We start from the raw sequence: 53870 nt of genomic DNA on the forward strand, positions 1-53870 counted from the left end.
AAAAGTCAGGAACAGGTGGCCAGTGTCGAATGTCGGCATCGGACCCCTCCTTACGTGCGCTGGCTGTCGAACAGGTTCGACAGCTTGTGAACAAAGGGCGCGCGGTTGGTGTCCGCACGTTCGGTGTCGATCGAGGCCACGGGCCCCAGACCGGGATCGCCCAGGCATCCCTGCACTTTCAGAAGCTGCGCCTTGTAGGTCTTGGCGAATTCCTCGGGCGTTTGCCGGGCATGGGCGTCGGCCAGGTCCTCGATGGCCTGATAGACCCGCATGGCGCATTTCACATCGCGCTGCGCCGAGCCGGGCGTCGCGTTGTAGTAGTAGTCATTGAAGACCTGATTGTAGGTGATGTAATTCTTGAACGAGGTCACCGGGATCGACTGCGGATACTTGGTGGCCGAATACCAGAACAGGTTCAGGCCGTTGGGAATCCCGTCTGAAAAGGCATCGATGTACTGGTCCCAGGTGCCGTTGAAGTTCGAACAGAACAGCACATAGTCGTTCTGAATATCCTGCTTGCCCTGCCCCAGATCCGGCCATTGATCACGCTTGATGACGATCCAGCGCGCAAAATGGATCAGCGACAGGCCCAGAAGCCCGCTCAACACCTTGGGCACACCGCGCGCCACCATGAAGATCAACCGGTTGAGCCAGGTGACCCGCGGTTTGCTCGGCGTCACCACGTTCATTGCATAGGCTTTGCCAGCAATGTTCGACATCGTCCCCCCCCTTTGGCCTGTTCGTCGGCCTTCGCATGACTTTGGGGAAACTATACGCCCGCCGGGGGATCCCACGAAGCTTTTTCCCGTTTGCAGGATCGCCGGGTCGTGAATTCCACACCGAATCCAGAGGGCCAGACGGGCGGACTAACGAATTCTCAAGCCTCGGCTGTCACATGCTTGTGGGTCGGCATGAATTGCGGCGGAGTGTGGCGTGAAACGCAGGTTTACCAGTTTGATCCTTGTGGTGATGTTCATCGGTGCGGCGGGTGCGGCGGTCGCACGCCGCGCCGATGCGCCACCCCCGGATCTGTGCGAACGCGCCGCGCACAAGGCCGCGCGCACGACAGGGGTGCCGGTTCAGGTGCTGCTGGCGATTTCCCTGACCGAAACCGGGCGCAAGCAGGCCAGCGGCTTCGGGCCCTGGCCCTGGACGCTGAACATCGCGGGCGAGGGATTTTTCTTTGACACGCCCGCGGCCGCGCTAGCCCGCGCCGAACGCAGCCTGCGCAGCGGGCAGACCAGCTTCGATGTCGGCTGTTTTCAGGTGAACTATCGCTGGCACGGCGATGCCTTCGCCTCTCTGGCCGAGATGCTTGAACCGGATCGCAATGCGCTTTACGCCGCGCAGTTCCTGGCCGCGCTGTTTGCCGAAAGCGGCGATTGGACCGTGGCGGCCGGACACTATCATTCCCGCACCAAGGTCCACGCCGACCGCTACCGCAAGATCTTCACCCGGCATCTGGCGCGTCTTGGTCCGTTGGACCACCAGGCACCCCTGCCCGCCAGCGACGCCATGATTGCCCGCGTCAACCGCTTTCCCCTGCTGCAGGCAGGCGCGCCGTCCGCGACCATGGGCTCGCTGGTACCCGACGTGGCGGTGGTGCGGGGCGGGTTGTTCGCCGATCACGATGTCCGCGCATTGTGGAGCCGCTGATGCCGAAGATCGACGCCCATACCCTGTTTCAGCCCACGATCCTGATGGCCCTGGCCCTGATGGCGATCATCGTGATGATGATCTTGCCGATGCCCGCCTGGGTGCTGGACATCGGGCTTGCGGGGTCGTTCTCGCTGGCAATCCTGATTTTCACCGTGACCCTGTTCATTGAAAAGCCACTGGATTTCTCGGCCTTCCCGACGATCCTGCTGGCGTCGCTGATGCTTCGGCTGTCGCTGAACGTGTCCTCGACCAAGCTGATCATCGGCCAGGGCCATTCCGGCACCCATGCTGCCGGCGGGGTCATCAACGGCTTTGCCAGTTTCATCATGGGCGGCAGCGTGTTCCTGGGCGTCGTGGTCTTCTGCGTGCTGCTGATCGTCAACTTCATGGTCATCACCAAGGGTGCCGCCCGCATGGCCGAGGTTGGCGCGCGCTTCGCGCTGGACGGGATGCCGGGCAAGCAACTGGCCATCGACAGCGATATCGCCGCAGGCTCGATCACCCATGAGGAAGCCAAGGAACGCCGCGCCCGCGAACAGGCCGAAACGACCTTCTTCGGTTCGCTCGACGGGGCGTCGAAATTCGTCAAGGGCGATGCGGTCGCCGGGCTGCTCATCACCCTACTGAACATGGTGATGGGGCTGGTCATGGGCACGGTGATCCACGGCATGGCCTTCAGCGAGGCCGCCAAGACCTATGCCATCCTGACGGTGGGCGACGGGCTTGTGACGCAGATCCCGGCGGTCATCATCTCCATCGCCTCGGCCCTGCTGCTGGCGCGCGGCGGCACCACCGGCACCACCGATCTGGCCATTTTTACTCAACTGGGCCGCTATCCCGCGGCACTGGGAACCGTGGGCTTGCTGATGGCCCTGTTCGCGCTGGTGCCGGGCCTGCCGCTGATCCCGTTCCTTCTGGGCGCCCTCGGACTGGGTGCTGCCGCCTACTACGCCTGGAAAGAGGATCAGCGCGCCGCCCAGCGTGCCTCCGCGCAGGAGTTGGCCTCGGCGGCGGAAACCGCGCCCAGGACCTCCATTGGCGACCTTCTGGACCTTGATGACATCCACGTGGAATTTGCCCCGGACCTGGTGCCAATGATCCTGGACCCCGCCACCGGGCTGGAGGCGCGGATCACTTCGATGCGGATGCATGTGGCCGAAACCTTCGGCCTGCTGTTGCCCGAGATTCGCCTGACCGACAGCAGCGCCTTGCCCGTGGGCACCTATGCCATTCGCATTCAGGGCGTGGAACGTGTGCGCGACCGTCTGGCCAGCGACCGGGTTCTGGCCCTGCTGCCCGATGGCGATCCGCCCGACATCCCCGGACGCGACGTGAAAGAGCCGGTCTATGGCGCCCCGGCCCGCTGGATCGATCCCGCCGACCAGGATCGCATGTCGATCGAAGGCGCCACGGTGGTCTCGGCGCCCGAGGTGCTGGCCACCCACCTGCTGGAGGTCATCAAGGCCAATCTGGCACAGCTGATGACGCAGAAGGCGCTGCGCCGCCTGCTGGACGAGATGACCAGGCTCAGCGACCCGGAACGGGCCGAGGCCAACCGCCGCCTGCTGGACGAGCTGATCCCCGACAAGGTTCCGCAGGAACTGCTGCTGGCGGTGCTGCGGCTGCTGCTGGAGGAACGCGTGTCGATCCGAAACCTGCCGCTGATCCTTGATGCCATCACCGAAGCCCGCCCCCTGCATGGCATGCCCGAGGCGGTTTGCGAACATGTGCGCCAGCGGCTGGGGTTCCAGCTGGTGGCCGAGTATCGCCGCGACGATGGCACGTTGCCGGTTCTGCAACTGGCGCCGGAATGGGAAGACGCCTTTCAGCGCTACCAGATCGAAACCGACCGTCCGTTGCCCGAAGTGGCCCTGCCCGCCGAGGAGTTTAACCGCCTGTCGATGGCCATTGCCGACCGTTACGCCCGCAGCAGCGGAGAGGCCACGCTGCCCGCGCTGGTGACGTCGACCCGGCGACGGCGGTTCCTGAAAACCGTGGTTGCGGCCCGCGGCCTGCGCCTGCCCGTGCTGTCGTTCGAAGAACTGGGGGTCGACGCGCGGCCCGCCATCCTGGGCGTCGTGCCGGCATGAACGACATCCTGCAGGCCATGGCCGGCCTCGGCGGCCCCTGGCTGTGGAGCGGCTGGGCGGTGTTCCTGCGAGTCGGGGCCGCGATGATGTTCCTTCCGGCCTTCGGAGAGCAGACGGTTCCGATGCGCCTGCGGCTGGCCACGGCGGGCGCTTTCACGGTCATTGTCGTTCCGATCGTCAGCCCCGACCTGTCCCTGCCCGCCGTCGGCCTGCCGGGCCTGATACATCTGACGCTGACCGAAACCCTGTCCGGACTGACGCTGGGGTTCTCGATCCGGGCGCTGGTCTGGGCGCTGCACGTGGCCGGAACCATGGCTGCGCAGGCCACCTCTCTGTCGCAACTTCTGGGCGGGGAAGCCATCGACCCGCAACCGGCCATCGCCCGCTTGCTGACCCTTGGCGGCCTGGCGCTGGCCGCCACGGCGGGCCTGCATCTGCGGATCACCGAGGCGCTTGTGCGCTCCTATGACACCCTGCCCGCCGGAACGCTGCCCCTGGCCGCAGACCTGTCGCGCTTTGCGGTGACGCGGGTGGTGGATCTGTTCGGCACGGCATTTTCCTTTGCCGCGCCCTTCCTGATCGCCTCGCTGGTCTACAACCTCGCTCTGGGGGTCATCAACCGTGCCATGCCGCAGCTGATGGTTGCCTTTGTCGGCGCGCCGGCCATCACCGCCGGTGGCCTGGGGCTGCTTCTGCTGACGGCGCCCCGGATGCTGGACGTCTGGCTCCGCCTGCTCAACTTGCGCCTCGCAGCCCCCTTCGAGGTGCTGCCGTGAGCGATCAGGAGTCCCCCGGCGACAAACCCTATGACCCGTCCCCGAAGAAGCTGGAAGATGCCCGCAAGAAGGGCGAGATCCCGCGTTCCGCCGATCTGCTGACCGCGGCGTCTTACGGGGGATCATTGCTGGCGTTGACCCTTCTTGGGCCATGGATGGTGACGCAAGGCGGTACCGTGCTGATGGTCCTGCTGGATCGCGCCGACAGCCTGTCGGAACAGATGCTGTCCGATGGCGGCCAGTCCCTTGCGGGCGGCATGATGGCCCGCTTCGGGCTGGCCGTGGCGCCGGTGTTCCTGCTGCCCGCCGCGCTGGTCTTGACCACCACCTTTGCCCTGCGCAGTTTCCTGGTCACGCCGTCGAAACTGGCCCCCAAGCTGAACCGGATCTCGCCGCTGGCGTCGATGAAGAACAAGTTCGGCCGCAGCGGGCTGTTCGAATTTGCCAAGAGCTTCACGAAATTGCTGGTGATCTCCGCCCTGCTGGGCCTCTACCTGTCCTCGCGACTGGAGACGATGGTCACCACGCTCTACCTCGGCCCGTCTGCCGTCACCGTCGAAATGGCCCGAATGGCGCTGGAATTCATGGTTGTGGTGCTGGTGGTGACGGTGGCCATCGGGGGGGTGGACTACCTGTGGCAGCGGGCGGAACACCTGCGCAAGCATCGCATGTCGCACAAGGAAATGACCGACGAGGCCAAGCAGACCGAAGGCGACCCGCAGATGAAGCAGCAGCGGCGCCAGAAAGGCTATGACATTGCCACCAACCGGATGATGGCCGAGGTGCCCAAGGCCGATGTTGTGATCGTCAATCCACAGCATTTCGCCGTGGCGCTGAAATGGGATCGATCAAACCGCGGTGCGCCGGTCTGTGTGGCCAAGGGCGTGGACGAGGTTGCCGCCCGGATCCGGGAAGCCGCCCGCGGCGCCAGCGTGCCCCTGCACCGCGATCCCCCGACCGCGCGCGCGCTGCATGCCACGACCGAGATCGGGCAGGAAATCGCACCGGATCACTACAAGGCCGTGGCTGCGGCCATCCGCTTTGCCGACCGGATGCGCAAACTGCGGAGCAAGGCGAAATGACTGATCCCAAGATGGATCAACTGGTGACACTCGCGCGGCTGCGCAAATTGCACGAAGAGACCAAGCTGGCCCGGTTGACGGCCAGGCGCCGGCAGTTGGAAGCCGAGATCGCAGCCCTGAGAACATCCTGCCCCGAACCCTTGAAACTGGATGAATTCGTGTTCTCGGGGGGGTGGGAGCGGGCTCGACTGTGGTGCGATGCCCAGATACTGGCGCGGAATTCGGAACTTGCCAGCCTGCGCGCCGAAATCTCGGACCAGATGCCCGCGTCCAACCGCGCCAACGCGCGCTTCGAGATTGCACGGGAACTGAAGGATCGAAAGACCTGACCTCAGACCTTCTGCTTGACCAGATCGATGATCAGAACGTCATGAACGATGGGGCCAGCGGTCTTCTGGCCGATCTCGCGCAGCGCCATGCGCAGCCCGTCCAGCCCTGCGCTGCTCAGGAAGTTGCCTTCGAACCCGCCGGCATTGGCATGATCGAACAGCACGCGCAGAAAGGCGTCACGCAGCTTCGGCTCCCGGTTATAGATGGTCTCCTTGGAGCCCTCCGAGACCTCGACACTCAGCGACAGGACAACCATCGCCGAGATCCCGTCCTTCTGGATGAGCGGGACGATGAACTGGTTGGCGAACTTCACGTATTCCGTGGGCAGCGCGACGGGTTCATCCTTTGCCTCGGCGTCCGTGCAATCGGCGGCCCCCTCAGGGCAGGCCTCCGCCGCCTCGGTTTCGCTGGGTGACAGGTAGGCCCTGGCGAAATAGCCGGTGGCCAGACCGCCACCGAGCGCGGCCACGGCCAGGATCACGGGGATGAGTTTTCGCATGACGCCCCCTAGAACGGCAGGATGATGTCGGCGATCTGCTGGCCATAGCGTGGCTGCTGCACATCCATGATCTGGCCGCGACCGCCGTAGGAGATTCGCGCCGAGGCGATCTTGTCGTAGGTGATCTGGTTGTTGCGGGAAATATCCTCGGGCCGCACATAGCCCGATACCAGAAGCTCGCGCAGCTCATAGTTCACCCGAACCTCCTGCGAGCCCTGGATGCGCAACACGCCGTTGGGCAGGACATCCGTGATCGTGGCGGCCACCTTTAACTCAAGCTTTTCCTTGCGGCGCACCGACCCGTCGCCGTCCGATTCGCTGCCCGATTTCACCGACACCGCATCGGCCATGCTGGCGCCTTCGGGCAGGTTCTTGTCGATCCGTTGCGGCAGGCCCAGGAACTGCGGCACCTTCATGGACTCGCCCGCCGATCGGGACCGCGAGGTCGAATTGGAAATCTCGGCCTTTTCGTCGAACTCGATCACCACGGTCAGGATATCGCCCTGCTCGCTGGCGCGCAGATCGCCCAGAAGCGAATTGCGCGCCCCGCTCCACAGCGACGCCTGGTCCACGGCCCGCTGCTTTTCCAGGGTGCGGGGCAGGCCCTGGACCGACATGGCCAGATGCTCGCGCCCGGTGTCGGTGGGGCTGAAGTCGGGGCGTTTGCCGACGTGATCCAGACGCGCGCAGGCGCCCAGGCTTCCGAGGATCATCAAGAGTGCGATGCTGCGCATGGGGATTTCCTTCCCTAGTTGCCGCGGGGCGCCACGGTGACGCTGCCATCAGGCATGACAGTTCCGGTCACGGTGTTGCGGGATTCAAGGTTCATGACGCGGATACGGGCGCCGACACCGCCGCGTTCCAGCGCGCGCGCCTCGGTGGCGATGGCAATGCCGGAATAGATGTAGTTCAGGGGCACGATCTGGTTGCGCGCCACCACCGCCGCCGGTTGCAGGTCTGACGCCCGGATCGGCCGCCCTTCGTAGATGTTGACCCGCGTCTCCATCCCCACCGCCTGAGACGCATCGCGCAGGGCGCCGGGCTGGTCCGGTCCGTAGGCCAGATCCATCTCTTCGATCACGGTCTGGCCGCGCAGGGTGCGCGCCGCCACCAGCGTGTCGGCGACGGCAGGGCCGGCGATGATCAGCAAGACAAAGGGCAAAACGCGCACCCCGATCACCGGATCTGCGAGGTTGTGGACATCATCTGATCGGACGCGGTGATGACCTTTGCGTTGAGCTCGTAGGCGCGCTGCGCCTCGATCAGTTCTGTCACCTCGCGCACGGCGTCGACCGTGGAATTCTCCAGATAGCCCTGACGCAGGGTGCCCAGCCCGTCGGTGCCGGGATCGCCCACGGTCGGGGGGCCGGAGGCCTCGGTTTCCTGGAACAGGTTGCCGCCCAGAGCCTCCAACCCGCGCGGATTGGTGAAACCCGCCAGCGTGAACTGCCCCAGAAGCTGTGCATCCACCTGATCGGTGAAATAGGCGTAGACCTCGCCATCCGCGTTGATCGAGATCGAGCGGGCGTCATCGGGGATCGTGATGTCGGGCACCACCGCATAGCCATCCGCCGTCACGATCTGACCCTCGGCGGAACGCCGCAACCCGCCGTCACGCGTGTAGGCCGCGCCGCCATCCGGCAGGGTGATTTCCAGATACCCGCTGCCCTCGATGGCGATGTCCAGGTCACCGTTGGTCTGCGTCAGGGCCCCCTGTTCCAGATGCACCGAGACCGCCGTCGGGGTCACGCCAAGGCCAAGCTGGATCCCGGTGGGCAGAACCGTGCCGTCCGAGGCACTGATCGCCCCGGGACGCTGCATTTGTTGATAGTGCAGATCCGAGAACTCGGCCCGGCGCGTGTTGTAGGCCGTGGTGCTCATGTTCGCGAGGTTGTTCGAGATCACCTCGACCCGCATCTGCTGGGCGGACATGCCTGTGGCGGCGATTTTCAGGGCGCGCATTGGGGGGACTCCTTAACTCGACAAGGTACGGATGACGTTGCGGATGCGGTCATCTTCGGCGTTCAGAAAGTTGCGGCCGGTTTCATAGGCCCGCTGAACCTCGATCAGACGCGAGATTTCCAGCACCGGATCGACGTTGGATTGTTCCAGAAAACCCTGCGCCATCCGTGGTTCGGGCAGTTCGTTGATCTCGCCATCGACCGAGAACCGGGACCCGGCAGCGCGGTTCATCTTCACCGGATCATTCGGCACGAACAGCCCGATCTCGCCCAGCGGGGTGCCGTCGACGCTGAGGCTGCCATCGGATGCGATATGCACGCCATTCACCCCATCCGGGATGAACACCGCCGCGCGTCCGGAATCCAGAAGCCGCGCACCGTCCGGAGCCACCAACTCGCCATCAGCGTTCGGCGCGAAGCTGCCACTGCGGGTCAGCTGTTGGCCATCGGGGGTGTCGACAAGGAAATAGCCTTCGCCTTCGATCGCCAGGTCGAATTGCCCACCGGTCTGGACCAACTGGCCCTGGCTGCGGTCGGTCAACCGGGCACGTGCGGCGGCCATCGACAGCCCCTCGCCGGCTTCCCCAACCCGTTCCACGTATTCCGAAAAGATCAGGGCCTCGCGCTGAAATCCCACAGTCGACACATTGGCCACATTGTGGGCAAGCGTGTGCAACTCGCTCCGCAACCCGGTCTGGCGGGTCAGTGTGGCATAGGCTGCATTGTCCATGTCAGGCTCCGGCGATGAGAGGGATCAGGGTGGTGCGAAAGAAGTCCTGAAGCGTCTCGGTCATGAAACTCATGCTCACCCAGAACACGAGCACGATGGCGAGAAGCTTGGGCACGAAGGTCAGGGTCATTTCCTGGATCGAGGTCAGGGCCTGGAACAGCCCCACCGCGACCCCGGCCAGCAGCGCCACCGTGAGAACGGGCAGCGAGATGATCACCGCCACTAGCAGCCCCTGCCGCAGCGTGTCGTAGAAAAGACCCTCGGTCATGTCAGATCGGCATCCGCAGGATTTCCTGGTAGGCCGCCACCACCTTGTCGCGCACCGCCACAGCGGTTTCGACAGCAAGTTGGGTCTGGGCCAGCGCTTCCACAAGGGTCTGCGCATCGGCGCTGCCGGTCAGGGTTTTCTGCGCGGCGGTTTCGGCCTGGGCCATCTGATCGGCAAAATCCCCGATGGCCTGGGCGGCCAGTGCCTCGCCCGAGCCCTGGAGCGCATCGGGTTGTGTGGCCGGGCGCGCCTTGGCGTAACCCTCTGTGGCGAATGTTGAAATCGGAACCATTCTGGTCCTCCTTATCTGCGCAGAAGATCAAGCAAGGCGCCCGACATTTTCCGCGTCTGGTCAAACATCTTGAGGTTGGCCTCGTAGCTGCGCTGCGCTTCGCGCGAATCCGCAATTTCGAGGATCGAGTTCACGTTGGAGCCCTGGTAGTGGCCCGTCGCATCGGCCATCGGGTGGGTCGGGTCGTGGATCAGGGACAGCTCGGCTGGATCCAGACGCACCCGGCCGGTTTCGACTTCGCCGCGGGAGCCGGGAACGGCGGCGTGAAACGGGATGGACTTGCGGCGATAACCGGGCGTATCCGCGTTGGCGATGTTTTCCGCCACATGGCGCAACCGCTTGGCTTGCGCCCGCATGCCACTGGCCGCAATCGAGAAGCTGTCCAGAAAATCTCCCATGATCGCCTACCCCGCCCGTCCGAGAACAGACCGCAAGAGCGTCATCCCCCCGCGATAGGCCGCCAGCGCCAGATCGTGGTCCTGCTTCACGCGCGCGGCTTCCAGCATCTCGGTTTCCAGCGAAACCGTGTTGCCATTGGGTGCAGCGGCCCCATCCCTTGCAACGGTGCTGAAATCGGTACGATTGAAATCCGCCGGCGCGGCCTGATGCCCGGGGCGGCTTTGCGCCATGACCAGCCGGGCAGGCGAAGGCTTGCCGTCAAGCGAGAAGGCTTCCAGCGCCACGGCCTTGTAGCCGGGCGTGTCCGCATTCGCCACGTTCCGGGCAATCATGGCCTGCTGCATTCCCGCATGCGAGGCCTTGTTGGACGCAAGGTTAAACATGTCTAAACCATTGAACATCGGGGCTTCTCCCTCGATCAGCTTCAACCTTGGATTAACTGCGATTCGTTTAGAAAGGGTTGTGGAACAAAAAGAGAACCAAAATGACCGTTGCCATGTTGGATGCCCTGAACGACTCGATTGATCGGCTGATGACCACGCATGATGTCGGCGTCGTGTGCGAGGTTTCGCCCGCGCGGCTGCGGGTGTCGGGGCTGCGGCGGGTGGCGGCGCAAGGCGATGTTGTCGAGGTTGCCGGCGGGGGCGGGCTGCGTTTGTTGGGCGATGTCGAAGCGATGGCCGATGGGCTGCTGGATGTGGTGCCGCGAGGTCTGACCAAGGGGATTGCCGAGGGTGATCGGGTGCTGCACCTGGGTCGGGACGTCTTTGCGCCTGACGACAGTTGGATCGGCCGGGTTCTTGACCCTTTCGGTCACGCCCTGGACCAGAAACCTGTGCGGCAAGGCACACGGGAACGCACCATTCGCGCCGCGCCGCCAGTCGCCACCAGCCGCCGGGGATTCGGGCCGCGGCTGGAAACCGGCCATGCGGTGTTCAACACGTTCCTGCCGCTGGCGCGGGGTCAGCGTATCGGCTTGTTTGCCGGGTCCGGCGTTGGGAAATCGACGCTTCTTGCGGATCTGGCGCGACGGGTCGAGGCCGATCTCGTCGTCGTCGCGCTGATCGGGGAACGGGGACGCGAGGTCAATCACTTCGTGGATCACGCGCTGGGAGACGAAGGGTTACAACGGGCAGTGGTCTTTGCGGCGACGGCGGACCAACCGGCTTCGGCGCGCCAGAGGTGCGCGCATGCAGCCATGACCACGGCCGAGTTTTTCCGGGATCAGGGCCGCCATGTCCTGTTGTTGATTGACTCGGTTACGCGTCTGGCCGAGGCGCATCGTGACATCGCCCTGTCGCGAGGCGCAGCTCCCGGTCTGGACGGGTTCCCGCCGTCGGTCGTTCAGGAAATTACGCAACTGGCCGAGCGGGCTGGGCCCGGGGCCGGTGATGCCGGGGATATCACCGCGATCATGAGCGTCCTGGTGGCCGGATCCAACATGGACGGGCTGATTGCAGACACCCTGCGCGGGGTTCTGGATGGTCACGTGGTTCTGGATCGCGGTATCGCCGAACGCGGGCGTTTCCCCGCGGTCAATGTGCTGCGATCCGTGTCCCGATCCTTGCCGGAGTGTGCAACGATTGCGGAAAACGCGCTCATGGCGGAAGCTCGACAGGCCCTGAGCCAGTACAACGACTCCGAGTTGATGATCCGCTCCGGTCTCTACGAAAGTGGCCATGACCGGGAAATTGATCGGGCAATACGTTTGTGGCCCAGCCTGGACGAATTTGTTGGTCGCGGTTGCGGTCAGGCGACCGTTGACGATTTCAGGGACCTGGAGAAAATTCTGTCGTCCGCCTGAGGCCATTGCTCAAACCGAGCCGAGCACTTGCAATATCTGCGCCGCGGAGGCTTGTCCGGTCGCATTGGAGAGTATGCTCAAGGCGGGGGATGAAATGGCTGTTGCGCCGCTGGCCTCTCCGACCAGCAGGAAACGTGTTCGCAAGGCATCCAGCCGATCGGAATCTGCAAAGTCGCGCAAGGCCGACGTTCCGAAAATATCCTCTGCCCGGCTCTTGAACAGATCCAACTGTCGGTCGACATCCATCCGGCCCAGACTGGATGGCAGGTTCAGCGCGGTCTCGAACACGCGCCGCAACGGCGGAGATCCCATCAAGGAAAACCAGCGGGCATCATTGCCCTGTGCGCGGTCCAGGACAGCGTCCAACTCCCGCTCCAGGCCGAGGGCCAGCCTGAGGTCTGCACTCTTTTCGCCCACGGCTTCTTCGAACCCTTGCTGGCGAAACGCGTCCAGGATTTCATCTGCAAACCCCGGAATCTGGGTTCTCGGACGCCCCAGGTTGCCGAAGCCGAAGGCGTCGGACAACGCGGCATAACGCGGATCACTCAGACGATTCGCAAGGCTGTCGCGCGCCAGCGTGCCGCCCTCCAGCACCTTCTGGATGAAAAAGACGTTGTCCACGTCGTCCCCCAGCCCGAAAGCCTGCAAGGCGACGGAGCGCAGGTCGCGATCCTGAACCAGTTCCGCGGCAGTTTGGACGTCGGAGATGCGGGACCGAAAACGTGACTCGGCCCGTTGCAAGGCAGGATCTGACTGTTGCAGCGCCTGTTGACGGTCCATGGTGCGCTGCAGGAACCGCCAACCGCCCAGGCCGCCCTGGGGGACAATGGGCTGGAACGTCACGGCGCGGACTGCATTTGTAGCAGTTGCGCCTCTCGTGGCAGGACACCACGTAACAGCTTCAGGGCCCGATAGAAATTCCCGCTCTCGACGGATGCCAGCGCCTGTTGCAGGTTCTTCTGGCTGTCGCGGTCCCGAAGCACGGAAAGCAACTGGGAAATCCCGGTTTGCAATTGGCGGGTCGCCTCCGTTTCCTCTGCATCCCCGGACAGAACCAATTGGGCCACATAGCACACCCTGCGCACCGGTGTGTTGACCTCATGAGGATGAATGGCGTCTTTCAGCCGGAGGATATTGGCATGGGGCGTGATGATATTGAGCCGACTGCGCCGATCTCCGTTCTCGATGACGGCGCCGTTGATCAGTATCCGTTCACGCGGACCGAGCTTCAGGACAAGACCGGTCATGTTGTGCCCTCGTCCTGTCGAAGGCCGCGCATCATGGCAGTGTTGATGTCAATCAGGGCGTCGATATCGGCCTGCCCCTTGAGCACGCGCCGGGAATGCTCGGTCGTGTATTCGGCCAGGTAGAAAATCTGGGCGCGCAGGTGGTTGGGCAATTCGTTGGCTGCATCGGCAACGCTGGCGGCAAAGAAATTCCACATCCTGCGGTTCTCATGAAGGGCGCCGGCCAACATGGGAAGGGTCGTGTCATTGCCGTCACGCGCCATGCGAAGCTTGCGTGTCACGCGCGCGAAGGCTTCGTATTCCGTGCTGCGAGGTGTGCGAAGTGGGGTGGTGACCGGGTTGTAGGCCGTTCGGGCCATGTTCAATGCGTTCACGTCAAATCCTTCCGATGACATGGAATCTCGAGCCGGCATTCAGCCGCGCGGAAATGTCGGTGGCGCCCCGTCAGCGCCACCGAACCGGGTTTGAGATCAGCGGAAGAGCGACAGGACGTTCTGCGGCGCCTGGTTGGCGATCGACAGCGCCTGGATCCCCAGTTGCTGTTGAACCTGAAGCGCTTGCAGGCGGGCTGAAGCCTCTTCCATATCGGCATCCACCATCGATCCGATCCCGGCCTTCAGGGAATCGGTCAGCTTGGAGACAAAGTCGGCCTGGATCTCGATCTGTCCTGCGTCGGACCCGAAAGCGGCGGCCGCGTCGATCGCCGTGTCGGTCAGCGTTTCAATGGAACCAAGTGCGGTCTGGGCGTTGGCCAGGCTGGTCACATCCAGCGACTGCAGGGCCGCCAGCGATCCCGAACCGGCATTGGTAAAGCTGGCCGAGATCGAGATGGTCCCGGTGCCGGTGTTGGTGAAGTCCAACTCTCCAGGGTTGGAAGTGTCGTAGTCCACCGTCAGATTGGCGTTGCCCAGGGCTTCGATCTCGGCCTTCATCGCGGTGGCGATCACATCCGCCGACGAGGTTGCGGCCAGGTCGGCGGCCGTCACCGTGTAGGAAGCGGTTTCGGTACCCACGCGCACTGACAGTGTGTCGCCCGCGGCAAGTCCTGCGGCCGAGATGGTCAGCTGATCGTTGTCGCTGCCGCCGCCGACATCCAGCGACATGGACGCCGCATCGCCCGCAGTCGAGGCATAGCCGTTGGCCACGGTGAAGACGTTCGCTGCCACATAGCCGGTGGTCGACAGATCCTGAGCGGCCACCGTGATGTAGGAGGGCGTCACGTTGCCCGATGCGTCACGATCCAGCGAGGACAGCACATCGGTGCTGGCGGTGGACCCGTCCACAAGGTTCAGACCGTTGAACTGGGCCGCCCCGACAACCGAGGCGATCTGCTCTTTCAGCGCGGTCACATCGGCGTTCAGCTTGGTCCGATCGACGTTGTCACCGGTCGCGGCAACGATCTTTTCCTTCATCTTGCCGAGCAGGTCGGTGATGGTTTCCGCTGCCTGCTGCGCCACCGCCACGGTGGATTCGCCCAAGGCGAGACTGTCGGAGATTGCCTTGAAGCCGGTCACATCCGATTCCATCACTTTCGAGATTGCCCAGATTGCGGAATTGTCCTTGGCGGTTGCCACCGACTTGCCGGTGGAAATTTCCCCTTGCGTCTTTTCAAGGCCCGAGTTGACGCCCTTGAGGGTTTGCAGCGCGATCATGGCGCTGGTGTTGGTCAGAATGCTGGACATGGTTTTCAATCCTCTACTAGGGCGCTTTTGCGCCCGTTTGTCCCAACCGCACGGCTGTGCGGCCATGGCCGTCGTTCTGACTGATGCGGATGTATCTGCCCCCGCGCCGCCCCGTCCGGAGCGCAAGCAGACACTAGGTCGCCAGGGCCTAAGACTTCCCTAAACGGCTGACTTGAAAGCCTAAAAATTGAGGAAACTGGTTTGCACTTCAAGCACGGGTGCCGCGAATATGCGGCGCCACGGTCTTGCGGCGGCCGTCTGCGGCATAGAAATCGGCGCCACCCTGCAGCCTGCGCAAATCCGCGAGGCGCGTCAGGACGCTGCGAATCCCCTCGCCCGCTGCCTTCAGCGCCGCCTGGTTGCGCACAGCCCTTTGTTGCAAGCGGATCTGGTCCTGGGTGGACAGCGGGTTGGCCGCGACGGCGTCCAGCAAGATCGGTTTTTGGGACAAAATTTCATCAAGTTGTGTGAATTTCCCCTGCCGGACCGCGGCGAATTCAGCGTCAAGCAGGGCGAAAAGTTCTGCAACACTGGATTGGGTCATCCTGCCACCCTCCGCGTGAGCGCCGCGAAGATCGATTCGGCCAGTCCAATTCCACCACCTTCGACCATCCGATCGGCCTGAGCCTGATGCAGGAAGGACTGGAATTGCTCCTCACCAGTGCCGCCGCCAAAGGCGCTTTCACCCGCCACGACGCTGGTGGATTTCAGCATCTCTGCAAGGAATTGGGCCTCAAGCTGTTGCGCGGCCTTGTGTAGCGCAGCGTGCTGTTGCGTCGTGCGGTCGGAAGGGGGGACAGCCATCATGGTTGGCAGGGGCATCATGCTGAAATCTCCAATTGTACGGATTGCCGCCAGAGTTTCCCGATCGCGGTAAAGAAGTGGTAAGCCCTGCCGCTGCAATCTGCCGGAAACGGAGTGCACAGATGCCCATGATCGCGGAATCCAGCCCAGCGGCTGTTTCACGAAAACTGTCCGAGTCGCCCGGAACAATGCCGGATGTACCTGCGGAGTCGTCGGCGGGGAGGATCGGTTTTTCCGATTTCATGATCCCAGCGTCCGATGCGCAGGCGGTGTTCGACAAGGTGGTGTCGCAGGATCAAGCCGCGCCTGGCGGGGAACCGACTGCGGACACCGAGGAAGATGCCGCAGCACCTACGGTGACACCGCAGGAGGAACTCACCGCCGTTGCGTTTTCGGCTCCAACCTCTCCGCCCACGACTGGAACACCGTTCTGGACATCGGGGGGCAGCCCGCAAGACGCACAGGCGATCGAGATGACGTCCGCGCCCGCATTGCATCCTTTGGATATCCGCCGTTCTGACCCTGTCAGGGCACACGTCCCGGCAAGTCTGCAAGGTGCCAGCCTCTCTCAATCAACGCCAGGCACGCCAGGTTTTTCTTCCGGTCCGCTGGACGGCACCCGGTTGGCCGCCAGTCCCGGGCCTTCGCCGCTTGGGAAAGGCAAGGCGTCACCAGCGCGGGCCGATTCCCTGGTGCCTTCGGCACAGGCCAGCAATCAGGATTCGATACGTTCGGTCGAAACAGGCCCAACGCCTGCGCAAGGTTCACCTGGCCTGCCCGCAATGCCCTTGAACGGCCCTTCGAAACCGGCCCTGCAGACACAAGCGCAATCGGACACGGTCGAGTCGATCTTCTTGGCAGAGGGGATAGGACCAAGCTCTTTGGAAACGAGGGGGGCGCAATCGACAACTGGCCTGACCCTGACGCACAACGCGCCACGCGCGCCATCCGCGCCCGTCCTGTCGCAGATTGTCGATGCCATCCGGATGACATCGGATGGCAGCATTGATATCGCGCTGTCGCCCGAAGAGCTCGGGCGCGTTCGCCTTGTCTTGCAGGCCAGCGACACCGGGTTGCAGGTCAACATCCAGTCGGAACGCTCTGAAACGCTCGACCTGTTGCGCCGGCATATCGATCAATTGCACGAAGATCTGAGTGCCGCAGGCTTCGCCGACGTGAATTTCTCCTTCGGGCGATCCTCCCGACAGTCCTCCTCTGATCCGCTGGAAGACGCCGCCTCGACCGGGGTGATCCCCGCGCCGGAAGATCCCGAAATCCCGGCTTTGGCGACCCTGCAATCGTCAGGCGATTTCACCGACCTGCGCCTGAACCTGAGACTGTGAGGCCCCTATGATCTCGTCCATTCCCTCCCCCACGTCCCCCTCTCCCGCCACCGCCGGAAACAGTGGCCAGACCGCGACCATCAGTTCGGATTTCGACACCTTCCTGACGATGCTCACGGCACAGATCCAGAATCAGGATCCTCTCAACCCGATGGATTCGACAGACTATGCGGTGCAACTGGCCACTTTCTCCGGGGTCGAACAGCAGGTGCAGACCAACGAACTGCTGCGCGGCCTGTCGGGCGGTGGCCTGTCGGGGATCGAAAACTACGCGGGTTGGGTCGGGATGAGCGCCCGCACCGACGCCCCGGTGCACTTCGATGGCACGCCGGTCGAGGTTCACTTCGACAGCCCGCCCGGCCTGAAATCGGCTGAACTTGTGGTGTCCTCCGCAACGGGCCAGGAAATCCATCGCCGCTCCGTTCTGAACCAGACGCCGCCCTATTCCTGGGATGGGATCTCTCCGGGCGGCAATGCGCTGCTGAACGGCCATTACCGGCTGCATGTGGCGGCGACGACTGCCGATGGAACACCCCAGACCCTGCCGGTGACCAGCTTTTCCACGGTGCAGGAAGTGCGGAACGGGCTGAACGGACCCGAGATCGTGTTGGACCACGGAGGTGCGGTGGCCGTGGGCAGCGTCGCGGCGCTCCGCCAGAAATAGGGCCATCTGTTGTTTCCCCTGCACGAACGCCGTAAGGCATCGCGAAACACGCGCCCGGTCGGGCGCCAAGGGGGTGAGGCCACGGCGGGTGCTGCACGCAAACTCGATCATCGGGCGCATTCCGTTGTCCTTGCGCCAATCGCTGGTGCGTGCCGGATATGTGCCGCGCAACGCCCGGTGGCAGACCCTGCACGGAGGGCGCGTCAGCCGGGTCTTCCTGATCTCGGCCACGGGCAGCGCCCGCAGCGGCGCCCCGCATGGGCTGGTCTGCAAGCTGACCCATCCTGCGTGTTCCAGCCCGCTGTTTCCGGTGGATCCGGTTCTGGAAGCGCGGGCGATGACGGCCCTCGGACCACGATTTTCGGTGACGCCCCGGACCCTGATCGCCTGGGGGCAGGCCAGCTGTTTGCTCTACCCCTATGTTCCCGAGACCGAAACAGACCTGCGGTCCGAGGACGTCGGCAGTGTCTTGCGCGCTCTGCACGACACGCGGTTGCGTCCGAACGTGGTGCGGGCAAGGCGTCCGGTGTTTGCAGCCTCTCTGGTGCACTTGGGGCTTGGGTATCTGCAGAACGCGGGATGGTCCGAACAACGGCTGGCGCGGATCGAAGCCGCGCTGCGCGTCCCAACCCACGGCAACGTGCTGCTTCACGGCGATCCGGTGCGCGCCAACATCCTGTCGACCCGCAGCGGCCCGCGCTTGATCGACTGGCAATGCATCGGGCGGGGCGATCCCTGTCTTGACCTCTTCCTCGCCCTGTCTCCGGCCATGCATCGGATTTACGGCGGCGGTGCATCCCCGTTGGAACCGCGCGCGGTGTTGTCGGGTTACGGATCGACCGAAACAGCGCAACGGTATCGCGATCTGGCACCGGCCCTGCATGTGCAAATGATCGGCCATTGCCTGTGGCGCGCGCAGCGGGGGGACGTCGACTATCTAGAGGCGCTGGAAGTCGAGCAGGCGCAGCTTGCACGCCTGCTCTAGAGGGTCAAAGCACCGTCCGGCATGGGGGTCGAACGCAACACGCGCGACTGCGGTCTTGATCGACGCCCCGACACTGGCACTGCGGCATCACAGGGCACCTGCCGCACCCAGCCTCACCCCAGAGAGGCCACCACAACCGCCACCAGTGCCATGCCGCCCGCGCCCAGGGCCGCCCAGTTGAGTTTCGTCCGCAGCGGCACCGTTGCCGGCACCTGCGGCGGATGCATCTGTTCCACCAACAGCTTCTCGACCAGCCCCGGCAACCGGGGTCCGAACCGTGCCAGAACCTGCCCGGTGCGCACCAGATCGCGCATCGCCGCGCGCGGGCCGATGCTCTTCTTGATGTAATCCTCGACCACCGGATGGGCCACGTCCCAGATGTTGATATGCGGGTCCAGAGAACGGGCCACGCCTTCGACCACCACCATGGTGCGTTGAAGAAGGATCAGCTCGGTTCGGGTCTCCATCCCGAATTTCTCTGTTACTTCAAACAGATAATTCAGAAGCCGCGCCATCGAGATTCGCGTGGCATCCATGCCGAAAATCGGCTCGCCCACCGCGCGCAGGGCGCGGGCGAATTCGTCGATATCGCGGTCCGCGGGCACATAGCCGGCTTCGAAATGCACCTCGGCCACCCGGTGATAGTCCTTGCGGATGAACCCATAGAGGATCTCGGCATAGACCCGGCGCGTGTATTCGTCGATCCGCCCCATGATCCCGAAATCCAGCGCGATGATCTCGCTTTCAGCGGAAATCTTCAGGTTGCCCTGATGCATGTCGGCGTGGAAATAGCCGTCGCGCAGCGCCTGTTTCAGGAAGCCCTGCAGGATCCGCGCCGCCAGATCCGCCTTGTCGTGACCGGCCGCATTGATGGCATCCAGATCGCTGGCGGCGACGCCTTCGGCCCAATCCATCGTCATCACCCGGCGCCCGGACAGCCCCCAATGCACCTTGGGCACCACGAAACCCTCGTCATTGGCGGTGGTCGCGGCGAATTCCGCCGCTGCCGAGGCTTCCAGCCGCAGGTCAAGCTCGCCCATCACCACCCCTTCGAAATGGGTGATGACATCGTTGGGCCGCAAACGCCGCGAGGCCGGAGACAGCGTCTCGATCAGGCTGGCGGTCAGGTAGAAGGCGTCGATGTCCTTGCGGAATGCCTTTTCGATGCCCGGACGCAGGACCTTGACGGCGACCTTCTCGCCGGTCGAGGCCAGCCGCGCCATGTGGACCTGCGCGATCGAAGCCGCGGCCACCGGCGCGCTGAACTCGGAAAACACCTCATCGACATCGATCTCAAGCTCGCGCGCGACCTCGGCCTTGGCCTCCTCCACCGAGAACGGGGGCAGCTTGTCCTGCAGCACCGACAGTTGCCGGGCCAGATCATCGCCCACCACATCGGGACGCGTCGACAGCACCTGCCCGAACTTGATGTAGGCCGGACCCAGCGCGGTCAGCGCCCGCGTGGCCGGCGGCATCGACATGTCGCCCTTCAATCCCAGCGGCGCAAAGGGCCAGCCCAGCACCCGCGCCGCCATGCGCAGGCTGGCCGGTGCCCGGAAGGCATCCAGAACCACGCTCATGGCGCCGGTCCGTTCGAACGTGGCGCCGGTGCGGATCAGGCGCCAGATGTTGTGGGGACCGCGCACTTACAGTTTCCAGCCCGAATGCAGGGCCGCGATGCCCATCGACAGATTGCGGAATTTCACCTGATCGAACCCGGCGGTGCGGATCATCCCGGCAAAGGTTTCCTGATCGGGAAACTTTCGGATCGATTCCACCAGGTACTGATAGCTGTCGCGATCCTGGGCGATGACCTGCCCCATCTGCGGGATCACGTTGTAGGAATAGCGATCATAGGCCCATTGCATCGCCGGGTTCGGCAGTTGGCTGAATTCCAGCACCATCAGGCGGCCACCGGGACGCAGCACGCGGAAGGCCTCGTTCAGGGCGTCCTGCACGCGGGTGACGTTACGGATGCCGAAACTGATCGTGTAGCGGTCGAAGGTGTTGTCGGCGAAAGGCAGGGCCATGGCGTCGCCGACGATCCAGTCAAGCCGATCCGACAGGGCCTCGGCCTCGGCGCGCTGACGCCCGGCTTCCAGCATCGACGCTGTCAGGTCCAGCACCGTGACCTGTGCCTCGGGGGCGCGCTTCAGGAAACGAAAGGCGATGTCGCCGGTACCGCCGGCCACGTCCAGCAGGCGCTGGCCGTCGCGCGGGGCCAGCCAATCCATCATCGCGTCTTTCCACAGGCGATGCACGCCCACCGACATCACGTCGTTCATGACATCATAGCGCGAGGCGACCGAGGTAAAGACCCCCTGCACCAGTCCGGCCTTGTCTTCTTCGGGAACTTCACGGTTTCCGAAATGCGTCGTGCTGCTCTTGTCCTGGGTCATCGCTCTTGCCGTTGTCGGGTCCAAGCCTTCTTATAGGGCGCTGGCGCGCCGATACAACGCGTCCACCCCGTGCATTCAGCCGCAGGAGTCCGTGATGCCCGAATTACCCGAGGTCGAGACCGTGCGCCGCGGCCTGGAACCCGTCATGACCGGGCGGGTCATCACCACGGCCCTGGTGCGCCGACCCGATCTGCGCTGGCCGTTTCCGCCCGACATGGCGGCACGGCTGACCGGGCAAAGGGTGCTGGCCCTGCGGCGGCGGTCAAAATACATCCTGTGTGATCTTTCGGGTGGCGAGACCCTGATCTGGCACCTGGGCATGTCGGGCCGGGTGCTGATTTCGGCCCCAGAGACCGCGGTGTCGCAACCGGGCGGCTTTCATCACACCCACCCCGCACCACAGAAGCACGATCACGTGGTGCTGTCCTTCGATCAGGGGGCACAGGTGGTTTTCAACGATCCCCGGCGATTCGGCGCGATGGATCTGGCGCCCACCGAAATGGTCGAACAGCATCGCCTGCTGGCCGGACTGGGCCCCGAACCGCTGGGCAACGGCTTTCACGAGGCGCATCTGGTGGCCGCCTTCAAGGGCCGCGCCGCACCGGTCAAATCGGCGCTGCTGGATCAGCGGATCGTGGCCGGGCTGGGCAACATCTATGTCTGCGAGGCGCTGCATCGCGCCGGAATCGCCCCGACCCGCAAGGCCGGCAAGATTGCCGCCGCGCGCACCGCCGCGCTGGTGCCCATCATTCGGACAGTTCTGCACGAGGCCATCGCCGCCGGAGGCTCGACCCTGAAAGACCACCGGCAACCGGACGGCGAGCTGGGCTATTTTCAGCACAGTTTTCAAGCCTATGGCCGCGAAGGCGCCCCCTGTCTGCAACCCGGTTGTGGCGGCACCATTCGGCGGATCGTGCAATCGGGACGATCCAGCTTCTATTGCCCGGCCTGCCAAAGATAGCTTGAAACCGCCGCAAATCGCCTGCTAAGGCGTGGGACTGCTGAAACTGTTATGGCAGGTACCCATGGCCTACGAGACGCTGATCCTCGAGATTGAAGACCACGTCGCGCTGATCACGCTCAACCGCCCCGAGGCGATGAACGCCTTGAACATCCAACTCATGGGCGAGCTGTGCGACGCGTTGAGCATGATCGAGGGGAACGACAAGGTTCGCTGCACGATCATCACCGGCAACGAAAAGGCCTTTGCGGCCGGGGCAGACATCACCGAACTGGCGGAAAAGTCCTTCGTCGATGTCTATATCACCGATCACTTCGGGCCGCTGACCCGGCAATTCCAGGATTGCCGCAAGCCGATCATCGCCGCTGTCGCGGGCTATGCCCTGGGCGGCGGTTGCGAACTGGCCATGATGTGCGATTTCATCATCGCGGCAGAATCGGCGAAATTCGGCCAGCCCGAGATCAACCTTGGCGTGAACGCCGCCCTGGGCGGCACCCAGCGCCTGACCCGCGCCGTGGGCAAGGCGAAGTCCATGGACATGCATCTGACCGGCCGCTTCATGAAGGCCGAAGAGGCCGAACGGTCGGGTCTGGTCAGCCGCGTGGTGCCGGGCAAGTCCCTGCTGGACGAAGCGCGCACCGCCGCCCTGAAAATTGCCGAAAAGTCGCGGATCACCGTGATGGCCGTCAAGGAAACCGTGAACCAGAGCCAGGAAATGTCGCTGTCCGACGGGCTTCTGTTCGAACGGCGTACCTTCCACATGATGTTCGCCAGCGCTGACCAGACCGAAGGCATGGAGGCTTTCGCCCAGAAGCGCGACCCGCAGTTCCGCGACAAGTAGCGGGAAAACGGTGCAAGGCGGTTGACTTGCCGGCGAGTCGCGTCTAGACGGCTGGCTTCATCGGATTTCACCCCAAAACTGGGAAGAACGACTATGGCTAATACGCCCCAATCCAAAAAGCGCGCCCGCCAGAACGAGCGTCGCTACGCCGTCAACAAGGCGCGCCGGTCGCGTATCCGCACCTTCCTGCGCAATGTCGAAGAAGCCATTGCATCGGGGGACAAGGATGCAGCGTCCACCGCTCTGCGCGAAGCTCAGCCCGAGCTGATGCGCGGCGTGACCAAAGGTGTGTTCCACAAGAACACCGTATCGCGCAAGATGTCGCGCCTGTCGGCCCGCGTCAAAGCGATCGGTTAACACCACCTTAACGGGAAACCGTGTCGAGGGAGGTCCGCTTGGGCCTCCTTTTTTCTTGTCTACCGTGTGTCCAGAATCGCACGCCTCCACCCTATTGTTTTTGCTTCTATTTTTCGAAAATCTGGATTCGATTTCGGCAATCGACATGTCAATATGTAAGTTCTGTTGCGCCGGACGAGGCCCGATTGCTAGTGTCATCCTGCGATTCACATCGTCTTTGGGGGACATGAGATACGCACCACGAAATGGAAGTTGATCCTTGCGGGGGTAACGGATGATTGGCCGGTTCCGACCGGTTTGAGGTGGCGTAAGCTCTGGCTGTGTCCGGTGTTTTCACCGGAGGAGGGGCCAGCTTTGAACGGATAAGGGCATCCGTTCAATCGAAGCGTGTCCATTATTTGGCAGACCGCTCTGTGCGGCAACTTCCGGTTTTCGGGGGTTCTGAAGCAGTGCGGATCCCCGGCTCGGGGCAAGCGGGCCGTGTCGCGTGGCGACAAACCGGTTTCGACCGGACGGGACAGGTTTGTCGGGATGTGTGAATGCAGGACAGGGGCATCCGCGCCAGGCACGCGGTCAGGAACGAATGGGCTGAAAAGAATGACAAACGAAATATGGGGCGAGGTTCAACTCGCTCTTCGGCAGTCAGTGGGCGATCACAACTACAAGACATGGATCAGCCCGATCGAGTTCAACACTTTCGAGGATGGCGTTGCCCATTTTCACGTTCCCACCAATTTCATCGGCACCTGGGTAAACCGGAATTACGCCGACAAGATCCTGGCGCATCTGCACTCTGCCGGGGCCAAGGTGCGCCGCATCGAATTCGACGTGCGTCTGGCCGGCAGTCCGATCGCGGCTGCAGCCACCGCCGATGCACCGGCCATGGCCACCGCCGAGGTGGCCGCCGTGGCCGCCGCACCCGCGCTGGCAACGCCCCAGGTCCAGGCCTCCGCCCCTGCCCCCCGGATCGAGGAGCCCGGCGGCAAGCTGGATGCCCGCTATACCTTTGACCGCTTCGTCGTCGGCCCGCCCAACGAACTGGCCCATGCTGCCGCCCGCCGCGTGGCCGAAGGCGGCCCGGTGAATTTCAACCCGCTGTTCCTTTATGGCGGCGTCGGGCTGGGCAAGACCCACCTGATGCACGCGATCGCCTGGGAGTTGCAAAAGAACAAGCCCGAGCTTCAGATTGTCTATCTGTCTGCCGAACAGTTCATGTACCGCTTCGTGCAGGCGCTGCGCGAACGCGAGATGATGAACTTCAAGCAACTGTTCCGCTCGGTCGATGTGCTGATGGTCGATGACGTGCAGTTCATCGCCGGCAAGGACAGCACCCAGGACGAATTCTTCCATACGTTCAATGCCCTGGTGGATCAGCGCAAGCAGATCATCATCTCGGGCGACCGCGCGCCGGGCGAGATGACCGAGATGGAGGAGCGCATCAAGTCGCGCCTGCAATGCGGTCTGGTTGTGGACCTGCACCCCACCGATTACGAACTGCGCCTCGGCATCCTTCAGCAGAAGGTCGAAGTCTATGCCCAGCAGTATCCCGGTCTGGTGATCGGCTCGGGCGTTCTGGAGTTCCTCGCGCATCGCATCTCGACCAACGTGCGGGTGCTGGAAGGCGCGCTGATCCGGCTTTGCGCGCTGGCCAACCTTTGCGGCCGCGAAGTCACCATGGAAATGACGCAGGATTGCCTGTCAGACGTGCTGCGCGTCTCGGAACGCAAGGTCACCGTCGAGGAGATCCAGCGCCGGGTGTCGGAACACTACAACATCCGCCTCAGCGAGCTGATCGGCCCGACCCGCGTGCGCACCATCGCCCGCCCGCGCCAGATCGCCATGTATCTGTCCAAGTCCCTGACCTCGCGCTCGCTGCCCGAGATCGGGCGCAAGTTCGGCGGCCGCGATCACACCACGATCATGCACGGCGTCAAGCGGATCGAGGAATTGCGCCTGAAAGACAGTCAGGTTGCCGATGATCTGGAGTTGCTGCGCCGCGCTTTGGAAGCCTGAGGCTGCCAGCGCGCGGAAAACCCGTAAAAAATCGCAGAAAACGGCTTGTACCATGTCAGAAATCCGCTAGCGTCACACTCCCTTGTGAGCTGAGGACCGTGGCATGAAACTGAGTATCGAACGCGGCACGTTGCTGAAAGCGGTGTCCCAGGCGCAATCCGTTGTCGAACGGCGCAACACCATCCCGATCCTCTCGAACGTCCTGATCGAAGCCGAAGGCGCGGCCGTGCGGTTCCGCGCCACCGACCTGGACATCGAGGTTCTGGACACCGCCCCGGCCCAGGTCCATCAGGCCGGTGCCACCACGGTGTCCGCGGTCACCTTCCACGAAATCGTGCGCAAGCTGCCCGATGGCGCCCTGGTCGAACTGACCGCCGACAGCACCAGCAACACCCTGAAGGTCGAAGCCGGGCGCGCCCAGTTCACCCTGGCCACGCTGCCGAAGGAAGATTTCCCGGTGATGGCCACCGCCGAATACGCGGCCAATTTCACAGCCACCGCCGGCACCCTGAAGCGCCTGTTCGACAAATCGAAATTTGCCATCTCGACCGAAGAAACCCGGTACTATCTGAACGGCGTCTACATGCATGTCGCCGATGCGGGCGGCCAGCCCACCCTGCGCTGCGTGGCCACCGACGGTCACCGTCTGGCCCGCATCGATGCGCCGCTGCCGCCGAAAGCCGACGACATGCCGGGCGTGATCGTGCCGCGCAAGACCGTGGGCGAATTGCGCAAGCTGCTGGAAGACGATGACGCCGAGATCGCGGTGTCGGTGTCGGAAACCAAGGTGCGCTTTGCCACCCCCGACATCACCCTGACGTCAAAGGTCATCGACGGCACTTTCCCCGATTACACCCGCGTCATTCCGGTCGGCAACACCCGCAAGCTGGAAGTCGACGCCTCGGATTTCGCGCGCGCCGTGGATCGCGTGGCCACCGTGTCGTCGGAACGCTCGCGCGCCGTCAAACTGGCGCTGGACGAGGATCGGCTGACCCTGTCGGTCAACGCCCCCGACAGCGGTGCCGCCGAGGAAGAACTGGCGGTGTCCTATGGCGACGAGCCGCTTGAGATCGGCTTCAACGCCAAGTACCTGCTGGAGATTGCCAGCCAGGTGGATCGCGAAAACGCCGTGTTCCTGTTCAATTCGGCGGGCGATCCGACCCTGATGCGCGAAGGCAGCGACGACTCGGCGGTCTATGTCGTGATGCCGATGCGGGTCTGACCCGCTGGCCGCGGCCTGACACCGGGCCCGCGACACCGCCCGCATGACCCGTGCCGTCACCCATCTGACCCTGTCGCATTTCCGGTCGCACCTGCGCGCCTCGGTTCAGGTAGACGCGCGGCCCGTGGCCCTGTTCGGTCCCAACGGCGCGGGCAAGACCAACCTTCTGGAAGCCATTTCCCTGCTGTCACCGGGGCGCGGGTTGCGCCGGGCCACGGCGGCCGACCTGGTGCGCCGCCCCGAGCAACTGGGCTGGCGCGTCGGCGCGCTGATCGATCTGGGCGCGCAGAAGCACGAGATCGACATCCGCGCCGAGGCCGGGCAACCGCGCAGCACCCGCATCGACGGCAAACCCGCCGCCCAGACCGAATTGGGGCGGCTGGTCCCCATGCTCTGGCTGGTGCCCAGCATGGACCGTCTGTGGCTGGAGGGGGCCGAGGGACGCCGCCGGTTCCTGGATCGCATGACGCTCAGCTTCTTTCCCGATCATGCCCGCGCGGCGCTGGCCTATGAAAAATCCATGCGCGACCGCAACCGTCTGCTGAAGGATCAGGTGCAGGACGCCCGCTGGTACGACGCGCTTGAGGCGCAAATGGCCGAGGCCGGGGCGCGGATGATCCAGAACCGGCAAGCGGCCCTGGGACAGATCGCGGCGGCGCAGAACGGTGCCGAAACGGCCTTTCCGACTCCGGATCTGGCGCTGCACTGGCCCGAGGACGCCGATCCGGGCGACACAGAGGATGCGCTGACCGCCGCCATGGCGCGCAGCCGGGCGGCCGATCTGCGCGCCGGGCGCAGCCTGACTGGCCCGCACCGGGTCGATCTGGAGGCCGTCTACAGCGCCAAGGGCGTCACTGCGGCGCAATGTTCGACCGGGGAACAGAAGGCGCTGCTGATCTCGCTGGTGCTGGCCAATGCCCGCGCGCTGCGCGACCGCGACGGCACCGCCCCGGTGCTGCTGCTGGACGAGATCGCGGCGCATCTGGACGAGACCCGCCGCGCCGCGCTGTACGACGAGATCTGCGCCCTGGGCGCGCAGGCCTGGATGACCGGCACCGACGCCCATCTGTTCGACGCGCTGGGGGCGCGGGGCCAGCATCTGGCGGTGTCCGAAGACGCGGGCACCAGCCGGGTCGATCCGGGTTTGCCCGGTTGACACTCCGGCTGCTCTTGAACGGCGGGACCGGCCCGATTATCCCGTCCCGATGACCGCATCCCTCTCCGATCTGGCGCTGTATGCCGCCGCCCTACTGGCCCTGTTCCTGACCCCCGGTCCTGTCTGGCTGGCCCTGTCCGCGCGCGCCCTGTCCGGCGGGTTCCCGGCTGCCTGGCCGCTTGCCCTGGGCGTGGTTGTGGGCGACGCGCTGTGGCCGTTTCTGGCCATTCTGGGGGTCAGCTGGATCGCACAGGAATTCGCAGGCTTCATGACCGTGCTGCGGTTTGTCGGGGTGGCGGTGTTCTGGATCATGGGGGTCAACCTGATCCGCCACGCAGATCGCGACCTGTCCACCGACAGCCGCCTGACCCGCCCCGGCATGTGGGCCGGGTTTCTGGCCGGGCTGGCGGTCATCCTCGGCAACCCCAAAGCGATCCTGTTCTACATGGGCATCCTGCCGGGCTTCTTCGATCTGACCCGGCTGACCAGTGCCGACATCGCCGCCATCGTGGGCCTGTCGATGGCGATTCCGCTGATCGGCAACCTGATCCTCGCGGCCTTCATCGACCGGATCCGGCGGGTGCTGACCTCGCCCGGGGCGCTGCGCCGGACCAACCTTGTCGCCGGCGGCCTGATGATCGCCGTCGGCTGTCTCATCCCCTTTACATAGCGCGTAAATATGCGGCCTTGCCCGTGACAATCCCGGCCCGTCCGCCTATAAGATGACAACGAATTAAAGGGCAGGACGCATGGTCGAAACCAAACAATCCCCTGAAGAATACGGCGCGGATTCCATCAAGGTTCTCAAAGGCCTGGAAGCTGTCCGCAAACGTCCGGGGATGTATATCGGCGACACCGACGATGGCTCGGGCCTGCACCACATGGTCTATGAGGTCGTGGACAACGGCATTGACGAGGCGCTGGCCAAACATGCCGACCGCGTGACCGTCACGATCCACGCCGACAGCAGCGTCTCGGTCAGCGACAACGGCCGTGGCATCCCCGTCGGCATCCACGAGGAAGAAGGCGTCTCGGCGGCCGAGGTCATCATGACCCAGCTGCACGCGGGCGGGAAATTCGACCAGAACTCCTACAAGGTGTCGGGCGGGTTGCACGGCGTCGGCGTGTCGGTGGTGAACGCCCTGTCCGACTGGTTGGAACTGCGCGTCTGGCGCGAGGGCAAGGAACACTTTGCCCGGTTCGAACACGGCGAAACCGTCGTGCATCTGAAGGTGGTGGGCGAGGCCGGCGACCGCACCGGCACCGAGGTCCGCTTCATGGCCTCGACCAACACGTTCTCGAACCTGGACTACAGCTTCAAGACCCTGGAAAACCGCCTGCGCGAACTGGCCTTCCTGAACTCGGGGGTGCGCATCGAATTGCGCGACGAACGCCCCGCCGAGCCGCAGGTGGCGGAAATGCACTATGACGGTGGCGTGAAGGAATTCGTCCGCTACCTGGATCGCTCCAAGACCCCGCTGATGGAGGAACCGATCTTTATCACCGGCGAAAAGGACGGCATCAGCGTCGAAGTCGCCATGTGGTGGAACGACAGCTACAACGAGATGGTGCTGCCGTTTACCAACAACATTCCGCAGCGCGATGGCGGCACCCATCTGGCGGGCTTCCGGGGGGCGCTGACGCGGACCCTGAACCTCTATGCCAACTCCAGCGGTATCGCCAAGCGCGAGAAGATCAACTTCACCGGCGACGATGCCCGCGAGGGGCTGACCTGCGTGTTGTCGGTGAAGGTGCCAGATCCAAAATTCTCAAGCCAGACCAAGGACAAGCTGGTCAGCTCGGAAGTGCGTCCGGCCGTGGAAAGCCTGGTGAACGAGAAGCTGGGCGAATGGTTCGACGAAAACCCGGTGGTGGCCAAGACCATCGCCACCAAGATCATCGAGGCCGCGCTGGCCCGCGAAGCCGCCCGCCGGGCGCGGGAACTGACCCGGAAGAAATCGTCGCTGGACATCGCCTCGCTGCCCGGCAAGCTGGCCGACTGTCAGGCGCGCGAACCGCACGCCCGCGAATTGTTCCTGGTCGAGGGCGACTCGGCCGGCGGTTCGGCCAAACAGGGCCGGGCGCGGGCCAACCAGGCGGTGCTGCCCCTGCGCGGCAAGATCCTGAACGTCGAACGCGCGCGCTTCGACCGGATGCTGTCCAGCCAGGAGATCGGCACGCTGATCACCGCGCTCGGCACCGGCATCGGGCGCGATGAATTCGACATTGAAAAGCTGCGCTATCACAAGATCATCATCATGACCGACGCGGATGTCGACGGCGCGCACATCCGCACCCTGCTGCTGACCTTCTTCTTCCGGCAGATGCCCCAGATCATCGAGGGCGGATACCTCTACATCGCGCAACCGCCGCTGTTCAAGGTGTCGCGCGGGAAGTCCGAACGCTACCTGAAGGATCAGGCGGAACTGGACAACTACCTGATCGAGATGGGCATCGACGGCGCCATGCTGCGGCTTGGCACGGGCGAGGAAATCGTCGGGCAGGATCTGCTGCGCGTGGTGGAAGAGGCCCGCAAGACCCGCCGGGTTCTGAGCGCCTTCCCGACGCTCTATCCGCTGCACATTCTCGAACAGGCGGCCATCGCCGGCGCCTTTCTGCCCGGCGCGGTGGATGCCGATATCCAGGCCACCGCAAACACGGTGGCGCAGCGGCTGGATCTGGTTTCGCTGGAATACGAACGCGGCTGGGTCGGACGGCCGACGCAGGATCGCGGCTTGCGCCTTGTGCGTGCCGTGCGCGGCGTCGACGAGGTGCGCACCCTGGACGGCCATGTCCTGCGCTCGGGCGAGGCGCGCCGTCTGGGCGGCCTTACCGAGGCCCTGCAAGAGGTCTATGGCCAGCCCGCCACCCTGCACCGCCGCGACAAGACCACCGAGATCTACGGCCCGCTGGACCTGCTGAAGGCGATCCTGGTCGAAGGCGAAAAGGGTCTCACCCTGCAACGCTACAAGGGTTTGGGCGAGATGAACCCCAGCCAGCTGTGGGAAACCACGCTGGACCCGGAATATCGCACCCTGTTGCAGGTCAAGATCGACGATGTGGCCGAGGCCGACGACATCTTCACCAAACTGATGGGTGACGTGGTCGAACCGCGCCGCGAGTTCATCCAGGCCAACGCGTTGAGCGTCGCCAACCTGGATTTCTGAGCCGCAGACTGCGGGAACGCCTCCCCGGCGCGCCTTGGCACCGAACACGTAAAAGGGCCGCTGCAATCTCTTGCAGCGGCCCAATTCTTTTTCACCTGCCGGCGTTTAGCCGAAGATGGCGTTCAGCGTGGCGCTGGGGCGCATCACGGCTGCCGTCTTGACCGGGTCGGTCTTGTAGTAGCCGCCCAGATCCGCCGGGGCACCCTGCGCTGCCGCCAGCTCGGCGACGATGGTCGCTTCCTTCTCGGCCAGCTCTTTCGCGATGGGGGCGAAATGCGCGGCCAGGTCGGCGTCCTCGTCCTGCGCGGCCAGGGCTTCGGCCCAGTAGCGGGCGAACCAATAGTGGCTGTCGCGGTTGTCCGGCTCTCCGACCTTGCGCGAGGGCGAACGGTTGTCGTCAAGGATGCCCTGCGTGGCGGCTTCGGCCGCCTTGCCCAGAACACCGGCCTTGGCGTTGCCCTTGCTGTCAGCCAGGAAGTTCAGGCTTTCGCCCAGGGCGCAGAATTCGCCCATGGAATCCCAGCGCAGGTGGTTTTCTTCCATCAGCTGCTGCACGTGCTTGGGGGCCGATCCGCCAGCGCCGGTTTCGAACAACCCGCCGCCGTTCATCAGCTTGACGATGGACAGCATCTTGGCCGAGGTGCCCAGTTCGAGGATCGGGAACAGGTCGGTCAGGTAGTCCCGCAGCACGTTGCCGGTGATGGCGATGCTGTCCTTTCCCGCGGTGATGGTTTCCAGCGACTGCCGGGTGGCCTCGCGCGGGGCCAGGATCACGAACTTGTCCGCCACACCGGCGGCTTCCAGCGCCGGGGTCACGTATTTGATCAGCTCGGCGTCATGGGCGCGGTTCGCGTCCAGCCAGAAGATCGCTTCCGAACCGGTCAGACGCTGACGGTCCAACGCCAGCTGGATCCAATTCTCGATCGGGGCCTTCTTGACGGTGCAGGAGCGCCAGATGTCGCCGGCCTCCACGTCGTGGCTGTGCAGGGTCTCGCCATTGGCCAGAACGATGCGGATGGTGCCATCGGCGGGTGCTTCGAAGGTGGTCGGGTGCGAGCCGTATTCCTCGGCCTTCTGGGCCATCAGGCCGACGTTGGCCACGGAACCAGCCTTGGTGACGTCCAGCGCGCCGTTCTCTTTGAAGAACTTGATGCTCTCGTCATAGACCGTGGAATAGCAGCGGTCGGGAATGACACAGTTGGTGTCGCCCTTGTTGCCGGCCGCATCCCAGCCCTTGCCGCCAGCGCGGATCACCGCCGGCATCGAGGCGTCGATGATGACATCCGACGGTACATGCAGGTTGGTGATGCCCTTGTCGCTGTCCACCATGTACATGGCGGGGCGTTCGGCGGTCAGGGCGTCGATCTCGGCCTGGATCTCGGCGGCGTTCGGCAGGGTGGCGATGCGGGCCAGCACGTCGCCCATGCCCGAGTTCGGGTTGACACCGGCGGCTTCAAGCGCGCTGCCGTATTTGGCAAAGATCGGCGCCAGCCACGCCTTGACCGCATGGCCGAAAATGATCGGGTCCGAGACCTTCATCATCGTGGCCTTCATGTGCAGCGAGAACATCGTGCCGTCGGCCTTGGTGTCCTCGATCGCGGCGCCCAGGAAATCCGCCAACGCCTTGACCGACAGGAAGGTCGCATCGGCGACCGTGCCTTCGTCCAGCGTCCAGCCGTCCTTCAGAACCGTCACCGCGCCGTCCTTGGCCACGAATTCGATCCGGGCATCGCCCGCCTGGTCAGCGGTGATGGTGGCCGATTTCTCGTTGGCATAGAAGTCGTTGCCCGGCATCGACGAGACCTTGGTCTTGCTGTCCGGCGACCATTTCCCCATCGAATGCGGGTTCTTCTGGGCGAAGTTCTTCACCGCGCGGGCAGACCGGCGGTCCGAGTTGCCTTCGCGCAGCACCGGGTTCACGGCCGACCCCTTGATGGCGTCGTAGCGCGCCTTGATGTCGTGCTCTTCGTCGGTGGCGGGGTCGTTCGGGTAGGACGGGATGTCATAGCCCTTGGCCTGAAGCTCGGCGATGGCGGCGTTCAGCTGCGGCATCGAGGCCGAGATGTTGGGCAGCTTGATGACATTGGCGTCCGGCGTCTTCACCAGCTGGCCCAGTTCGGCCAGATCGTCCGAAATGCGCTGCGCCTCGGTCAGGCGCTCGGGGAAGGTGGCCAGAATGCGGCCCGCGACCGAAATATCCTTGGTCCCCACCGACACGCCGGCGGCGCTGGTGAACGACCGGATGATCGGCAGGAACGAGGCACTGGCCAGCTCCGGCGCTTCGTCTACAATGGTATACACAATATCCGGGGTCGTGGTGTCCGCCATGAGAGTTGCCCTTTTTCGTTCTGGTGCGATGGTGATCCGCCGGGGCCGCAACCGGCCGCAGCTTTGGCCGTGCAGACGGTTCCGGCAAGGGAACCGTGTGGTGGCCCATGAATGGCTACCAGCCGATTAAATCACGCGGCCCGGCAAATCAATTCGTCAGATGCCGCAGGGGCGACGACATGTTGCCACGCTTTGCCGGATATCCCGGCAAAAGCGTCGCGAATGCAGCAAACGCGCCCGGTTTCGAACCGTTAGCGGTAGCCTTCCTTCTGGGTCGTGTACATGCCGGCGTATAGCCCGCCCAGGGCCAGAAGCTCGGCGTGGGTGCCGGTCTCGACGACCCGGCCCTGATCCAGAACATAGATCTTGTCGGCGTCGATGACCGACGACAGCCGATGCGCCACGATGATCGTGGTCTTGCCTTGGGACAGGCGGTTCAGCGCACCCTTGATCCGTTCTTCGGTGCGCTGGTCCAGCGCCGAGGTGGCCTCGTCCAGCAGCAGGATCGGCGCCGAGCGCAGGAAGGCGCGCGCGATGGCGATCCGCTGTTTCTGACCGCCCGACAGTTGCGCCCCCTTGGGGCCCAGCGGCGTGTCGCCCCGATCGCGGATCAACTTGGCGATCTCGGCGGCTTCGGCGGCGGCCCAGATTTCTTCGTCGGTGGACTGTGGCCGCACGTATTTGATGTTTTCCCAGATCGAGGCGTTGAAGATCACGATGTCCTGCGCCACCACCGAGAACGACTTGCGCAGGGTCGAGATGCGGATATCGCGCACGTTGTGATCGCCGATCATCACCGCGCCGTCCTGAATGTCATAGAGCCGTCCCAGCAGGCTGAGCACCGTGGTCTTGCCCGACCCGGTGGCGCCGACAATGGCGGTGCGCTTGCCACCGTCGAAAGTCAGGTCCAGATCCTTGAACAGCGGCTGGTCGGCGGTATAGCCGAAGGTCACCTTCTCAAGCCGGATGTCTGCGGCGGCGTCAAAGTCGTCGGTGGCATTGGGCACGTCCACGATGCTGGGCTTTTGCCGCATGATCGAATGGACCGAATCCAGTTGCACCAGTTGCTGCTGCAACTGGGTAAAGAACTTGGCCAGCGCCCGCAGCGGGTCGAAGACCATGACCAGCCCCAGCATGAAGGTGATGATCGCGGCGCCGTCGATGTCATGATTCGGGCTGATGGCCATGTAGCCGCCCAGACCGATGACCATGGCATAGGCGAAGGCCGAGGCGAAATCGATGGCCGGCAGCACGATCGCCTGCGCCGCCTGCACCCTGACCTGCAGATCGCGGATCTTCTCGTTGGTGGCCTGAAGGCGGGCCTCTTCGAACTCTTCCTGGTTCGAGATCTTGACCGTGCGCATCCCGTTCACGGTCTCTTCCAGCGTGTTCATATAGGCGGCAAGCGCCGATTCCGCCGTGCGCTGCACATGCTTGATCCGGCGGGATACGAACTGCAGCGTGAACAGGATCACCGGCGCGATGATCAGCGCGGTCATGAACAGCACTGGCGCCTTGTAGATCAGGTAGCTCGAAACGATGATCACCATCACCGCATCGCGCACCGCGTTGATCGTCACCTGCCCCACGAAGCGCGACAGGGTCTGCGCCTGTGTCACCACCCGCAGGATGATATCGGCGGGGCTGGAGCGTTCGAAATACGACAGGTCCAGCACCAGCAGTTTCTCAATCAGGTCGCGGCGCAATTCCATCACCGCGCCCGAGGCCAGCCAGGTCGAGGTGCGCGGCACCACGTAGGAGGTGATCCCTCGCACGAAGAACAATGCAAAGACCAGCGCGCAGACCTTGTACAGATCGCGCGCCGCGCCCTGGTCAAAGATGACCCGCAGACCGCTTTCCGTCAGGCGCAGGAATTGCTGATAGACCAGCCCCTGCACCAGGATCAGGCCCAGCACGAGGAACAGCCAGACCGTCCGCTTCTTCAGGTACGAGTTCCAGAACCACGCGATGTTCTCGCGATCCTGCGCGGTGAAGAACGGCTTGCCGTCCGACTCGCTGGATTTGCCAAATATGCGCAGCTTCATGTGACTTCTCTTTCACCACCAGCGCGAATTGTCGAGTGTCAGCGCATCCCTCCGGCCCGGTCGTGGTCGCCTTGCATCAGGTGCGCAGGGTCAGATCCGGGGCAGCGCCTGGCTGGCATCGGGCACGATATAGCCGCGCTGCACCGGCGCGCGATCCTGCATCACCCGGTACCAGCGCGCAACGTTGGGAAATTCGGCCAGGTCGATCTCTTGCCGGGGATGGCGCGCGGCCCAGGGAAAGATGGCCATGTCGGCGATGGAATAATCGCCCGCAACCCAATCGCCCAGCGCCAGCTGCCGATCCAGCACGCCGTACAGCCGCCTGGCTTCCTTGGAATAACGCTCTTCGGCGTATTCGGACTTGCCGCGTGTCGGGTACAGAAAGTGATGCGCCTGCCCCAGCATCGGGCCAAAACCGCCCATCTGCCACATCAGCCATTGCATCACCCGCGCCCGCGCCAGCGGATCTGCGGGCAGGAACTGGCCGTGCTTTTCGGCGAGGTAGACCATGATGGCCCCCGATTCCATCAACGACAGCCCAGTGTCACGATCATGGATCGCGGGGATCTTGTTGTTGGGGCTGACCTGCAGGAACGCCGGGTCATGCTGTTCGCCGGTCTCGATATTGACGGTGTGCACCGCGTAGGGGGCGCCCAGTTCTTCCAGAAGGATAGAGATCTTGCGCCCGTTGGGGGTGCTCCAGGTATACAGATCGATCATTTCGCGGTCCTGAGTGGTCGGTTTGCAGCAGCCTAGGATCGCGCGCCGGGCACGGCAACCGGATGCGTTACGCAATCCGGCACGCAGGGCTTGACCTTCCAGCGACTGGAAGGCCTATCTGGGGTGGGACCATCCTGACCGGAGTTTCCGATGTCGACCACCACATTCACTTTCCCTGTCACCGGCCTGTCCTGTGCCGGCTGCGTGCGTCGGGCCGAAACTGCCATGGCGGCGGTGGACGGCATTGACCGGGCCGAGATCAATTTCGCCACCCGCACCGCGCAGGTCGACAGCGACCGCGTGAACGCGGCGGCCGACCTTCTGGCAGCTCTGGACACCGCCGGGTATCCCGCACGGCCACGCCAGTTGCGGCTGGAGGTCTCGGGGATGCACTGCGGTTCCTGCGTCGGACGGGTCGAGAACATCCTGCTGTCGGTGCCCGGCGTGACCGAAGCGCGGGTGAACCTTGCCAGCGGCAGCGCCGATGTAATGACCCTGGCCGGAGAACAGGGCGATGCCGCCCTGATCGCGGCGGTGGCCGAGGCCGGGTTCGACGCCCATCTGCCCGGCGCCGATCGCAACCGCGCCGCCCAGGCCGCCGCCGAACAGGCCGAAGCCACCGCCCTGCTGCGCGACACCCTGATCGCGGGCGCGCTGACCCTGCCGGTGCTGCTGGTGGAAATGGGCGGCCACGCGATCCCGGCGCTGCACCATTGGCTGGCCGGCACCATCGGCACCCAACCGCTGTGGATCGCGCAATTCCTGCTGACCTCGCTGGTGCTGGCGGGACCGGGGCGCAGCTTTTTCACCCGTGGCCTGCCCGCGCTGGCCAAGGGCGCGCCGGACATGAACGCGCTGGTGGCGCTGGGGACGCTCGCGGCGTGGGGCTATTCGACCATCGCCACCTTCGCCCCCGACCTGCTGCCGCCCGAGGCGCGCCATGTCTATTTCGAATCCGCCGGCGTCATCGTTTCCCTGATCCTGCTGGGCCGCTGGCTGGAAGCCCGCGCCAAGGGCCGCACCGGCGATGCGGTGCGCAAACTGGTGGGCCTCACCCCCGACACGGCACAGGTGGAAGACGGCGACACGGTGGTCGAACGGCCCCTGTCGGCCCTGCACGTCGGCGATGTGCTGCGCATCGCGCCAGGCGCGCGCATCCCCGCCGACGGCACGGTGCTGACCGGCACCTCGCATGTGGACGAAAGCATGATCACCGGCGAGCCGGTTCCGGTCGAGAAAACCCCCGGTGCCTCGCTGACCGGCGGCACCGTCAACGGCAGCACCCCCTTGCGCATGGAAGCCACCGGCGTCGGCGCCGACACCACGCTGGCCCGCATCATCCGCATGGTCGAAGATGCCCAGGGCACGCGCCTGCCGATCCAGAGCCTGGTGAACCGCGTCACCCTGTGGTTCGTGCCGGTGGTGATCGGGCTGGCGCTGCTGACCACGCTGGGCTGGCTGATCTTCGGGCCATCGCCTGCGATTTCCTATGCGCTGATTGCCGGGATCTCGGTGCTGGTCATCGCCTGCCCATGCGCCATGGGGCTGGCAACGCCAACCTCGATCATGGTGGGCACCGGGCGCGCGGCGGAACTGGGCATCCTGTTCCGCAAGGGCGACGCCCTGCAAAAGCTGCAATCGGTACGCGTGGTGGCCTTCGACAAGACCGGCACGCTGACCGAAGGCCGCCCGCAACTGACCGGGCTGGAAGCCCCCGGCATGGATCCCGACACCGCGCTGCGTCTGGCCGCCAGTGTCGAGGCCCTGTCCGAACATCCGCTGGCCCATGCCATCCTGACCGCCGCCGAGGCCAAGGGCCTGACCCCGGCCCCGGTGACCGAGGCCGAAGTAATCCCCGGCCATGGAATCGCGGCCATTTGCGACGGCCAGCGCGTGGCGCTTGGCAATCCCCGGATGATGGCCCGCGAGGACGTCGATCTTGCGCCGCTGACCGCCACCGCGACCGCATGGGCCAATGAAGGCCGCAGCGTTCTGTATCTTGCTGTCGATGGCAAAGCCGCAGCGGTCATGGCCGTTTCCGACCCGGTGAAAGCGGATGCAGCCGAGGCGGTGCAACGGCTGCACGCACAGGGGCTGCATGTGGTGATGCTGTCCGGCGACAGCCGCGCCGCCGCGCAGGCCATCGGTGCCGAGATCGGCCTGGACGAGGTGCTGGCCGAACTTCTGCCCGAGGACAAGACCGCCGCCATCGACCGCTTGCGGGCGCGCGGCCCGGTGGCCTTTGTCGGCGACGGCATCAACGACGCCCCGGCGCTGGCGGCGGCGGATGTGGGGCTGGCCATCGGCACCGGCACCGACATCGCCGTGGAAACCGCCGATGTGGTGCTGACGGCCGGCCGCCCCGGCACCGTCGCCACGGCGCTGGACCTTAGCCACCGCACCCTGCGCAACATCCGGCAGAACCTGGCCTGGGCCTTTGGCTACAACGTGCTGCTGATCCCGGTGGCGGCGGGGCTGCTGTATCCGATCAACGGCATGTTGCTGTCACCGGCACTGGCGGCAGGGGCCATGGCGGCCTCCAGCGTGTTTGTGGTGACCAACGCGCTGCGCCTGCGCCGGGCCGGAACCGCCCCGAAGGAGCACACCGCATGAACATCGGCGACGCGGCACGGGCCTCGGGCCTGCCCAGCAAGACCATCCGTTACTACGAGGATATCGGCCTGCTGGTGCCACCACGCACCGCCAACGGCTACCGCGACTTCGGCCCGCGCGAGATCAACATCCTGACCTTTCTGGCCCGCGCCCGCGCGCTGGGGTTCACAATCGAGGAATGCCGTGCCCTGCTGGCGCTGTGGCAGGACACCGACCGGGCCAGCGCCGATGTGCGCCGGATCGCCCAGACCCATCTGGAAGAGATTGACCGCAAGATCGCCGACCTGCGCGACATGCGCGCCACGCTGGCCAATCTCGTGCACTGCTGCGCCGGAGACGACCGGCCAGACTGCCCGATCCTCGAAAGCCTCGCCCGTGGCGGTGCCGCCGGTTAAGCCCCGACAGAAAAGGGCCGCCCGATCGCCCGATCGCCCGGACGGCCCCGACACAACGGCGCGGTGGCTCAGGCCGCCAGCGCGGTGGCCAGCGGCACGGCCTCATAGCCCAGATCGTCGGCCACCGCCTTGTTGGTGATCTGCCCGTTCCAGACGTTCAGCCCGTTGGCCAGATGCGGATCCGCCGCCAGCGCCGCGCGCCAGCCCTTGTCGGCAATACGCAAGGCATGCGGCAGGGTCACGTTGTTGAGCGCATAGGTCGACGTGCGCGCCACGCCGCCGGGCATGTTGGCCACGCAGTAGTGCACCACATCCTCCACCACATAGGTCGGATCGGCATGGGTGGTCGCCCGCGAGGTTTCGAAACAGCCGCCCTGATCGATGGCGACGTCCACCACCACCGCGCCGCGCTTCATGGTCACCAGATGGTCGCGCCGCACCAGCTTTGGCGCCGCCGCCCCGGGGACCAGAACCGCGCCGATGACCAGATCGGCCTCGGCCACGCATTCCTCAAGATTGGCCTTGTTGGAAAACCGGGTCTTGGCGCGCGCTTCGAAGAACATGCCCAGCCGCTCCAGCGCCTCGGGGTTGCGATCCAGGATGGTCACATCGGCGCCCAGCCCCACGGCCATTTGCGCCGCGTTGAAGCCGACGACACCGCCGCCGATGACACAGACCTTGCCCGGCGCAACACCCGGCACCCCGCCCAGCAGCACGCCGCGCCCGCCTTGCGCCTTTTCCAGGTTATGCGCGCCGGCCTGGATCGACATCCGCCCCGCCACCTGGCTCATGGGCTTCAACAGGGGCAGCCCGCCGTGCGCGTCGGTGACGGTCTCATAGGCGACGCAGACGGCCCCGGAATTCACCAGATCACGGGTCTGTTCGGGATCCGGGGCAAGATGCAAATAGGTATAAAGGATCTGGTTCTCGCGCAGCATGGCGCGCTCGGACGCTTGCGGCTCCTTGACCTTCACGATCATCTCGGCGCGGGCGAACACCTCTTCGGCGCTGTCCACCACCTGCGCGCCTGCGGCCGCATAGTCGTCATCCTTGGCATCAATGCCCAAACCCGCCCCGGTTTCCACCAGCACGCTGTGTCCGTGCGCGACCATCTCGGCAGCACTTTCCGGCGTCATCCCGACGCGATATTCATGATTCTTGATTTCTTTCGGCGTGCCTACGATCATCGCATGTCCTCCCACGGTCCGATTGGGAAGGATATTGAACCAAATTGGAAGGAATTTTTCCGATTGATTCAGGTGATTATGAAAAATGTTGTGGATTGAGTGCACGAAAACAGCCATTGAACAGGAAAAAATTTCATGGACATCTTTGATCGCCGAATCTTACGCGCCTTGCAAAAGGATTCCCAACGCCCCATCGCCGAACTGGCACGCGAGATCGGCCTGTCGACTTCGGCCTGCCACCGGCGGATCAAGCTGCTGGAGGAAAACGGCCTGATCCGGGGCTATGTCGCCCAGATCGACCGCACCGCGCTGGGGCTGAAGCTGCAGGTCTTCGTCGAGATCACGCTCAGTTCCCAGGCCCGCGAGGTGCTGGAGGCCTTCGAGACCGCCGTCACCCGCTTTGACGACATCCTGGAATGTCACCTGACCTCGGGCCATGCGGATTACATCCTGCGCGTGGTGGCGCGGGACATGAACGACTATGCCGACATTCATCGCGAATGCCTGTCACGGCTGCCGAACGTGGCCTCGATGCAGACGATCTTTACCCTGCGCCCGGTGCAGCAGTGGCGCGGCTATCCGATCCGGGACGCGGACTGAGCGCCACGCCCCGACCGTTGCGGATTACAGTTCCGACCGGATCTGCTGGCGCAGATAGTCGATGGGCACCGGTTTTCCCTCGCGCTTGAAGGTCCAATAGGTCCAGCCATTGCAACTGGGCGCCCCTTCCAGCGCGGCGCCGACCTGGTGGATAGACCCGTGATGATCGCCGCGCGCGTTCGACGCCGCCAGCGTGCCGTCGGCGCGCACCTTGGCCACGTCGCCGCGCGGGGAATACAGCTTCTCCCCCGGCCGCAGCATGCCACGTTCGACCAGCTGCCCGAAGGGCACGCGGGGTTGCGACCGCTTGGGCTGCGTCACCTGCAGATCGGCCTCGTCCAGCTTGCGCACCCGCGCCAGCCGCGCCTTGGCGACCTCGATATAGGCATCCTCGCGCTCGATCCCGATGAAGTTCCGGCCCAGCATCTTGGCCACGGCGCCGGTGGTGCCGGTGCCAAAGAACGGATCCAGCACCACGTCGCCGGGCCTGGTGGTGCCGATCAGCACCCGGTGCAGCAGCGACTCGGGCTTTTGCGTCGGATGCGCCTTGGCGCCCTTGGCATCCTTCAGACGCTCGTGCCCGGTGCAGATCGGCAGCACCCAGTCCGAGCGCATCTGCACATCCTCGTTCAACGCCTTCAGCGCCTCGTAGTTGAAGGTGTATTTCGCCTTCTCGCTCTTGCTGGCCCAGATCATCGTCTCATGGGCGTTGGTCAGCCGCTTGCCTCGGAAATTCGGCATCGGGTTCGACTTGCGCCAGATCACGTCGTTCAGGATCCAGTATCCCGCGTCCTGCAACGCCGCCCCGACCCGGAAGATGTTGTGGTACGAACCGATCACCCAGATCGCGCCGTCGGGCTTCAGCACCCGCCGCGCCGCCTTCAGCCATGCCCGGGTGAACTTGTCGTAGACGGCAAAGCTGGAAAACTGGTCCCAGGCGTCATCCACCGCATCGACCTTGGAATTGTCGGGCCGGTGCAGGTCGCCCTTGAGTTGCAGATTGTACGGCGGATCCGCGAATATCAGGTCCACCGAGCCTTCGGGCAGCGCGTTCATCTGCGCAATGCAGTCGCCCTGAAGTATCGTGTTCAGCGGCAGCTTGGCTGCCTGTGTCGAAGTCTTTCTCATGGTCTGCCTCTCGTGGCGGCCTGTTTTTTACGCCGCGTTTTGCAGACAAAATGATTCAAACCCGATTCGAGGTCAATTTCTTTTTTTGAATCAGGGGGTTAGCCTATTCACCCACACAACATCTTGTGGACGGGGGCGAAGGAACGTCTATGGTGCGGGGTCACCCCCAAATCTAGCAGGGCGCGTTTGTGGGCCGGGGTCGGATAACCGGCGTTGGTTTCCCATCCATAACCCGGAAACTGCCGCGCCAGGTCTCCCATGATCCGGTCGCGCGCCACCTTGGCGATGATCGACGCCGCGGCGATGGACAGGCTGCGCGCATCGCCCTTGACCACCGCCTGATGCCGCTGGTTCAGGCCGCGCGGCACCATCACCCCGTCGATCAGCAGATGATCGGGGGCATTGCGCAACCCGGCCACGGCGCGGCGCATGGCCAGATGTGCTGCGTGCAGGATGTTGATGTCCTCGATCTCCTCGACCGTGGCCTCGCCCACCGACCAGTCGGCACTGGCCTTGATCAGCTCTTCCAGCGCCAGCCGCCGCTTCAGGCTCAGCTTCTTGGAATCGTTCAGCCCGTCGGGAATGTTGTCGGGGTCCAGCACCACGGCGGCGGCCATGACCGGACCGGCCAGCGGCCCGCGCCCGACCTCGTCCACCCCGGCGATGCGGGTGGCGCCCAGCCTGCGGGCTGCGGTTTCGAACCGGAAATCGGGTTTCGGGGGCAGGTCTATCTGTCGGCGCGCCATGGCGTCGATCTAGCCCTGAAACCGCCCCCCCGGCAAGCCATGTGGCGCAGGCGTGGCGGCGGTGCTATGGGGCGGCATGCTTTCGTATCAGCACATCTATCACGCCGGCAACGCGGCGGACGTCCACAAGCACGCGCTGCTGGCGCTGGCGCTGGACTATCTGACCCGCAAGCCCAAGCCGCTGACCTATCTGGAAACCCATGCGGGCCGGGCGCTGTATGACCTTTCGGCCCCCGAAGCGGTCAAGACCGGCGAGGCGACGGCGGGCATCGGACGGATGGAACGCTGGTTCGCCGCCGATCATCCCTATGCCCGCTGTCTTGCCGCCGCGCGGGAGCGCGCCGGGGCGGCGGCCTATCCCGGCTCGCCGCTGATCGCATCGACCCTGCTGCGCCCCGAGGATCGTCTGGTGCTGGCCGAATTGCACCCGCGCGAGGTGTCGGCCCTGCGCTATGCCCTGCCCGCCGCCGAAGTGCAGCAGAAGGACGGGCCGGAACTGGCCCTATCGCTGACCCCCCCGACCCCGCGCCGGGGGCTGCTGCTGGTCGATCCCTCCTACGAGGTGAAGACCGAGTTCGAGACCATCCCGACCCTGCTGTCCCGCATCCGCCGCAAATGGCCGGTCGGGGTTTTGATGTTGTGGTATCCGATCCTGGCTTCGGGGGCCGAGCGGCCGCTGGTGGCCCGGCTGAAACCCCTGTCCGACGACAAATCCGTGCTCAGCGAGGTGCGCTTTCCGCCCGCGCGCCCCGGTCACGGCATGATCGGCAGCGGACTGTGGGTCGCCAATGCGCCCTGGGGCTTTGCCGAAGCGGCACAGGATCTGGCCAAGCGTTTCGCCACCCTGACCTGACCCACCCACGAAAAACCCCGCCACAAGGGGCGGGGTTACAAGATCACGGCGTGGGCCGGGTGCTCAGCCCTTGTCGGCCTCAAGCGCGTCCAGACGCGCCTTCAGCGCCTCGTTTTCCTCGCGCGCCTTCTGGGCCATGGCACGCACGGCGTCGAATTCCTCGCGCGTGACGAAATCGCGATCGGCCAGCCAGCGATCCAGCATGCCCTTCAGCGCGGTCTCCGCCTCATCCTTCGCACCCTGCGCGACGCCGAGAGCGTTGGTGAAAAGTTGCGACATGTCGTCGAGAATGCGGTTCTGGCTCTGCATCTGAGGCTCCGTTCCTGTGTCCACTCACATATGGGCCGCGACTGCCGTCAGCGCAAGGTTGACTTCCCCCGGCGCGGCTTGCCATCTGCCGCCATGATATTTGCCCTGCCCTTCCCGCCGCTGTCGCCCGAGGTGTTCTCGATTTCGCTGGGCAGCTTCCAGTTCGCCCTGCGCTGGTATGCGCTGGCCTATATCGTGGGGCTGCTGGCCGGGTTGTGGCTGATCCGCCGCGCGCTGGCCCGGCCCGACCTGTGGAAAAACGCCACCCCCCAGATGACCGCCGCGCAGGCCGAGGCGCTGCTGACCTGGGTCATCATCGGCGTGGTGGTCGGCGGGCGGCTGGGCTTTGCGCTGTTCTACCAGCCGGCGCATTTCTTCGCCAATCCCGCCGACATCGTGAAGATCTGGCAGGGCGGCATGGCCTTCCACGGCGGGTTGCTGGGCGTGGTGGTGGCGGCAGCGCTGTTCTGCTGGCGGCACCGTCTGAACCCGGCCAGCGTGGCCGATGCCATGGCGCTGGCCACCCCGCCGGGACTGCTGCTGGGCCGTCTGGCCAATTTCATCAATGCCGAGCTTTGGGGCCGCCCGACCACCGCGCCCTGGGGGGTGATCTTCCCCGGCCCTGCGGCCCAGACCTGCCCGCCGGACTGGACCGGCCCCTGCGCCCGCCATCCTTCGCAATTGTACGAAGCCGGGCTGGAAGGGCTGCTGCTGGGCGCGCTGCTGCTGGTGCTGGCGTTTTCGCGCGGGGCGCTGAAAATCCCCGGCCGGATCACCGGCGTGTTCTTTCTGGGCTACGGGCTGGCCCGCTTCGTGGTGGAATTCTTCCGCCAGCCGGACGCACAATTCATCACGCCGGGCAACCCGCTGGGCCATGCGCTGCGGCTGGGCGAGGCGGGGCTGACCATGGGCCAGCTTCTGTCGCTGCCGATGATCGCGCTGGGGCTGGGCGTGCTGCTGATGGCCAACCGCGCGCAGGCCCGCGCGTGAGCCCGCTGCTGGCACAAATCACCGCCCGCATCGCCGCCGACGGCCCGATCTCGGTGGCCGATTTCATGGCCGAGGCGCTGATGAACCCGGCGCACGGCTATTACGCCACCCGCGATCCCTTCGGCAGGGCGGGCGATTTCATCACCGCGCCCGAGATCAGCCAGATGTTCGGCGAACTGGTCGGCCTTGCGCTGGCGCAATGCTGGCTGGATCAGGGCGCGCCCGCCCCCTTCGCGCTGGTCGAACTGGGGCCGGGGCGCGGCACCCTGATGGCCGATCTTCTGCGCGCCACCCGCGCCGTGCCGGGGTTCCATGACGCCGCCCGCCTGCATCTGGTCGAAACCTCGGCCACCCTGCGCGGCCTTCAGGGCCAGACCCTGCACCCGCATCACCCGGTCTGGCTGGACCGGGCCGAAGATCTGCCCGACCTGCCCTGTTTCGCCGTGGCCAATGAATTCTTCGACGCCCTGCCGATCCGGCAATTCCAGCGCACGGCGGACGGCTGGCAGGAACGGCGCATCGGCCTGCGCGACGGTGCGCTGACCTTCGGGCTGGCCCCGGCCACCCCGCTGCCCGCATTGGCACACCGTCTGACCGACACCAGCCCCGGCGAGCTGGTCGAGATCTGCCCCGCCGCCCCAGGCATCGTCACCGCCCTTGGACAGCGCATCGCCACTCACGGCGGGGCCGCGTTGATGATCGACTACGGCGACTGGCGCTCGCGCGGGGACACGTTGCAGGCCCTGCACGCCCACCAGCCGGTCGATCCGCTGACCGATCCGGGGCAGGCCGACCTGACGGCGCATGTGGATTTCGAAGCCCTCGCCCGTGCCGCGCAAACCGTGCCCGGCCTGACCCACAGCCCGATGGTCCCGCAGGGCGTGTTTCTGGAACGCCTGGGCATCACGCACCGCGCGCAATCGCTTGCCGCCAAGCTGCGCGGCGCACCGCTGGACCAGCACATCGCCGCACATCGGCGCTTGACCCACCCCGAGGAAATGGGATCACTGTTCAAATGCCTCGCCATGATGCCGTCCCACACGGCGACGTTTCCGGGACTGACGACATGACACTTGAAATTCTCACCTCAGACGCGCTCTCCTCGGTAAAACACGGGTTCTTCACCCGTCGCGGCGGGGCGTCCAGCGGCGTGTTCAACGGGCTGAACTGCGGCCTTGGCTCATCCGATCAGGCCGACGCGGTGGACATCAACCGCGCCCGCGTGGCCCGCGCCATGGACGCCCAGCCCGGCACCATGTGGCGGGTGCACCAGATCCATTCCGCCAATGTGGTCATTGCCGAAGGCGATCCGCCCGCCCGGGCCGAGGCCGCCGACGCCATTGTCACCCGCGAACCGGGGCGCGTGCTGTCGATTCTCACCGCCGATTGTGCGCCGGTGCTGTTCTGCGATCCCGATGCCGGCGTGATCGGCGCGGCCCATGCGGGCTGGCGCGGCGCCCTGGCCGGCATTCTCGAGGCGACGCTGGACGCGATGGCGACCCTGGGCGCCCAGCCCACCAACACCATCGCCGTGATCGGCCCGACCATCAGCCAGCGCGCCTATGAGGTCGGCCCGGAATTCATGGATGATTTCATCGCGGAAGACCCGGACAACACGCGGTTTTTCGCGAATGGCGACGGCGACCGCTATATGTTCGACCTGCCCGCCTATGAATTGCATCGGCTGCGCCGCGCCGGGGTGGCTCAGGCCGAATGGATCAGGCACTGCACCTATTCCGACCCGCGCCGCTTCTTCTCGTACAGACGAAGTGTGCATGAAAAGCAGGCAGACTACGGCAGATTGATCTCAACGATCACGCTTTAGGGTATTCCTGACCCAAGTTTGTCGCCGCATTGCAGAAACTGTCTGGAAACTGTTACATCCCCGCGATACGAGGGCACAGTCGGTTAGCGAGTGTCTTTTTACTTCGGTTCCGTGACGAGTGTGTTTGTACCGCGTCCCAGTTCGGTCTGTTCGACCTGTTGGTGAGTAAAAGTAACGCCAGTGTTTTGGCACGGCCCGTCCAACCGTCGTTGGGCGGGCCCCGTTTTTTTCAGACGCAGGTGTCGTGCGCAGCGCGCGTCCGACCGGTCAGGCGGACTGGCTCAACCGATGTTCCAGCACTTCGAAGGGCACGCCGGGTTCTTCCTTGGCGGCGCGGATCACCAGCGAGGTCTTGACGCTGGCCACGTTGTCGGCGGCGGTCAGCTCTCCGGTCAGGAAAGACTGGAAGGTGCTCAGGTCCGGGGCCACGCATTTCAGGATGAAATCGACCTCGCCGTTCAGCATGTGGCATTCGCGGACCAGCGGCCATGACCGGCATTTTTCCTCGAAGGCCGACAGGTCGGATTCGGCCTGCGATTTCAGGCCGACCATGGCAAAGACCTGCACTTCGAAGCCCAGTTCGCGGCCATCCACCTGGGCATGATAGCCTCGGATGAACCCGGCTTCCTCCAGCGTGCGCATCCGGCGCAGACAGGGCGGGGCCGAGATGCCGACGCGCTTGGCCAATTCGACATTGGTCATGCGCCCGTCCGCTTGCAGTTCGGCCAGGATCTTGCGATCGATCGGGTCAAGTTTCGAAGCGGACATCGGATACTCCTTGGTTGCCCGGAACTTAGAGCCTTGGGAATACAGGCGCAATAATATTTCGCCAGACTGCGGCCAGATTTCAGGAAACTTTAAAAATTCCGGCCATCGAAGCTGCGACTTGTTGGGGGTTCCTTCGCCCCGCCGCCCCGCCTATATGCTGCCGGGCAGCAAAGCGGAGACAGGGCATGGCCGACACCAAACACAGCAGGGTTCTTATCATCGGGTCCGGGCCTGCGGGCTATACGGCGGCGGTCTATGCGTCGCGCGCGATGCTGGAACCGGTGCTGGTCCAGGGCATCCAGCCCGGCGGTCAGCTGACGATCACCACCGACGTGGAAAACTGGCCCGGCGAATCCACCATCATGGGCCCCGACCTGATGGTGAAGATGGAAGCCCACGCCCGCGACACCGGGACCGAGATCGTGGCGGACATCATCACTTCGGTCGATCTGTCCAAACGCCCCTTCACCGCGCAGGGCGACAGCGGCACCACCTATACCGCCGACGCGCTGATCCTGGCGACCGGGGCACAGGCCAAATGGCTGGGCCTGCCGTCCGAGCAGAAATTCCAGGGCTTCGGCGTCTCGGCCTGCGCCACCTGTGACGGGTTCTTCTATCGCGGGCAGGACGTGGTCGTGGTCGGCGGCGGCAACACCGCCGTGGAAGAGGCGCTGTTCCTGACCAACTTCGCCTCGAAGGTCACCCTGATCCACCGCCGCGACAGCCTGCGGGCCGAGAAGATCCTGCAGGACCGGCTGTTCAAGAACGACAAGGTCGAGATCCTCTGGGATCACGGCGTCGAGGAAGTTATCGGCACCGAGGATCCGCTGGGCGTCGAAGCGGTGCGCGCCAAGCACGTCAAGACCGGCGAGATCACCGAGGTGCCCTGCAAGGGCTTCTTCGTGGCAATCGGTCACGCCCCGGCGTCAGAACTGGTCAAGGATCAGCTTGATACCCATATGGGAGGCTATGTGGTCACCCAGCCCGACAGCACCGCCACGTCGATCCCCGGCGTGTTTGCGGCGGGCGACCTGACCGACCACATCTATCGCCAGGCTGTCACCAGCGCCGGCATGGGCTGCATGGCCGCGCTAGAGGCCGAGCGTTTCCTTGCCGAGGCCGACGGCTGAACCGGGCGAATGCTTGACGCGGACACGCGGGCAGGGTCGGTTGGACCCTCCCGCCACTAACGAGGCTGGCCCGAACCATCATGCGGTCTTCCAACGCTCATAAGGCTTGCACCCCGGCACGCTTGCGTGGCCGGGCGCTGCTGTCGGCGCTTTGCCTGACCCTGGGCGTTGCCGGGACCGCGCGCGCCGCCTCCATCGTGCCGTCCGAATCCTTCTGCCTGCACGGCTGCGACCTGCCCTCCATCGAAGAACTGGATCAGGGCCGCGAGATCCCGTTGACCATCGACGACAACCCGCTCAGGCTGATCGCCCCGTTCCAGGACTATATCGGCGAGATCGAGGATGACGGCTCGAAGGTGGACAGCGACAGCGAATGGCGCAGCCCGCGCAACACGGGACCGCGCCAGTAGGTCTTTTTCATATTGGAACGCCGTAAACGGCCCTAGTGGACGTTGACCGGCTGCATGTGGTTCTGCCGCGCCAGCACGAAGGCCAGGTTGCGACTGCCGACCAGCGCCAGCCGATCGCCGTTGGACGCATGAACCGCGAACATCTCGGCCTCATCGCCGACCTGGGCGCGCAGATCGTCGGGCAGATCCTTCACCGCCACCGGGCGGACATAGACGATGGACTCATCGGACATGGCAAGGGGATGCGGCGTGTTCATGACGGATCTCCGGTGCTGATCTTGATGCGTTGCAGGACGGTTTCAGGGGCCGAGCGTTTCAGGTCGATGTGCAGCAGCCCGTTTTCCATGGCCGCGCCGTCGACCTCGACCCCGTCGGCCAGCACGAAACTGCGCTGGAACTGGCGCGCCGCGATGCCGCGATGCAGATAGGTGCGCTCGTTGCAATCGTCGGCCTGCCGGCCGCGCACCACCAGCTGGCGGTTTTCCACGGTGATGGCCAGATCATCCTCGCGGAACCCGGCCACGGCCAGGGTGATCCGATACGAAGTTTCCGAGGTCTGTTCGATGTTGTAGGGCGGGTATCCGTCGTTGCCGGTCTTGGCGGTATGTTCCACCAGCCGTTCCAGCTGTTCGAATCCCAAAAGGAACGGATGCGTTCCCAAAGTCAGTTTTGTCATGGACACGTCCTTGCAATAAGCGACTGTGCGAATGCCCCGCAAACGGCGGCATGTTGCAAATATGGGCGCAGCCTCCGCCCGTTGCAAGTCACCGGCGGGCAGCGTCTTTTCACAACCGTGTTTCTTGGGTATGTCTCAGGTCCCAGGGATTTCGCAGGACAGGCAACAGATGAACGCTTTCGGCGAGATGACGCATAACGAGGTCTTGCGGGTGAAGCTTGAAGTGCTCAGGCGCGAGCATCGCGACCTCGACGAGGCCATTCATGCACTGGAAAGCGCGGCGCGCGGCGATCACCTGACCCTGCGCCGCCTGAAAAAGCAGAAACTGCAACTGAAAGACCGGATCCAGAAGATCGAGGACGAGTTGCTGCCCGATATCATCGCCTGACGCCGCCCGCCCCGGACCTTGCAAGGGCGATTGCACCCCGCACCGCAGTCAGTATAGTCGCGGCCCTGCAACCGGGGTCAGAACGCGCGGGGACATCACATGACACAACCCAAGGTCGGCATCATCATGGGCAGCCAATCGGATTGGCCCACCATGAAAGAAGCGGCAAAGATCCTGACCGAACTGGGCGTGCCCTTCGAAACCAAGATCGTTTCGGCGCACCGCACCCCGGATCGCCTGTGGACCTATGGCAAATCCGCCGCCGACCGGGGGCTCAGCGCGATCATCGCCGGGGCTGGCGGCGCCGCCCATCTGCCGGGCATGGTGGCGTCGAAAACCCGCGTGCCGGTGATCGGCGTGCCGGTGCAGACCCGTGCCCTCAGCGGCGTTGATTCGCTCTATTCCATCGTCCAGATGCCCAAGGGTTTCCCCGTGGCCACCATGGCCATCGGTGCCGCCGGGGCCGCCAACGCCGGCCTGATGGCCGCCGCGATCCTGGCGGTCAGCGATCCGGACCTGGCCGACCGGCTGGAGGCGTGGCGCGACGCGCTCTCGGCCTCGATCCCCGAGGAGCCGGTCGATGACTGAAGCCCTGCGCCCCGGCGCCACCATCGGCATTCTCGGCGGCGGCCAATTGGGCCGGATGCTGGCCCTTGCTGCGGCCCGTCTGGGTCTGAAAACCCACATTTATGATCCCGCCCCCGGCGGCCCCGCCGAACAGGTGGCCGACCGCACCACGGTGGCCGCCTATGACGATGCGGCCGCGCTGGAACGCTTCGCCGCAGCGGTGGATGTGGTCACCTATGAATTCGAAAATATCCCGACCTCGGCACTGGACCTGCTTGAGGCGCACCGCCCGATCCGCCCCACCCGCAAGGCGCTGGCGGTGTCGCAGGACCGGATGACCGAAAAGACCTTCCTGCAGGATCTCGGCCTGACTGTCGCCCCCTTTGCGGCCGTGGACAGCGCCGCCGATCTTGAGGCCGCCCTTGGGACCATCGGTGCGCCCGCGATCCTGAAGACCCGCCGCTTCGGCTATGACGGCAAGGGACAGGCGCGCATCATGGCGGCTGCTGAGGCCCCCGCCGCGCTGGACGCCATGGCCGGTGCCCCGGCGATTCTGGAAGGCTTCGTCGATTTCACCCATGAGGTCTCGGTCATCGGCGCCCGCGCCCTTGACGGGGCCGTCGCCTGTTTCGATCCGGGCGAAAACCTGCACGAAGGCGGCATCCTGCGCACCACCACCGTGCCCGCGCGCCTGTCCACCGCCCAGCGCACCGATGCAGTGCTGTTGGCGGGCCGCATCCTGAACGCCCTCGACTACGTCGGCGTCATGGGGGTGGAGCTGTTCGTGACCCCCGCCGGGCTGGTGGTCAACGAGATCGCGCCGCGCGTCCACAACTCCGGCCACTGGACCCAGAACGGCTGCGTGGTCGACCAGTTCGAACAGCACATCCGCGCCGTGGCGGGCTGGCCGCTGGGCGACGGGTCGCGCCATGCCGACGTGGTGATGGAAAACCTGATCGGCGACGAGGCCGAGCGCTGGCCCGAGATCGCCACCGACCCCACCGCCGCGCTGCATCTCTATGGCAAAGCCGAGGCCCGGCCGGGTCGCAAGATGGGCCATGTGAACCGCGTGGTGACAGGCTGAGACGGCTGGCAGGCGCAGCCATACGCCTGCCATACCTTTTCCAGACGCGTTCCAGCCCCGGTTTTCGGCCTCAACCGACCAGAAACCGCGCGGCCAGCGGCCCGGTCAGATAAGTCAGCCGCCCCGCCGCAAGGGTCGCACCGACCCGCCCGGTGGCCGGATCGACAATCACCAGGTCGGCCCGCTTTCCGGGCGCGATCACGCCGCGATCTTCCAGCCCCAGCATCCGCGCCGGTCCTTCCGAGACCAGGTTCCACGCCGCTGCAAAGGGCAGGATGCCAAGCGCTTCCAGCGCCCAGACCGCCTTGCGCAGCGCCGGATAGTGATAGTCCGAAGCCAGCGCATCGCACAGCCCCTGCGCAATCAGGTCCCGCGCGCTGGCCTTGCCCGCATGGCTGGCCCCGCGCACCACGTTGGGGGCGCCCAGCACGATGCCATCGCCCCCGGATCGGGCCTCGGACGCGGCAGCGACGGTCTCGGGAAACTCGGCGATCCGCACCCCGCGCGCCCGGTGACTGCGCCGCGCCTCTGCCGTGGCGTCGTCATGGCTGGACAGGGCAATTCCCTTTTCTGACAGGCGTTTACACAGGCTGTCCAGCGCGGCAGGCACCGCATCAGCCTGGCGATGCAGCCGCTGCATCAGCGCCAGATGCGCCTGAGGCGACCGCCCGCTTTTTAGCGCGGTGCCGGTCAGGCGGGGCGGCGTGCGACCCGCGACCAGACGGTCATGCGGCAGGTGATCATTCAGCCCCACATAGGGGATCCCGACCCGGTCGATCAGCGCTTCGGCGGCCGCGAAGGCCTCAAGGAAATGCGTTTCCAGCCGCAGCTGCAGGCGCAGGTCGGTGGCCAGCGCCGGGGCCTCGGCCTGCCACGCGGCCACCAGCCGTTCCGCCGCCTGCGGCGACCGCAACCCGCCCTCCCAGCTGTAGAACTGCGCCATCACGGCGGTGGTGATCCCGTTGGCGGCCAGTTCGGCCTCGAAGGCCACCAGCCCGTCGCCCATGTCCGGCACGCCGCCCCGGCGGGCGGCCACATGGCGTTCGAACCCGTCGCCATGAAGGTCCACGATCCCCGGCAGCACGCGCCAGCCGCGCAGGTCCACACACCGCGCAATCCCCGATGGTGAAACGATTTTCCCGGCACTGACCCCGAAATCACAGGCCTGCAATTGCCCGCCCCACAGCACCTCGGCCCCGGTGAAATTCATCACGATCCCTGTCATGGCCCTCCCCTGCCCCGGCGGCGGCGGCGGATCAAGCCCTTTCCCACAGGATCCCGAACCGCTAGGCAAGGCGCATGTCACCGCCCCGCCTTGCCACTCGCGCGATCCTTCTGCATCGCGGCGCCGTCTTGCTGGTCAATGCCTTCCCCGATGGGCAAAGCGACCTGTGGTGCCTGCCCGGCGGCGGTGTCGAGACCGGGCAATCACTGACCGAGACCCTGCGGCGCGAGGTCCATGAGGAAACCGGGCTGGTCGTCGAACCCGACGGGATCTGTCATGTCTCGGAATTCCACAACGCCGCGACGGGATTTCACCAGGTGGAGTTGTTCTTCCGCGCCCGCATCCTGTCGGGCGACCCGCTGGCGCCCTGGACCGATCCGGCGGGCGTGGTGACGCAGCGGTGCCTGGCGACGCCCGATGACCTGTCGCGCCTGCGCTTCAAGCCCGACATCCTGCCCGAGCTGGCCTTCGGCCCGCCCCGGCCCGAGATCAGCCCCGGCGCGCTGGAGCCGATGGTGCGGTGATCGCCAGTCCGACGCCGCCCAGCACCAGCACCGAGGCCGCCAGCAGCCGCAGCGTCACCGGCTCGGCCAGCAACAGCGCGCCCCCGGCCATGGCGATCACCGGCACCGTCAGTTGCACCACCCCCGCCGCCGAAGCCGTCAGCCGGGGCAGAACCGTGTACCACAGGGCATAGCCCAGACCCGAGGTCACGGCCCCCGACACCACGGCCAGCGCCACCCCCGGTGCGGTCACCGCATCGGGCAGCAGCAGCACCACCAGCCCCGCGGGCAAGGCAGCCAGAAGGAAGCTCGCCGCCGTGCTGGCCAGCGGATCGCGCGCCCCGCGTCCGCGCAGCGAATAGATGCCCCAGCCCACAGCCGCTACGACCATCAGCGCAGCCCCCATCAACGACGGCGGCGCCGCCCCGCCGGGCCAGAGCAGCCAGACCAACCCCGCAAAGGCCACGCCCGCCCCCAGCCAGCGCTGCGCGGCAATGCGGTCGCCGCCCAGAACGCTGCCCGCGAACATGGTGATCTGAACACCGCCGAACAGGATCAATGCGCCGAACCCGGTGTCCAGCGTGACATAGGCAAAGGAAAATCCCAGCATGTAGGCAGTCAGCGCCAGCGCATTGGCGGCGCTGAACCG

General features: G+C 65.0%; 61 protein-coding genes (2 of these 61 running past the window's edge). 30 read left to right on the forward strand and 31 right to left on the reverse strand.

Annotation, left to right across the window (positions count from 1 at the left end):
• A protein-coding gene (locus ACP15K_RS10545) for a hypothetical protein (RefSeq protein WP_424990477.1) crosses the window boundary here: on the reverse strand, positions 1–39 show its beginning. The gene continues 1005 nt to the left of window position 1, outside the view; 39 of the gene's 1044 nt are visible here — the first part of the coding sequence; it begins with the start codon at positions 37–39; the stop codon falls past the left edge of the window.
• 11 nt (positions 40–50) lie between these two features.
• Positions 51–719 carry a hypothetical protein gene (locus ACP15K_RS10550; protein ID WP_424990478.1) on the reverse strand — a complete coding sequence of 223 codons (669 nt, stop codon included), beginning with the start codon at positions 717–719 and terminating at the stop codon, positions 51–53.
• A gap of 214 nt (positions 720–933) precedes the next feature.
• On the opposite strand from ACP15K_RS10550, the gene ACP15K_RS10555 reads away from it, so the two are divergent.
• Genes ACP15K_RS10555 through ACP15K_RS10575 form a run of 5 tightly spaced genes read left to right on the forward strand, consistent with a single transcriptional unit; the run spans position 934 to position 5936 of the window.
• Complete coding sequence (locus tag ACP15K_RS10555; protein WP_193140383.1) at positions 934–1656, forward strand: lytic transglycosylase domain-containing protein; 723 nt, start codon at positions 934–936, stop codon at positions 1654–1656.
• Entirely contained in the window at positions 1656–3749 is a 2094-nt protein-coding gene (flhA, locus tag ACP15K_RS10560) for a flagellar biosynthesis protein FlhA (protein ID WP_424990479.1), read from the forward strand. The genes ACP15K_RS10555 and flhA overlap by 1 nt, the downstream gene beginning before the upstream one ends.
• Entirely contained in the window at positions 3746–4525 is a 780-nt protein-coding gene (locus tag ACP15K_RS10565; protein ID WP_193140381.1) for a flagellar biosynthetic protein FliR, read from the forward strand. Before flhA ends, ACP15K_RS10565 begins: the two co-directional genes overlap by 4 nt.
• On the forward strand, positions 4522–5607 hold the full coding sequence (locus ACP15K_RS10570) for an EscU/YscU/HrcU family type III secretion system export apparatus switch protein (RefSeq protein WP_424990480.1): 1086 nt from the start codon (positions 4522–4524) through the stop codon (positions 5605–5607). Before ACP15K_RS10565 ends, ACP15K_RS10570 begins: the two co-directional genes overlap by 4 nt.
• On the forward strand, positions 5604–5936 hold the full coding sequence (locus ACP15K_RS10575; protein ID WP_424990481.1) for a hypothetical protein: 333 nt from the start codon (positions 5604–5606) through the stop codon (positions 5934–5936). Before ACP15K_RS10570 ends, ACP15K_RS10575 begins: the two co-directional genes overlap by 4 nt.
• Before the next feature lie 2 nt (positions 5937–5938).
• On the opposite strand, the gene ACP15K_RS10580 is transcribed toward ACP15K_RS10575, so the two are convergent.
• The 9 genes from ACP15K_RS10580 to ACP15K_RS10620 are packed head-to-tail and all read right to left on the reverse strand — an operon-like array spanning position 5939 to position 10469.
• Positions 5939–6436, reverse strand: a complete 498-nt coding sequence (locus ACP15K_RS10580) for a flagellar basal body-associated FliL family protein (RefSeq protein ID WP_424990482.1) — start codon at positions 6434–6436, stop codon at positions 5939–5941.
• An 8-nt stretch (positions 6437–6444) separates the two neighbouring features.
• Positions 6445–7170, reverse strand: a complete 726-nt coding sequence (flgH, locus tag ACP15K_RS10585) for a flagellar basal body L-ring protein FlgH (RefSeq protein WP_193140377.1) — start codon at positions 7168–7170, stop codon at positions 6445–6447.
• A gap of 14 nt (positions 7171–7184) precedes the next feature.
• Entirely contained in the window at positions 7185–7607 is a 423-nt protein-coding gene (flgA, locus tag ACP15K_RS10590; protein WP_424990483.1) for a flagellar basal body P-ring formation chaperone FlgA, read from the reverse strand.
• A gap of 5 nt (positions 7608–7612) precedes the next feature.
• Entirely contained in the window at positions 7613–8398 is a 786-nt protein-coding gene (gene flgG / locus ACP15K_RS10595; RefSeq protein WP_193140375.1) for a flagellar basal-body rod protein FlgG, read from the reverse strand.
• Positions 8399–8410: 12 nt separating this feature from the next.
• Positions 8411–9127, reverse strand: a complete 717-nt coding sequence (locus ACP15K_RS10600) for a flagellar hook-basal body complex protein (RefSeq protein ID WP_424990484.1) — start codon at positions 9125–9127, stop codon at positions 8411–8413.
• Position 9128: 1 nt separating this feature from the next.
• Entirely contained in the window at positions 9129–9395 is a 267-nt protein-coding gene (locus tag ACP15K_RS10605; protein ID WP_193140373.1) for a flagellar biosynthetic protein FliQ, read from the reverse strand.
• A 1-nt stretch (position 9396) separates the two neighbouring features.
• Positions 9397–9687: a flagellar hook-basal body complex protein FliE gene (gene fliE, locus ACP15K_RS10610; RefSeq protein WP_424990485.1), complete on the reverse strand. Its 291-nt coding sequence runs from the start codon at positions 9685–9687 to the stop codon at positions 9397–9399.
• Positions 9688–9698: 11 nt separating this feature from the next.
• Complete coding sequence (flgC, locus tag ACP15K_RS10615) at positions 9699–10085, reverse strand: flagellar basal body rod protein FlgC (RefSeq protein ID WP_424990486.1); 387 nt, start codon at positions 10083–10085, stop codon at positions 9699–9701.
• 6 nt (positions 10086–10091) lie between these two features.
• Positions 10092–10469 carry a flagellar basal body protein gene (locus tag ACP15K_RS10620; RefSeq protein ID WP_424990487.1) on the reverse strand — a complete coding sequence of 126 codons (378 nt, stop codon included), beginning with the start codon at positions 10467–10469 and terminating at the stop codon, positions 10092–10094.
• Positions 10470–10570: 101 nt separating this feature from the next.
• On the opposite strand from ACP15K_RS10620, the gene ACP15K_RS10625 reads away from it, so the two are divergent.
• Complete coding sequence (locus tag ACP15K_RS10625) at positions 10571–11890, forward strand: FliI/YscN family ATPase (RefSeq protein ID WP_424990488.1); 1320 nt, start codon at positions 10571–10573, stop codon at positions 11888–11890.
• Positions 11891–11899: 9 nt separating this feature from the next.
• Here the strand turns inward: ACP15K_RS10625 and ACP15K_RS10630 are convergent, their stop codons facing one another.
• The 6 genes from ACP15K_RS10630 to ACP15K_RS10655 all read right to left on the reverse strand — a co-directional run bounded on the left by ACP15K_RS10630 (position 11900) and on the right by ACP15K_RS10655 (position 15785).
• Complete coding sequence (locus tag ACP15K_RS10630; RefSeq protein ID WP_424990489.1) at positions 11900–12733, reverse strand: DUF1217 domain-containing protein; 834 nt, start codon at positions 12731–12733, stop codon at positions 11900–11902.
• Entirely contained in the window at positions 12730–13137 is a 408-nt protein-coding gene (gene flbT, locus ACP15K_RS10635) for a flagellar biosynthesis repressor FlbT (protein ID WP_424990490.1), read from the reverse strand. The genes ACP15K_RS10630 and flbT overlap by 4 nt, the downstream gene beginning before the upstream one ends.
• A complete protein-coding gene (gene flaF, locus ACP15K_RS10640) occupies positions 13134–13496 on the reverse strand; it encodes a flagellar biosynthesis regulator FlaF (RefSeq protein ID WP_193140748.1) in 363 nt (120 codons plus the stop codon). The genes flbT and flaF overlap by 4 nt, the downstream gene beginning before the upstream one ends.
• A gap of 111 nt (positions 13497–13607) precedes the next feature.
• Positions 13608–14819 (reverse strand): flagellin, encoded by a 1212-nt coding sequence (locus ACP15K_RS10645; protein WP_193140367.1) that lies wholly within the window; start codon positions 14817–14819, stop codon positions 13608–13610.
• Between the two features lie 208 nt (positions 14820–15027).
• On the reverse strand, positions 15028–15363 hold the full coding sequence (locus tag ACP15K_RS10650; protein ID WP_193140366.1) for a hypothetical protein: 336 nt from the start codon (positions 15361–15363) through the stop codon (positions 15028–15030).
• Complete coding sequence (locus ACP15K_RS10655; RefSeq protein WP_424990491.1) at positions 15360–15785, reverse strand: rod-binding protein; 426 nt, start codon at positions 15783–15785, stop codon at positions 15360–15362. Before ACP15K_RS10655 ends, ACP15K_RS10650 begins: the two co-directional genes overlap by 4 nt.
• Between ACP15K_RS10655 and ACP15K_RS10660 the strand changes: the two genes are divergently transcribed.
• The 3 genes from ACP15K_RS10660 (at position 15752) to ACP15K_RS10670 (ending at position 18615) form a co-directional block, all read left to right on the forward strand.
• Entirely contained in the window at positions 15752–16966 is a 1215-nt protein-coding gene (locus ACP15K_RS10660; RefSeq protein ID WP_424990492.1) for a flagellar hook-length control protein FliK, read from the forward strand. The genes ACP15K_RS10655 and ACP15K_RS10660 overlap by 34 nt on opposite strands.
• A 7-nt stretch (positions 16967–16973) precedes the next feature.
• Positions 16974–17630 carry a flagellar hook capping FlgD N-terminal domain-containing protein gene (locus ACP15K_RS10665; RefSeq protein ID WP_424990493.1) on the forward strand — a complete coding sequence of 219 codons (657 nt, stop codon included), beginning with the start codon at positions 16974–16976 and terminating at the stop codon, positions 17628–17630.
• Positions 17631–17718: 88 nt separating this feature from the next.
• Positions 17719–18615 (forward strand): phosphotransferase family protein, encoded by an 897-nt coding sequence (locus ACP15K_RS10670; RefSeq protein ID WP_424990494.1) that lies wholly within the window; start codon positions 17719–17721, stop codon positions 18613–18615.
• 113 nt (positions 18616–18728) lie between these two features.
• On the opposite strand, the gene ubiB is transcribed toward ACP15K_RS10670, so the two are convergent.
• Positions 18729–20261: a 2-polyprenylphenol 6-hydroxylase gene (gene ubiB, locus ACP15K_RS10675; RefSeq protein WP_193140362.1), complete on the reverse strand. Its 1533-nt coding sequence runs from the start codon at positions 20259–20261 to the stop codon at positions 18729–18731.
• Positions 20262–21014: a bifunctional demethylmenaquinone methyltransferase/2-methoxy-6-polyprenyl-1,4-benzoquinol methylase UbiE gene (ubiE, locus tag ACP15K_RS10680; RefSeq protein WP_193140361.1), complete on the reverse strand. Its 753-nt coding sequence runs from the start codon at positions 21012–21014 to the stop codon at positions 20262–20264.
• Between the two features lie 94 nt (positions 21015–21108).
• On the opposite strand from ubiE, the gene mutM reads away from it, so the two are divergent.
• The 8 genes from mutM to gyrB all read left to right on the forward strand — a co-directional run bounded on the left by mutM (position 21109) and on the right by gyrB (position 30731).
• Positions 21109–21975 (forward strand): bifunctional DNA-formamidopyrimidine glycosylase/DNA-(apurinic or apyrimidinic site) lyase, encoded by an 867-nt coding sequence (gene mutM, locus ACP15K_RS10685; RefSeq protein ID WP_193140360.1) that lies wholly within the window; start codon positions 21109–21111, stop codon positions 21973–21975.
• Between the two features lie 64 nt (positions 21976–22039).
• A complete protein-coding gene (locus ACP15K_RS10690; RefSeq protein WP_193140359.1) occupies positions 22040–22816 on the forward strand; it encodes an enoyl-CoA hydratase-related protein in 777 nt (258 codons plus the stop codon).
• Positions 22817–22909: 93 nt separating this feature from the next.
• Positions 22910–23173, forward strand: a complete 264-nt coding sequence (gene rpsT, locus ACP15K_RS10695; RefSeq protein ID WP_193140358.1) for a 30S ribosomal protein S20 — start codon at positions 22910–22912, stop codon at positions 23171–23173.
• Between the two features lie 597 nt (positions 23174–23770).
• Positions 23771–25186, forward strand: a complete 1416-nt coding sequence (dnaA, locus tag ACP15K_RS10700; RefSeq protein WP_193140357.1) for a chromosomal replication initiator protein DnaA — start codon at positions 23771–23773, stop codon at positions 25184–25186.
• A 103-nt stretch (positions 25187–25289) separates the two neighbouring features.
• Positions 25290–26408 carry a DNA polymerase III subunit beta gene (gene dnaN / locus ACP15K_RS10705; RefSeq protein ID WP_193140356.1) on the forward strand — a complete coding sequence of 373 codons (1119 nt, stop codon included), beginning with the start codon at positions 25290–25292 and terminating at the stop codon, positions 26406–26408.
• A gap of 43 nt (positions 26409–26451) precedes the next feature.
• Positions 26452–27564 (forward strand): DNA replication/repair protein RecF, encoded by a 1113-nt coding sequence (gene recF / locus ACP15K_RS10710; RefSeq protein ID WP_424990495.1) that lies wholly within the window; start codon positions 26452–26454, stop codon positions 27562–27564.
• A 49-nt stretch (positions 27565–27613) separates the two neighbouring features.
• Positions 27614–28234, forward strand: coding sequence for a LysE family translocator (locus tag ACP15K_RS10715; RefSeq protein WP_424990496.1), 621 nt, complete (start codon positions 27614–27616; stop codon positions 28232–28234).
• Between the two features lie 79 nt (positions 28235–28313).
• Positions 28314–30731, forward strand: a complete 2418-nt coding sequence (gene gyrB, locus ACP15K_RS10720) for a DNA topoisomerase (ATP-hydrolyzing) subunit B (protein WP_193140353.1) — start codon at positions 28314–28316, stop codon at positions 30729–30731.
• Between the two features lie 105 nt (positions 30732–30836).
• On the opposite strand, the gene ACP15K_RS10725 is transcribed toward gyrB, so the two are convergent.
• The 3 genes from ACP15K_RS10725 to ACP15K_RS10735 all read right to left on the reverse strand — a co-directional run bounded on the left by ACP15K_RS10725 (position 30837) and on the right by ACP15K_RS10735 (position 35824).
• Positions 30837–33059 (reverse strand): NADP-dependent isocitrate dehydrogenase, encoded by a 2223-nt coding sequence (locus ACP15K_RS10725; protein ID WP_424990497.1) that lies wholly within the window; start codon positions 33057–33059, stop codon positions 30837–30839.
• A gap of 251 nt (positions 33060–33310) precedes the next feature.
• Positions 33311–35104, reverse strand: coding sequence for an ABC transporter ATP-binding protein (locus ACP15K_RS10730; RefSeq protein ID WP_193140351.1), 1794 nt, complete (start codon positions 35102–35104; stop codon positions 33311–33313).
• A 90-nt stretch (positions 35105–35194) separates the two neighbouring features.
• Positions 35195–35824, reverse strand: coding sequence for a glutathione S-transferase family protein (locus ACP15K_RS10735; protein ID WP_193140350.1), 630 nt, complete (start codon positions 35822–35824; stop codon positions 35195–35197).
• Positions 35825–35974: 150 nt separating this feature from the next.
• Here ACP15K_RS10735 and ACP15K_RS10740 point away from each other — a divergent pair, with 150 nt between their 5' ends.
• A complete protein-coding gene (locus tag ACP15K_RS10740) occupies positions 35975–38437 on the forward strand; it encodes a heavy metal translocating P-type ATPase (RefSeq protein ID WP_424990498.1) in 2463 nt (820 codons plus the stop codon).
• On the forward strand, positions 38434–38832 hold the full coding sequence (gene cueR / locus ACP15K_RS10745) for a Cu(I)-responsive transcriptional regulator (protein ID WP_424990499.1): 399 nt from the start codon (positions 38434–38436) through the stop codon (positions 38830–38832). The genes ACP15K_RS10740 and cueR overlap by 4 nt, the downstream gene beginning before the upstream one ends.
• 68 nt (positions 38833–38900) lie before the next feature.
• Here the strand turns inward: cueR and ald are convergent, their stop codons facing one another.
• The gene (ald, locus tag ACP15K_RS10750; protein ID WP_193140347.1) at positions 38901–40019 is read right to left on the reverse strand and encodes an alanine dehydrogenase; all 1119 of its coding nucleotides are present in this window, start codon (positions 40017–40019) and stop codon (positions 38901–38903) included.
• 135 nt (positions 40020–40154) lie between these two features.
• Here ald and ACP15K_RS10755 point away from each other — a divergent pair, with 135 nt between their 5' ends.
• Positions 40155–40619 carry an Lrp/AsnC family transcriptional regulator gene (locus ACP15K_RS10755; protein WP_193140346.1) on the forward strand — a complete coding sequence of 155 codons (465 nt, stop codon included), beginning with the start codon at positions 40155–40157 and terminating at the stop codon, positions 40617–40619.
• Between the two features lie 24 nt (positions 40620–40643).
• Here ACP15K_RS10755 and ACP15K_RS10760 read toward each other — a convergent pair whose 3' ends face one another.
• Positions 40644–41747, reverse strand: coding sequence for a site-specific DNA-methyltransferase (locus ACP15K_RS10760; protein ID WP_424990500.1), 1104 nt, complete (start codon positions 41745–41747; stop codon positions 40644–40646).
• Positions 41748–41854: 107 nt separating this feature from the next.
• Complete coding sequence (locus ACP15K_RS10765; protein ID WP_193140344.1) at positions 41855–42493, reverse strand: ribonuclease HII; 639 nt, start codon at positions 42491–42493, stop codon at positions 41855–41857.
• Between the two features lie 76 nt (positions 42494–42569).
• On the opposite strand from ACP15K_RS10765, the gene rlmJ reads away from it, so the two are divergent.
• Positions 42570–43346, forward strand: coding sequence for a 23S rRNA (adenine(2030)-N(6))-methyltransferase RlmJ (rlmJ, locus tag ACP15K_RS10770; RefSeq protein WP_193140343.1), 777 nt, complete (start codon positions 42570–42572; stop codon positions 43344–43346).
• Between the two features lie 63 nt (positions 43347–43409).
• Here the strand turns inward: rlmJ and ACP15K_RS10775 are convergent, their stop codons facing one another.
• Positions 43410–43655, reverse strand: a complete 246-nt coding sequence (locus ACP15K_RS10775) for an accessory factor UbiK family protein (RefSeq protein ID WP_193140342.1) — start codon at positions 43653–43655, stop codon at positions 43410–43412.
• Positions 43656–43748: 93 nt separating this feature from the next.
• Between ACP15K_RS10775 and lgt the strand changes: the two genes are divergently transcribed.
• The 3 genes from lgt to pgeF are packed head-to-tail and all read left to right on the forward strand — an operon-like array spanning position 43749 to position 46470.
• Positions 43749–44645: a prolipoprotein diacylglyceryl transferase gene (gene lgt / locus ACP15K_RS10780; RefSeq protein ID WP_424990501.1), complete on the forward strand. Its 897-nt coding sequence runs from the start codon at positions 43749–43751 to the stop codon at positions 44643–44645.
• Complete coding sequence (locus ACP15K_RS10785; protein ID WP_424990502.1) at positions 44642–45715, forward strand: class I SAM-dependent methyltransferase; 1074 nt, start codon at positions 44642–44644, stop codon at positions 45713–45715. Before lgt ends, ACP15K_RS10785 begins: the two co-directional genes overlap by 4 nt.
• Positions 45712–46470 carry a peptidoglycan editing factor PgeF gene (pgeF, locus tag ACP15K_RS10790; protein ID WP_424990503.1) on the forward strand — a complete coding sequence of 253 codons (759 nt, stop codon included), beginning with the start codon at positions 45712–45714 and terminating at the stop codon, positions 46468–46470. Before ACP15K_RS10785 ends, pgeF begins: the two co-directional genes overlap by 4 nt.
• 267 nt (positions 46471–46737) lie before the next feature.
• Here pgeF and ACP15K_RS10795 read toward each other — a convergent pair whose 3' ends face one another.
• Positions 46738–47238 (reverse strand): Lrp/AsnC family transcriptional regulator, encoded by a 501-nt coding sequence (locus ACP15K_RS10795; protein ID WP_193140339.1) that lies wholly within the window; start codon positions 47236–47238, stop codon positions 46738–46740.
• A 185-nt stretch (positions 47239–47423) separates the two neighbouring features.
• Between ACP15K_RS10795 and trxB the strand changes: the two genes are divergently transcribed.
• Positions 47424–48368 carry a thioredoxin-disulfide reductase gene (gene trxB / locus ACP15K_RS10800; RefSeq protein ID WP_193140338.1) on the forward strand — a complete coding sequence of 315 codons (945 nt, stop codon included), beginning with the start codon at positions 47424–47426 and terminating at the stop codon, positions 48366–48368.
• A gap of 80 nt (positions 48369–48448) precedes the next feature.
• On the forward strand, positions 48449–48778 hold the full coding sequence (locus ACP15K_RS10805) for a hypothetical protein (RefSeq protein ID WP_193140337.1): 330 nt from the start codon (positions 48449–48451) through the stop codon (positions 48776–48778).
• Between the two features lie 32 nt (positions 48779–48810).
• On the opposite strand, the gene ACP15K_RS10810 is transcribed toward ACP15K_RS10805, so the two are convergent.
• Together ACP15K_RS10810 and ACP15K_RS10815 are read right to left on the reverse strand one after the other, a co-directional pair.
• The gene (locus tag ACP15K_RS10810; RefSeq protein ID WP_193140336.1) at positions 48811–49035 is read right to left on the reverse strand and encodes a DUF1150 family protein; all 225 of its coding nucleotides are present in this window, start codon (positions 49033–49035) and stop codon (positions 48811–48813) included.
• On the reverse strand, positions 49032–49454 hold the full coding sequence (locus ACP15K_RS10815; protein ID WP_193140335.1) for an Hsp20 family protein: 423 nt from the start codon (positions 49452–49454) through the stop codon (positions 49032–49034). Before ACP15K_RS10815 ends, ACP15K_RS10810 begins: the two co-directional genes overlap by 4 nt.
• Positions 49455–49623: 169 nt before the next feature.
• On the opposite strand from ACP15K_RS10815, the gene ACP15K_RS10820 reads away from it, so the two are divergent.
• The 3 genes from ACP15K_RS10820 to ACP15K_RS10830 all read left to right on the forward strand — a co-directional run bounded on the left by ACP15K_RS10820 (position 49624) and on the right by ACP15K_RS10830 (position 51493).
• Positions 49624–49842: a YdcH family protein gene (locus tag ACP15K_RS10820; protein WP_193140334.1), complete on the forward strand. Its 219-nt coding sequence runs from the start codon at positions 49624–49626 to the stop codon at positions 49840–49842.
• Between the two features lie 99 nt (positions 49843–49941).
• Positions 49942–50430: a 5-(carboxyamino)imidazole ribonucleotide mutase gene (gene purE, locus ACP15K_RS10825; RefSeq protein WP_193140333.1), complete on the forward strand. Its 489-nt coding sequence runs from the start codon at positions 49942–49944 to the stop codon at positions 50428–50430.
• Complete coding sequence (locus ACP15K_RS10830) at positions 50423–51493, forward strand: 5-(carboxyamino)imidazole ribonucleotide synthase (RefSeq protein ID WP_424990504.1); 1071 nt, start codon at positions 50423–50425, stop codon at positions 51491–51493. Before purE ends, ACP15K_RS10830 begins: the two co-directional genes overlap by 8 nt.
• A gap of 70 nt (positions 51494–51563) precedes the next feature.
• On the opposite strand, the gene ACP15K_RS10835 is transcribed toward ACP15K_RS10830, so the two are convergent.
• Complete coding sequence (locus tag ACP15K_RS10835; protein WP_424990505.1) at positions 51564–52718, reverse strand: alpha-D-ribose 1-methylphosphonate 5-triphosphate diphosphatase; 1155 nt, start codon at positions 52716–52718, stop codon at positions 51564–51566.
• A gap of 74 nt (positions 52719–52792) precedes the next feature.
• On the opposite strand from ACP15K_RS10835, the gene ACP15K_RS10840 reads away from it, so the two are divergent.
• Complete coding sequence (locus ACP15K_RS10840; protein WP_193140330.1) at positions 52793–53242, forward strand: NUDIX domain-containing protein; 450 nt, start codon at positions 52793–52795, stop codon at positions 53240–53242.
• Here the strand turns inward: ACP15K_RS10840 and ACP15K_RS10845 are convergent.
• Positions 53208–53870 carry the 3' portion of a DMT family transporter gene (locus ACP15K_RS10845; RefSeq protein ID WP_193140329.1) on the reverse strand. It continues 189 nt past the right edge of the window, so the window shows 663 of its 852 coding nt (coding positions 190–852); its start codon lies beyond the right edge, outside the window; it ends in the stop codon at positions 53208–53210. The two genes, ACP15K_RS10840 and ACP15K_RS10845, sit on opposite strands and share 35 nt — an antisense overlap.

Origin of the sequence: Fluviibacterium sp. S390 (genome assembly GCF_049800695.1) — a bacterium.
Taxonomy (GTDB): Bacteria; Pseudomonadota; Alphaproteobacteria; order Rhodobacterales; family Rhodobacteraceae; genus Meridianimarinicoccus.

Excerpts from the sequence above, each read along its gene's own strand:
- ACP15K_RS10620 (WP_424990487.1), bottom strand. The coding sequence starts at position 10,469 with ATGTTTAACCTTGCGTCCAACAAGGCCTCGCATGCGGGAATGCAGCAG.
- ACP15K_RS10715 (WP_424990496.1), top strand. The coding sequence starts at position 27,614 with ATGACCGCATCCCTCTCCGATCTGGCGCTGTATGCCGCCGCCCTACTG.
- ACP15K_RS10725 (WP_424990497.1), bottom strand. The coding sequence starts at position 33,059 with ATGGCGGACACCACGACCCCGGATATTGTGTATACCATTGTAGACGAA.
- ACP15K_RS10820 (WP_193140334.1), top strand. The coding sequence starts at position 49,624 with ATGAACGCTTTCGGCGAGATGACGCATAACGAGGTCTTGCGGGTGAAG.
- gyrB (WP_193140353.1), top strand. The coding sequence starts at position 28,314 with ATGGTCGAAACCAAACAATCCCCTGAAGAATACGGCGCGGATTCCATC.
- ACP15K_RS10550 (WP_424990478.1), bottom strand. The coding sequence starts at position 719 with ATGTCGAACATTGCTGGCAAAGCCTATGCAATGAACGTGGTGACGCCG.
- flhA (WP_424990479.1), top strand. The coding sequence starts at position 1,656 with ATGCCGAAGATCGACGCCCATACCCTGTTTCAGCCCACGATCCTGATG.
- ACP15K_RS10795 (WP_193140339.1), bottom strand. The coding sequence starts at position 47,238 with ATGTCCGCTTCGAAACTTGACCCGATCGATCGCAAGATCCTGGCCGAA.
- ubiE (WP_193140361.1), bottom strand. The coding sequence starts at position 21,014 with ATGACCCAGGACAAGAGCAGCACGACGCATTTCGGAAACCGTGAAGTT.
- ACP15K_RS10575 (WP_424990481.1), top strand. The coding sequence starts at position 5,604 with ATGACTGATCCCAAGATGGATCAACTGGTGACACTCGCGCGGCTGCGC.
- trxB (WP_193140338.1), top strand. The coding sequence starts at position 47,424 with ATGGCCGACACCAAACACAGCAGGGTTCTTATCATCGGGTCCGGGCCT.
- flgC (WP_424990486.1), bottom strand. The coding sequence starts at position 10,085 with ATGGGAGATTTTCTGGACAGCTTCTCGATTGCGGCCAGTGGCATGCGG.
- ACP15K_RS10835 (WP_424990505.1), bottom strand. The coding sequence starts at position 52,718 with ATGACAGGGATCGTGATGAATTTCACCGGGGCCGAGGTGCTGTGGGGC.
- ACP15K_RS10830 (WP_424990504.1), top strand. The coding sequence starts at position 50,423 with ATGACTGAAGCCCTGCGCCCCGGCGCCACCATCGGCATTCTCGGCGGC.
- ACP15K_RS10805 (WP_193140337.1), top strand. The coding sequence starts at position 48,449 with ATGCGGTCTTCCAACGCTCATAAGGCTTGCACCCCGGCACGCTTGCGT.
- ACP15K_RS10650 (WP_193140366.1), bottom strand. The coding sequence starts at position 15,363 with ATGACCCAATCCAGTGTTGCAGAACTTTTCGCCCTGCTTGACGCTGAA.
- ACP15K_RS10605 (WP_193140373.1), bottom strand. The coding sequence starts at position 9,395 with ATGACCGAGGGTCTTTTCTACGACACGCTGCGGCAGGGGCTGCTAGTG.
- ACP15K_RS10775 (WP_193140342.1), bottom strand. The coding sequence starts at position 43,655 with ATGCAGAGCCAGAACCGCATTCTCGACGACATGTCGCAACTTTTCACC.
- purE (WP_193140333.1), top strand. The coding sequence starts at position 49,942 with ATGACACAACCCAAGGTCGGCATCATCATGGGCAGCCAATCGGATTGG.
- lgt (WP_424990501.1), top strand. The coding sequence starts at position 43,749 with ATGATATTTGCCCTGCCCTTCCCGCCGCTGTCGCCCGAGGTGTTCTCG.
- ACP15K_RS10815 (WP_193140335.1), bottom strand. The coding sequence starts at position 49,454 with ATGACAAAACTGACTTTGGGAACGCATCCGTTCCTTTTGGGATTCGAA.
- rpsT (WP_193140358.1), top strand. The coding sequence starts at position 22,910 with ATGGCTAATACGCCCCAATCCAAAAAGCGCGCCCGCCAGAACGAGCGT.
- ACP15K_RS10645 (WP_193140367.1), bottom strand. The coding sequence starts at position 14,819 with ATGTCCAGCATTCTGACCAACACCAGCGCCATGATCGCGCTGCAAACC.
- ACP15K_RS10580 (WP_424990482.1), bottom strand. The coding sequence starts at position 6,436 with ATGCGAAAACTCATCCCCGTGATCCTGGCCGTGGCCGCGCTCGGTGGC.
- rlmJ (WP_193140343.1), top strand. The coding sequence starts at position 42,570 with ATGCTTTCGTATCAGCACATCTATCACGCCGGCAACGCGGCGGACGTC.
- cueR (WP_424990499.1), top strand. The coding sequence starts at position 38,434 with ATGAACATCGGCGACGCGGCACGGGCCTCGGGCCTGCCCAGCAAGACC.
- ACP15K_RS10765 (WP_193140344.1), bottom strand. The coding sequence starts at position 42,493 with ATGGCGCGCCGACAGATAGACCTGCCCCCGAAACCCGATTTCCGGTTC.
- fliE (WP_424990485.1), bottom strand. The coding sequence starts at position 9,687 with ATGGTTCCGATTTCAACATTCGCCACAGAGGGTTACGCCAAGGCGCGC.
- ACP15K_RS10660 (WP_424990492.1), top strand. The coding sequence starts at position 15,752 with ATGATCGCGGAATCCAGCCCAGCGGCTGTTTCACGAAAACTGTCCGAG.
- mutM (WP_193140360.1), top strand. The coding sequence starts at position 21,109 with ATGCCCGAATTACCCGAGGTCGAGACCGTGCGCCGCGGCCTGGAACCC.
- ACP15K_RS10740 (WP_424990498.1), top strand. The coding sequence starts at position 35,975 with ATGTCGACCACCACATTCACTTTCCCTGTCACCGGCCTGTCCTGTGCC.
- ACP15K_RS10625 (WP_424990488.1), top strand. The coding sequence starts at position 10,571 with ATGACCGTTGCCATGTTGGATGCCCTGAACGACTCGATTGATCGGCTG.
- ACP15K_RS10840 (WP_193140330.1), top strand. The coding sequence starts at position 52,793 with ATGTCACCGCCCCGCCTTGCCACTCGCGCGATCCTTCTGCATCGCGGC.
- recF (WP_424990495.1), top strand. The coding sequence starts at position 26,452 with ATGACCCGTGCCGTCACCCATCTGACCCTGTCGCATTTCCGGTCGCAC.
- flgH (WP_193140377.1), bottom strand. The coding sequence starts at position 7,170 with ATGCGCAGCATCGCACTCTTGATGATCCTCGGAAGCCTGGGCGCCTGC.
- ACP15K_RS10735 (WP_193140350.1), bottom strand. The coding sequence starts at position 35,824 with ATGATCGATCTGTATACCTGGAGCACCCCCAACGGGCGCAAGATCTCT.
- dnaN (WP_193140356.1), top strand. The coding sequence starts at position 25,290 with ATGAAACTGAGTATCGAACGCGGCACGTTGCTGAAAGCGGTGTCCCAG.
- ald (WP_193140347.1), bottom strand. The coding sequence starts at position 40,019 with ATGATCGTAGGCACGCCGAAAGAAATCAAGAATCATGAATATCGCGTC.
- flbT (WP_424990490.1), bottom strand. The coding sequence starts at position 13,137 with ATGACCGGTCTTGTCCTGAAGCTCGGTCCGCGTGAACGGATACTGATC.
- dnaA (WP_193140357.1), top strand. The coding sequence starts at position 23,771 with ATGACAAACGAAATATGGGGCGAGGTTCAACTCGCTCTTCGGCAGTCA.
- pgeF (WP_424990503.1), top strand. The coding sequence starts at position 45,712 with ATGACACTTGAAATTCTCACCTCAGACGCGCTCTCCTCGGTAAAACAC.
- flgG (WP_193140375.1), bottom strand. The coding sequence starts at position 8,398 with ATGCGCGCCCTGAAAATCGCCGCCACAGGCATGTCCGCCCAGCAGATG.
- ACP15K_RS10755 (WP_193140346.1), top strand. The coding sequence starts at position 40,155 with ATGGACATCTTTGATCGCCGAATCTTACGCGCCTTGCAAAAGGATTCC.
- ACP15K_RS10810 (WP_193140336.1), bottom strand. The coding sequence starts at position 49,035 with ATGAACACGCCGCATCCCCTTGCCATGTCCGATGAGTCCATCGTCTAT.
- ACP15K_RS10690 (WP_193140359.1), top strand. The coding sequence starts at position 22,040 with ATGGCCTACGAGACGCTGATCCTCGAGATTGAAGACCACGTCGCGCTG.
- flaF (WP_193140748.1), bottom strand. The coding sequence starts at position 13,496 with ATGGCCCGAACGGCCTACAACCCGGTCACCACCCCACTTCGCACACCT.
- ACP15K_RS10665 (WP_424990493.1), top strand. The coding sequence starts at position 16,974 with ATGATCTCGTCCATTCCCTCCCCCACGTCCCCCTCTCCCGCCACCGCC.
- ACP15K_RS10760 (WP_424990500.1), bottom strand. The coding sequence starts at position 41,747 with ATGAGAAAGACTTCGACACAGGCAGCCAAGCTGCCGCTGAACACGATA.
- ACP15K_RS10565 (WP_193140381.1), top strand. The coding sequence starts at position 3,746 with ATGAACGACATCCTGCAGGCCATGGCCGGCCTCGGCGGCCCCTGGCTG.
- ACP15K_RS10730 (WP_193140351.1), bottom strand. The coding sequence starts at position 35,104 with ATGAAGCTGCGCATATTTGGCAAATCCAGCGAGTCGGACGGCAAGCCG.
- ACP15K_RS10600 (WP_424990484.1), bottom strand. The coding sequence starts at position 9,127 with ATGGACAATGCAGCCTATGCCACACTGACCCGCCAGACCGGGTTGCGG.